The sequence below is a fragment of the Rhodococcus aetherivorans genome, from assembly GCF_011058165.1.
Classification (GTDB): domain Bacteria; phylum Actinomycetota; class Actinomycetes; order Mycobacteriales; family Mycobacteriaceae; genus Rhodococcus; species Rhodococcus aetherivorans.
This window is the reverse complement of record NZ_JAALEG010000013.1, coordinates 1-56,507: the sequence shown is the minus strand read 5'-3', so window position 1 is coordinate 56,507 and position 56,507 is coordinate 1. Positions and strand designations below refer to the sequence as shown.

Genomic DNA, 56,507 nt, shown 5'->3' with positions numbered 1-56,507 from the left:
CGGTCGCCGACGGCGAGTTCGACATCACCGTGCGGGCGGTCCGCACCAACCGCACCAACCAGCACTGGCTGCTGGAGCTGACGCAGGACGGTGTGGTCACCACCACCGCCACCGCGGTGTTCGGCACCCGCCGCGACACCTGGTCGGACACCGAGCTCGACATGCCGGCGGTCCCGTCGGCGGATGCGGTTCCCACCCGGACCTTCCCGGACTTCATCGCGTGGGCCCGCAACTACGAGATGCGGTTCGTCGAAGGCGCGGTGCCCCAGCAGGACGCCGGCGAGCACCCCGACTCCACCACGACGCTGTGGGTGCGCGACACCCCGGCCCGCCCGCTCGACTTCCCGGCGCTGACGGCGCTGTGCGACGTGTTCTACCCGAGGGTGTTCCTGCGCCGCGGCCGGTACATGCCGGCCGGGACCGTGTCCCTGACGGTGTACTTCCACGCCGACGCCGGGCAGCTCGAGGCCCAGGGCGACGATTTCGTCCTGGGCACCGCGCGCACCCACCGCTTCTCACAGGGCTACTTCGATCAGGCCGCCCAGCTGTGGGGCCGCGACGGCACGCTGCTCGCCACGACCCACCAGCTCGTCTACTTCAAGGACTGACCCTCCGGGGCCCGCACCGCGAGCAGCGCCGCCAGCCCCGCGCCGAGCACCACGAGCAGGCCGGCGATCCCGGCCCGGTCCGCGTCGAACGTCCAGGCGAAGAGCCCGAACAGGGTCGGGGCCAGGAACGACACGGCGCGGCCCGACGTCGCGTAGAGCCCGAACATCTGCCCCTCCCGCCCGGCCGGGGTGATGCGCGCGAGGAAGGTGCGGGCCGACGACTGCGCGGGCCCGACGAACAGGCACAGCAGCAGACCGAAGATCCAGAACATCAGCGGCCCCGACACCACGAGCAGCACGACCCCCACGGCCATCATCGCGGCGAGCGAGGCGACGATCACCGCCTTGGGGCCGACCCGGTCGTCGAAGCGCCCCGCGACCAGCGCACCGAGGGCCGACACCACGTTCGCGGCCACGCCGAACAGCAGCACGTCGGCGGCATCGATGCCGTACACGTTCACCGCGAGCACCGCACCGAACGTGAACACCCCGGCCAGGCCGTCGCGGAACAGCGCCGAGGCGCCGAGGTAGCCGACGGTGCGCCGATCCATCGCCCACAGCTCGCGCAGGTCGCGCAGCAGCACCCGGTAGGACTGCACGATCCCGGCCCGCTCCGCGCCGGGATCGGCACCGGTGGGCGGAACCTCCGGCACCGCCAGCAGCACCGGGACGGCGAAGACCGCGAACCACACCGCCGCGGCCACCACGACCAGGCGGATGTTGAGGCCGCCCTCGGTGCTCACGCCGAGGAAGCCGCGGGTGTCGCCGTCGCCGGCAATGAACCCGAAGTACCCCAGCAGCAACAACAGCAGCCCACCGAAATAGCCCATGGCCCAACCCAAACCGGAGACCCGGCCCATGTTCTCCTCGGTGGAGACCTGACGCAGCATCGCGTTGTAGGGCACCTGCGCGAGTTCGACGACGACCGACGACACACCCAGCAGCACGAGGCCGAGCCACAGGTAGTGGTAGTCGTCGCGCACGAACACCATCGCCGCCATCAGCGCGACACCGGCGTAGGACAGCACCGCCAGGGACCGCTTGCGCCGGCCGGCCGCGTCGTAGCGCTGGCCCGAGACGGGGGCGGTGACCGCGATGAAGAACCCCGATATGCCCAGCGCCCACCCGAGCCACGTGCTCGCCGACATCGACCCCGGCAGGTCGTCGCCGACGGCGTCGGTGAGATACACGGAGAAGACGAAGGTCAGCACCACCGCGTGGTAGGCCGACGACCCGAAGTCCCACATTCCCCAGGCGAAGACCTGCCGTCGCGAGGTGGCCTCCCCGATCCCGGCGGCGTCCGTGTGCGCGCTCATGCCCGCAGCCTAGGAGATCGTCGCGCCGAGAACCGGCCTCCGGTGATCCGCGCGATTTCCGGTCAGCCGCGACCGCACTCCGCATTCGCGGCTGACCGAGAGATTCGCGACCGTCACCCCAGCTGTGCACTTGATTGCATATGCACCTCGGTGCATACTCTCGGCATGGCCCTGGAACACGCGCTGCTCGCCGCGCTCGACGAGCGGTCCGGCTCCGGCTACGAACTGGCCCGCCGGTTCGACAAGTCGATCGGCTTCTTCCACAGCGCGACGCACCAGCAGATCTACCGCGTGCTGCGGCGAATGGAGGACCACGGCTGGATCACCGGCCGCACCGTGCCGCAGGACGGTCGGCCCGACAAGAAGGTCTACCGCGTCAGCTCCGCCGGACGCATCGAGCTGGACCGTTGGATCGCCCACCCCTCCGACCCCGAGCAGCTGCGCAGCGACCTGGCCGTGAAGATCCGCGCCGCCGGGCCCGGCACCCTGCCCGCCCTCCTCGCGGAGCTCACCCGCCACCGCGACGCCCACGCCGCCCGCCTCGAGGTGTACCGCACCATCGAGAAACGCGACTTCCCCGCACCCCACCGGCTCACCGGGCCCTCACTGCACCAGTACCTCGTCCTGCGCGGCGGCATCCGCGTCGAACAGGGCTTCGCCGACTGGTGCCAGGAAGTGCTCGACGCCCTCACCACCGAGGACCACTCGTGACGAACCCCTACCCCCACCTGCTCTCACCGCTCGACCTCGGACCGTTCACGGTGCCCAACCGCGTCGTCATGGGCTCGATGCACACCGGACTCGAGGACCGCGCCAAGAACACCGGCCGCCTCGCCGCGTACTTCGCCGAGCGTGCCCGCGGCGGGGTCGGCCTCATCGTCACCGGCGGCTACGCACCCAACCGGACCGGGTGGCTGCTGCCGTTCGGCGCCAAGCTCACCAACCGGTTCGAGGCCCGGCGGCACCGGACGATCACCGATGCCGTCCACGCCGAGGGCGGTCGCATCCTGCTGCAGATCCTGCACGCCGGGCGCTACAGCTACTGGCCGCTGAGCGTGTCCGCCTCGTCGATCAAGGCGCCGATCAACCCGTTCCGGCCGCGCAGGCTCACCTCCTGGGGCGTGCGCCGGCAGATCCGCGCCTACGTCCGCTGCGCCCGCCTCGCCCAGCGGGCCGGCTACGACGGCGTCGAAATCATGGGCGGCGAGGGCTACTTCATCAACCAGTTCCTCGCCGAGCGCACCAACCGGCGCACCGACGAGTGGGGTGGCAGCCCCGAGAACCGTCGCCGGCTGCCCGTCGAGATCGTCCGCCGCACCCGCGAGGCCGTCGGCCCGGACTTCGCGATCTGCTTCCGGCTGTCCATGGCCGACCTCGTCGAAGGCGGCCAGCGCTGGGACGAGATCGTCGCCCTCGCCCAGGAGGTCGAGCGGGCGGGCGCAACGCTGATCAACACCGACATCGGCTGGCACGAGTCGCGGGTGCCCACCATCGTCACGTCCGTCCCGCGCGCCGCGTTCGCGGACGTCACGGCCGAACTGGCGAAGCACGTCGCAATCCCCGTCGCCGCGTCCAACCGGATCAACATGCCCGAGACCGCCGAGGAGATCCTGGCCCGCGGCGACACACAGCTGATCTCGATGGCCCGGCCGATGCTGGCCGACCCGGAGTGGGTCCGCAAGGCCACCGCCGGCGCCGCCGACGAAATCAACACCTGCATCGCCTGCAATCAGGCCTGCCTCGACCACGCCTTCGTCAACAAGCACGTCTCGTGCCTGCTCAACCCCCGCGCCGGGCGGGAGACCGAGCTGCTGCTCGCCCCCACCCGCCGCCGCAAGGCCGTCGCGGTCGTCGGCGCCGGGCCCGCCGGGCTCGCCGCGGCGGTGAACCTGGCCCGCCGCGGGCACGCCGTCACCCTGTTCGAGGCCGACGACGAGATCGGCGGCCAGTTCGGCATCGCCCGCCGCATCCCCGGCAAGGAGGAGTTCGCCGAGACCCTGCGGTACTACCGCCGCCAGCTGGAGCTGACGAAGGTCCAGGTCGAGCTCGGCACCCGCGCGACGGCCGACGACCTGATCGGTGCCTACGACGAGGTGGTCGTCGCGACCGGCGTCACCCCCCGCGTGCCCGCGATCCCCGGCATCGACCACCCGAGCGTGCTGTCGTACCCGCAGGTCGTCCGCGAGGGTGCGCCCGTCGGCGCCCGCGTCGCCGTGATCGGGGCGGGCGGCATCGGCGTCGACGTCTCCGAGTTCCTCACCCACGACCACTCCCCCACCCTCGACCTGGCCGAATGGAAGCGCGAGTGGGGCGTCACCGACCCGAAGGCCGCCCCGGGAGCGCTCACCGAGCCCCGCCCGTCGCCGTCGCCGCGCGAGGTGTTCCTGCTGCAGCGCAAGCCCGGCCGGATCGGCGCGCGGCTCGGCAAGACCAGCGGATGGGTGCACCGGGCGTCGCTGCAGCACAAGAAGGTGCACGAGATCTCGGGCGTGAACTACGAGCGGATCGACGACGCCGGCCTGCACATCAGCTTCGGCGAGGACCGCCGCGACCCGAAGGTGCTCGACGTGGACAACGTGGTGATCTGCGCCGGGCAGGAACCCGTCCGTGACCTCGTCGAGCGGCTCACCGCCGCGGGCGTGACCACGCACGTCATCGGCGGTGCCGACATCGCCGCGGAACTCGACGCCAAGCGCGCGATCGAGCAGGGCACGCGCCTCGCGGACCGCATCTGAGCCGGCCGCGGCTACGCTGACCGACCATGACTCTGCCGAACCCCACCCCCGACGCCCGCGCCGTCGTGACCGGCGCCTCCTCCGGCATCGGCGAGGCCCTCGCCGCCGAGCTCGCCGCGCGCGGGCACTCGCTGATCCTGGTCGCCCGGCGCGGCGACGTGATGGAGGAGCTCGCCGCGACGCTGCGGGCGACGCACGGCGTCACCGTCGAGGTCCGCGCGTGTGACCTGTCCGACCGCGACGCGCGGGCGAAGCTCGTCGACGAACTCGGCGAGCGCCCGATCAGCATCCTGTGCAACAACGCCGGCATCGCGACCTTCGGCCCGGTGGCCCAGCTGGATCCGGGCTACGAGCGGGCCCAGGTCGAGCTGAACGCCGTCGCGGTGCACGACCTGACCCTCGCGGTGCTGCCGCAGATGGTCGAGCGCCGCTCCGGGGCGATCCTGATGGTCGGTTCCGCGGCGGGCAACATGCCGATCCCCCACAACGCGACCTATGCGGCGACGAAGGCATTCGTCAACACCTTCTCCGAGTCGCTGCGCGGGGAGCTGAAGGACAGCGGCGTGCACGTGACGCTGCTGGCGCCGGGCCCGGTGCGCACGGAGACCCCGGATCCGGCGGAGGCCTCGATCGTCGACAAGCTCGTGCCGGACTTCCTGTGGATCTCCAGCGAGCACACCGCGAAGGTGTCGCTCGACGCGCTCGCCGAGAACAAGATGCGCATCGTGCCGGGCCTGATCAGCAAGGCGATGTCCGTCGCCGGCAACTACACCCCGCGCGGCGTCGTCGCGCCCATCGTCGGCGCCTTCTACCGGAAGCTGGGCGCGTAGCCCCCGTCAGCGTCTACGGCGGCGGCCGGTGCCGAAGATGCTGCGGCTGATCTCGCGCCCCGCGGCCGACGCCGCGGACCGCAGGAAACCCTTGACGGCCGCGCTGCCGAGGACCTGCTCGACCATGCTCGGCCCCGCGTCCCGGGGCGGTGGCGTGCCGGGCAGGTCCGGCAACGGCGGGACCTGCGCACGTGGGTCCAGGTCGGGGGCGCCGGCCACCTTCGCGGTGAGCCTCTCGTAGGCGGACTCGCGGTCGACGGTCTGCCCGTACTTGCCGTACAGCGCACTCCCGCGCGCCGCGGACCGGATCGCCTCCTCGCCGACGGTGTCCAGCAACGAACGCGGCGGACGGATCCGCGTCCACGCGACAGGCGTCGGCGCGCCCTTCTCGGACAGCACCGTGACGACGGCCTCGCCGATCCCGAGGGTGGTCAGCGCCTCCTCGAGGTCGTAGAACTCCGTCTCCGGATACGTGCGGACGGTCTTGGCCAGCGCCTTCTGATCGTTCGGTGTGAATGCGCGCAGCGCGTGCTGCACCCGCGCGCCGAGCTGGGACAGCACCGCATTGGGCACGTCCGTGGGCAGCTGGGTGCAGAAGAACACTCCCACCCCCTTCGAACGGATGAGCTTGACCGTCTGCTCGATCTGCTGCAGGAACGCCTTCGAGGCGTCGGCGAAGAGCAGGTGCGCCTCGTCGAAGACGAACACGAGCTTCGGCTTGTCGAGGTCGCCCTCCTCGGGCAGCGTCTGGAACATGTCGGCGAGCACCCACATCAGGAACGTCGAGAACAGCACCGGCCGCGCCGCGTGGGCGCCGAGCTCGAACAGGCTGATCACGCCGTTGCCGCCGACGACGCGCAGCAGGTCCTCGGTCTCGAACTCCGGTTCTCCGAAGAAGGTGTCCCCGCCGCCGGCCTCGAGGTTGACGAGCGCCCGCAGGATCACGCCGGCGGTCGCCGGGGAGACCCCGCCGATACCTTTCAGCTCTGCCTTTCCCTCGTCGCTGGTCAGGTGTGTGACGACCTGCCGCAAATCCTTGAGGTCGAGCAGCGGCAGCCCCTGGCGGTCGGCCCAGTGGAAGATCAGCCCCAACGTCGATTCCTGGGTGGGGTTGAGGCCGAGGACCTTGCTCAGCAGGATCGGACCGAACGCGGTGACCGTCGCGCGGACGGGCACGCCCGGGCCTTCGGTGCCGAGCGAGAAGAACTGCACCGGGTAGGCGGTCGGTCCCCATCCGGAATCCCCGGTCTCCGCGGCGCGGGTCCGGAGCCCGTCGTCGTCCTCTCCGGGCGCCGACAGCCCCGACAGGTCACCCTTCATGTCGGCCATCACGACCGGGACCCCGGCGGCCGAGAGTTGCTCGGCGATGCCCTGCACGGTCTTGGTCTTGCCGGTGCCGGTCGCACCGGCGACCAGTCCGTGCCGGTTCATCGTGGCGAGCGGGATCCGTACCCGGGCCGACGAATCGACCACCCCGTCGTGGACGACCGCACCGAGTTCGAGGGCGACCCCGGCGGCGGCGTATCCCGCGGCGATCTGCCGGGCCGGCCCGGCGGGTGCGATCTGCCGGGCCGGCCCGGCGGGCGCGGCGTCCGTCGCCTCGGCGGCCCGCGCGGCCGCCTCCGCCTCGCGCTGTGCCTGCTCGGCCGCCTTCAGGGCCGCTTCGGCGACGCGTGCCGCTTCCTCCGCGGCCGCGCGGGCGGCCGCCGCCTTCTCGGCCGGCGACGGTGCCGGCGGTGTCGGATCGACCGTCATGCGGTGTCCTCCTCGTCCACGTGCGGCCGCGGAATGGTCACCGTGACCTTATCGCCACGACCGGCCTGACTACTCTGTGTTTCGTGCAGGACAAACTTGTGTGGATCGATTGCGAAATGACCGGATTGCGGATCGACAGCGACAAGCTGATCGAGATCGCCGCCCTCGTCACCGACAGTGATCTCAACGTGCTCGGCGACGGGGTGGACATCGTCATCCACGCCGACGACGACGCGCTCGCCGCGATGCCGGACGTCGTCACCCAGATGCACGAGCGCTCCGGGCTCACCGACGAGGTGCGCCGGTCCACGGTGAGCGTCGCCGAGGCGGAGAAGATGGTGCTCGACTACATCCGGGCCCACGTCCCGGAGGCCGGCACCGCGCCGCTGGCCGGCAACTCGATCGCGACGGACCGCGGGTTCATCGCCCGCGACATGCCCGAACTCGACGCCTACCTCCACTACCGCATGGTGGACGTCAGCTCCGTCAAGGAGCTGTGCCGGCGCTGGTACCCGCGGATCTACTTCGGGCAGCCGGCGAAGGGCCTGTCGCATCGGGCGCTCGCCGACATAAAGGAGTCGATCCGGGAACTGCGGTACTACCGGCGAACCGCGTTCGTCGCCCCACCGGGCCCGCCGTCGGCCGAGATCGCCGCTGTCACGAAGGAGTTGGGTCCGGCCTGACCTGCGGATTCGCCGTTTCCGGCAAGTCAGGCTAGTATCTGTACCGCAGGCGCAACCGGCCCAGGCCGATCGCGAATGCGATGGTGAGTGTAGTTCAGTTGGTAGAGCACCAGGTTGTGATCCTGGCTGTCGCGGGTTCGAGTCCCGTCACTCACCCCCACAGGGCGAGTCCCTGACCAGCAGAGATGCCGGTCAGGGACTCGTCTTTTTCGGCGTCGCGCAGCTCTGCACCAGCGCTCCGTCCCGAGATGCGGCGCTTGGGCGGACGACCGCCGAATCGCGCGATCGACCCGCCGTGCAACGGCGATCACCCGGTGAAGCAGTACGAGTCGCTGGACGCATCCCCGCCCTGCAGGCGGGTCTGGTGCACCCTGCGTCCGCGGAAGTCGTCGCCGTGCGGGAAGAATCCGCGGTCGATGACCAGACCACCGGCGGAGACGTCGGCATCGAACTTCGCCATCCACGCCCCCACCCCGTCCGGGTAGAAGACCTCGTCCCAGGCCGCATAGAGCGAGTTGGTGGCGTAGACCCGGCGTCCGTCGCGACTGACCTCCACCATCTGCGGAGCTCCCGCGAGCCGGAGGTCCGGATCCGCCGGGTGCGGCTCGCGTCGCACGATCCCACCGAGGCGCACCGATCCCGTCTCCCTCGGGTGGAACGGATCGCCGACGTCGTACTGCTTGAGTTCTCCTGTGCCCCAGCACGAGACGTACAGCCAGCGGTCGTCGACCGACAGATCGATGTCGGAGACGAGCGGCGGTACCGCGCCGAAGGGTTTCAGCGCGGGCGGCAGATCGTCGGCCTCGGCCGGCTCCGCCGGAATGGTGATCACCTTCTCGACCACCCACCGGTCGTCGCTCTTGTGCCACATCCACACGGAGGCCGACAGATCCTCCACGCTGATGACGACTCCCACGAACCCGAACGCCTCGGAGGGATTGTGAGCCGGGCGGAGTTCGAGAACCATCTGGTGCTCGTCGCCGAGGTCGACGCGCTGGGTCAGCTTGCGCTCGGACATGCTCCAGAAGTCCAGGTGGTGTCCGAACCTGCGGCCGAGGAGGTCCTCGGCGTCGAGTCCGTTCTCGATCATCGACGGCGTGGCCCACTCGGAGGTGATCACCGTGTCGTACTTCAGGTGCCACCACACGTCGTACGCCAAGAACTGCTCGCCGTGCTCCGCCTCCCACGCTCCGACGACGTCGAACGTGTCGTGGTCGAGCAGCGCGACACCGCCCGGACCCTCGGCGCCGTCGGCGCCGCCCAGGGCGGACATGAAGATGCCCCCCGGTCCGCAATGCACCGTGTGCGGCCGCGAGTATCCCGCCTTCGCGGCGAGCTCGGCGGCCTCGATCGTGCGGGTCACCACCGGGTGCCGCGGGTCGGGTTTGGTGTCGAGGATGTACGTTCTCGACGAGCGGATGCCCGGCACCACCAGGTATCGCCGCTCGAGCGGCTGCCCGTGATGCCCGGCGTGGTGATCGCCGTGCCCCTCGTGACCGTGCCCCTCATGACCGTGCCCCTCATGACACAGCGCGCTCGAGCAGGCGTTCCACCCGAAGTGGTGCAACTCGTTGCCCGCCGTCGGCAACTCGGTCCAGCCGACCACACCACCGTATGTCGGCGAACCCGGCTCGCAATCGACCACTGCGATCGCGTCCTTCGCCCGGCCTGCGGGATCGAAGGCAGCCACATAGGCAAGCCGCTCGGGCGCGGCTGCTACGGCGTCACTCGGGGTGCGGTAGAACGTGGGATCTGTCGTCGTAGACATGAATCCTCCTCGACTCGGTCCTGTCCGCCGGGCCACCCTCGGTGGTCCACGGTCGGTCGACGTCACAGGTAGGCATGCCTTTCCCTGATTGTCCGCCGCGCAGGACCGCATGTCGACCTTCCGCGGGGGCGGGCTGCCCGGAAGGCGCCGCCCGACATGGGAAGACCCCCTGGATCGTCGATCCCGGGGGTCTCGTGCCAACCCCTACCACAGGAGGCGGCCCCAGCCTGCCACACGCCGGGGTGGCGCCGCCGGGCGGCCCGGCGGCGGATCAGGCGCGTGCGTTTCCGGCCTTCCATGTCGACCACGGGATGTTCCAGTCCCCGAGCCCCTCGGTGCCTTCGAGGATGCCGCCGACGGTGTTCTTCACGATCACGATGTCGCCGCGCTTGGTGTTGTCGAAGATCCACCTGGCGTTGGCCGGGCTCAGGTTGAGGCAGCCGTGGCTGACGTTGCGGGAACCCTGATCGCCGAGCGACCACGGCGCGGAGTGGAAGAAGATGCCGCTGTACGACATCCGCGTCGCCCAGTCCACCGGGGTCCGGTAGCCCTGCGGGGAGTCGACGGCTACGCCGTAGGTCGACGAGTCCATCACCAGATGCTCGAACCGGTCGCCGATCGTGTACACGCCGTTCGGGGTGGGCGTGCTGTCCTTGCCCATGGACGTGGGCATCGTCATCACGTCGACCCCGTTGCGGTTGACGGTGACCTGCTTGGTGTTGTCGTCGGCGGTGATGATCACCGCGTCGCCGACGGTGAAGGTCGAATGCACATCCGACTGCCCGAACAGACCGTCGCCGAGATCGCGGCCGTAGACCTTCACGTCCACCGTGACCGTCGTGCCCGGCGCCCAGTAGTTCTCGGGCCGCCACCGCACCTCGCGGTTGCTGAGCCAGTAGAACGCGCCCTCCACCGGCGGGTCGGTGACGACGGTGATGGCCTGCTCGACGGCGAGGCGATCAGGGATGTTCTCGTCGAACTGGATCGCGACGGGCTGGCCGATGCCGACGACCGAGCCCTCGCCCGGCATCACGTAGGGCTGGGTGAGGTTGCCGGGGGCGCTGGTGGCGAAGGAGGCGACGGTCGTGGTCGCTCCGCCGAGCCCGTACGCGACGGCCTCGAGCCGGTACTGCCGGCTGTAACCGAGGGGCTCGGTGTTGGCCCAGGTGGCTCCGTCCGGGCCGAGCGCCCCGGCGACGGGTTCCCCGTCCGGGTTGAGCAGCGTGACCGACTCGAGCTTGCCGTTGACCACCGAGACCGTCACGGGCTCGATGGGCGAGAAGCCGACTCCTCCGTCGACGACGCTCGCCGACACCGTGGGCTTGATGAGCGCGGCGAGCGGATTCGAATCGATCGGCACCTCCTCGGCCCCGCCGGCGCTGCTCGCACCGGAGCAGGCCGTGACGAAGGTCATGATGCCGACCAACACGGTCCCGAGCACCACCGCGACGGCGCGCCGATTCCGCCGTCGGCGCGGCGCCGCACTGTTCCCAACCACTCTCCACCCTCCGATTCCGGGCCTCCCCCGGGCCGCAAAAGTGCACGTCGATGCGTGTGCGCTCGATGATGCCAGCCCCGCTCGAGGCGGAGCCGTCGCGACGTCGACGACGCGAATAACGTTCGAATACCAATCGCCGCCGGACCCCTCGGCGTTACGTGTCGCTCCCACCGAAATGCGGCATGACCTGCCGATTTGGTGCGCTACTGGAAGGTGTGTAATCTTTCCTTCGTCGCCGGGACAACGGCCCGGAGACGCACCGCCAAGCGCCATTAGCTCAATTGGCAGAGCAGCTGACTCTTAATCAGCGGGTTCGGGGTTCGAGTCCCTGATGGCGCACAAGAAAGGCCAGACCTCCCCACGAGGTCTGGCCTTTTTCTTTACCCACGCCCTTGCCACCCCACCAGCCACCCCGCCTTCGACGCGGTCTCGAACACCGGCCGCGCCTCCGCGGGACCGCCCGGACTACGCCGAGTACCGGCGACGTTCCGTACCGCGGCCGAGGGAACCGTCGGCCACAGCGCTTCCCTCGCGAGGCGGGCGCATGGCCGGCGTGTGCGACGCGGCCTCGACCGCCGCCAGTTCGGCGAGTCGGCGGAGGTCGCCCTCCAGTGCCGCGCGCCGGTCTCGGTGCGCCTTGACCAGCCTCCAATAGACCCGGTCCAGGCCCGGTGCCACGTGGAGCACACGGTAGGTCTGGACGATCTTGGTGCCTCCGGGGACGGGTTCGAGGTCGATGCGCCATTCGGTGCTGTCCGCCCGGCCCAGGAGACCCGCCGTCCGCCACGCCAGCGTCCGCGGCGGCTCCACAACGGTGAATACGCACGACCGGCTCCACCGGAGGCCGCCGGAGCGGTTCCTGCCCCGGAACCGGATTCCCGGCGCTGCCGCTCGGGCGTTTCCGAGCAGGCGAGCTTCCCGGCATTCGTGACTCCACTCACCGACCCGGGTCACGTCGGTGATGATCTGCCACACCGCCTCCGCCGGGGCGCGGCTCACCGTCTCGGTCCTGCCGTGCCGCGCCAAGGTGCCCATCAGGATCGCCCCTCGAGAAGCGCAAGGTTGAGCGACGGCAGCTCGGCGGCGGGCCCGTGGCCCCACCGCAAGCTGGACTTGCGCCGGTAGGTGCGCGCGAAGCCGTGCAGCAGGATGAAGCGCGGCACGGCGGGGACCACGTGCATGATCAGCTCACGGTCGTCCTCGCCGAGCCCGTCGATGACCCAGTGGGCCTCCGCGCCGAGTTCCAGGAAGCTCTTGGGCCTGACGAAATACTCCTGTTCCACGTCGTGGTACTCGGCGGTGGTGAGGGTCGCGGCCACGACCGGCATCATCTCCAGCTCTTCACGCCGCAGATGGGGAAGGAGCACGTCGGTGAGCCCGGCCAGCGCTTCGAGCAGCGGTTGCCGAGCGTTCGCGTCGTCGCGGTAGGCCCGCGCTGCGTCTTCCAGGGCGGTGATCGCCGGTGCGATCCGCTGGTGGTCGGCGTCCATCTGGTCCAGCAGGGCGCCGGCGTCGGGGTTCTTCACCCGGATCAAGGGCCACAGCCCGACATCCTCGCCGGTGTGATGGATGTGCAGGAAGCGCATCATCCACAACACGTGCTCCGCCAGTCCGCGTCGACGCCGAGAGTCCGGGTACGGCTCGGTGGTGAGCACGATCCGGGTGCGTTCCAGGTCACGGCGAAGTGCGCTGTGCACTATTCCCATGCTGCGTGTGTCTGCGGGTCCATGGTCGGTAGTCATGGCCCATCACCTTCCACTCTCCAGGCCCAGGAGCCGGATGACGGCTCCGGTGAGCCAGTTCTCGTACTGCTCAGGGCTCCAGCCGGTGCTGCCGGTCAACAGCTCGTACACCTCCATGCTGAGCACGGCCCACAGCCCCTCGGCCTCGACCGGGCTCAGTTCACGGCCGGCCATCATCGCACCGCCGACCCGCACGTTCAGGCGCTGGCGCTCCCGTGCCTGTTCCAGCCATGTCGCGAGGTCCGGCTCCACGACGGCTGCCGCGCGCAGGGTGCGCTGCAGGCCGACGGTTCGTCGGTTGATGCCGGTCACCAGGGCGGCTGCCGCGGCGGCCCGATCCCGAGGGGCGCCCTGCGACAGGGCGGCGAACTCCGGCCGGTCCATCAGCGCCACCCGTTCGTCGTCCCCGACAACGGCGACGTCGAGCACCTGCATGAGGAGCCCCGCCTTGGAACCGAAGTGGGCATACACCGTTTCGACCGATGTGCCCGCCGAGCGCGCGACGTCTCGGACCGCGACCGACCACCCACCCTCGGAGAACAGAGTGGTGGCGGCGTCGAGGACGGCCCGCCGGTTCTGCTCGGCCTGGCGCCGGCGAAGGGTCGAGTCGTACCGCCGCGGCTTCTCCTCCACCGGGCCCACGTCGCGCGCTTCTGCGCTCATACTCCAACGGTAGAACCGTTCCGTTTTCAATACAAGTAGCTTCAGGCCAAATCTTTCGTGCACGCTGCCCGCACCGATCGGAGACCCCTACCGCGCCGGGGCGCCCGGCGTCCGTTGCCCGCCGGGAATGTTCTCCACGACCGGACCGGACGTCGAGTATGCCGATCCACCTTGCGATTTCGGTCCGACCACCAGCGAACCCCTCTAGCCTCGGAGGCGGATCACATCGACCGTCGAAGGAGTGTCGCCATGGGTCAGCTCGAGGACAAGGTCGCGTTCATCACCGGTGCCGCACGCGGACAGGGCCGCAGTCACGCCGTCCGGCTGGCCCAGGAGGGGGCCGACATCATCGCCGTCGACCTCTGCGCCCAGGTCGACACGGTGGGATACCCACTCGCGACCGCCGACGACCTCGCCGAGACCGTCCGGCAGGTCGAGGCGCTGGACCGGCGGATCATCGCCGGCCAGGCCGACGTCCGCGACAGCGCCGCCCTGAAATCGGCGGTCGACGAGGGCGTCGCCCAGCTCGGCCGGCTCGACATCGTCCTCGCGAACGCCGGCATCGCCAGCTTCGCGCCGGTCGAGGACCTGACGGACGAGATGTGGGACGACATGATCGATATCAATCTCACGGGGGTGTTCAAGACGGTGCGGGCAGCCGTGCCGCACCTGAAGGCCAACGACGACGGCGGCGCAATCGTGCTCACCAGTTCCACCGCCGGCATCAAGGGCCTGGCGAACCTTGCCCACTACGTCGCCGCCAAGCACGGAGTGGTGGGGTTGACGAAGACACTCGCCAACGAGCTCGCTCCCCACATGATCCGTGTGAACTCGGTGCATCCCACGGCAGTGAACACAGACATGATCCACAACGAGCAGACCTACTCGGTCTTCCTGCCGGACAAGAAGCCGTCGGAGATCACCCGCGAGGAAGCGGCCGAGTCGTTCAAGGCCATGAACGCCCTGCCGATCGAATGGGTCGAACCGGTCGACATCAGCAATGCGATCCTGTTCCTGGTCAGCGACGCGGGACGCTACGTCACCGGCGTGCAGCTGCCGATCGACGCGGGCTCGGTGATCAAGTAGCCGCCCCGGGCCCGTCGCTCGCGGGCGGAGCGTCGCCGAGGTGCCTGCGGAAGAAGGCGGCGATGCGGGCGCGCGCGTCGCGGGTGGCCGGCTCGTCGTAGCGGGCGGCCACGACCTTGGCGATGGTCCTGTCCACGATCGACAGATCACCGGGGTCGTGGTCGTTCATGAAGCCGTGCCCCACGTTCGGGTATCGCTCGATGTCGTGGTCGATGTTCGCGGCCGTCAGTACCGGTTCGAGCCGGTCGGGCACCTCGCGCACGCCGGGCCATCGGTCCTTCGTCCCGAAACTGCCGACGATCGGACACGCCCGCGGCAGGGCACGCTCGACTTCCTTCGTGAGGCCGCCGTAGTTGACGCTCGCCGCGGCGAAGTTGTGGTCGGACGCGACGGCGAGGGCGAAGCCGCCGCCCATGCAGAACCCGATCACGCCGATGCGGCCCGTGCAGTCCCGCCGGTCCGCGAGCCAGTTCCGCGCGGCGTCCAGGTCGCCGCGCGGCACCCAGCCCCGGAAGAGGGAGAACAGGCAGGTGGACCGCCTGGACCCGTGGAACAGGTCCGGCGCGACGGCAAGGAAGCCCTCGCCGGCGAGCCAGTCGGCCTGGGCGCGGATGTCGCGGCTCATGCCCAGCGCGTCGTGGATCACGACGACCCCGGGCCACGGACCGGGGCCTGCGGGCGTGGCGAGGTGGGCGGGCATCGGCCCGCGCTCCGTGGGGATGGTCACGTCCGTCACGGTGCGTCCCTCCTGCCGGTCAGCCCTCCACGATCACCGGGTCGCCGATCTTCACCCGGTCGAAGTACCACTGCGCGTTCTCGGTACTCAGGTTGATGCAGCCGTGGCTGACGTTCGCGTAGCCCTGCGAGTCCACCGACCACGGCGCCGCGTGCACGAAGATGCCACCCCAGGTGAGCCGCACGGCGTACTCGGTGTCGATGCGGTAACCCTCCGGCGAGTCGATCGGGACGCCGTAGGTGGACGAGTCCATGACGAGATCGCGGAACTTCTCCAGAACCGAGAAGGTGCCGACCGGGGTCTCGTAGCCGGGCTTGCCCATCGACGCCGGCATCGTCCGCACCACCTCGCCGTTGAGGATGACCGTGAACTGGTGCGTCGACCGGTTCGCGACGGCGACGAACTCGTCGCCGACCTGGAACTCGGTGCGCGCCCCGGCCACGGCGACGGTCACGGTGGTGTGCCCCGGCCAGAGGCGGTCGGGAACCCACTGCACGCGGCTGTCGTCGAGCCACGCGAAACGGCCGCTCACGGGCTTCGACGTGGTGATCTCGACGGCACGTTCGGCGGCGGCGCGGTCACCGACCGGTGCGCCGAACCGGACGGTCACGGGATGTCCCACCCCCACCACCGCGCCGTTCGCCGGCTCGAGCGCCGACGCGGGCAGCCTGGCCGGCGGCGCACCGCCGACGGTTCCCGCCGCGGCCGCGGCCCCCGAACCGAGCAGGGCCATGGCGGTCAGGATCGAGACGAGAAGAAGTCGTGCAACCCGCTGTGCGTTCGGCATGGCCGTCAGCCCCCTCGAAGATGGCGCGGTTGGCTCGTTACCAGTCAACCACGCCAAGATCGAACTCGGAACGGGTCCTTTGTCACTCCCCGGGCACGACCACGACGCCGGGAAACGACGAAGGGCACCGCGGTCCGGCGAACCGGACGACGGTGCCCCTTCGGATCAGCTGTCAGCGCAGCAGCTTGCGGAGCGCCAGGGCGCCGATGACGACACCGACCGCCGCGAGCGCGTACTTGACGTTGGGCTGGTTCACCTTCTCCATCACGGTCTGCTTGGCATGGGCCATCACGTTCTTCGGGCTGGCGCGCACACTCAATTCGTCGAGGGTGCTCGCAAGCTGGTTGCGGGCGTTCTCGATGTCCCGTTCGATGGCCTCGGTGTCCCTACCCACGTGATCCTCCAGTTGGTCGCTGCACTGTGCTGCGACCACGGTAGTGGACGCACGGGTCCGTTACCCTCTCGGAGGTGACGGAAAACAGCAGCAGGCTCGCCCCCGGCGATACGGCTCCCGAGTTCACCCTCCCCGACGCGGACGGCAACGAGGTGTCGCTGTCGGACTACCGCGGACGCAAGGTGATCGTGTACTTCTACCCCGCCGCGAGCACCCCCGGGTGCACCAAGCAGGCCTGCGATTTCCGCGACAGCCTCGCCGACCTGAACGGCGCCGGGCTCGCCGTCGTGGGCATCTCCCCCGACAAGCCGGCCAAGCTCGCGAAGTTCCGGGACGCCGAGCAGCTGACGTTTCCGTTGCTGTCGGATCCGGACAAGACCACGCTCACGGCGTGGGGGGCGTTCGGCGAGAAGAAGATGTACGGCAAGACCGTCACCGGAGTGATCCGTTCGACGTTCGTCGTCGACGAGGACGGCCGGATCGAGGTTGCGCAGTACAACGTGCGCGCCACCGGGCACGTCGCGAAGCTGCGCCGCGACCTGTCGGTCTGAGCGGCGGCTCACCGCGCGAGGGAGGCGAGCACCAGCGCCTCCGCGACGGCCATGTGCTCGAGCTCGGACGGGTCGACGCTCTCGTCGGGCCCGTGGATCCGGGCGCTCGGCTCCTCCACGCCGAGCAGCGCGATCTCCGCGTCCGGCAGCACCTGTTGCAGCACCGTGCACAGCGGGATCGATCCGCCCTGCCCGACCGTGCCGACCTCGCGTCCGTAGACGGCGCCGAGCGCGCTGCGCAGCGCGGCGTATCCCGGTCCGTCGGTCGCGGCCCGGAACGGTTCGCTCACGCCTTCCCGGTCGACCCGCACCCGCACGTTCCACGGGGCGTGGGCGTGCAGGTGGGCGACGAGGGCGTCCTGAGCGGTGGCCGGATCCATCCCCGGCGGGACGCGGAGGTTCAGCCGGGCCGACGCGCGGGGCACGACCGCAGCCGCCGATCCCACCACCGGTGGGGCGTCGATGCCGAGGATCGTCAGCGCGGGACGCGCCCACACGGCGTCGGCCACGGACCCGGCCGACAGCAGTGAGACCCCGTCGAGCACACCGGCGTCGGCGCGGAACACCTCCTCGGGATACGGTTCGCCGCTCCAGATTCCGGTGGGGTCGAGCCCGTCGATCACGGTGTCGCCGGCCTCGTCGCGCAGGCTCGACAGCAGGCGCACCAGCGCGGCGAGCGCGTCGGGGGCTGCGCCGCCGAACTGGCCCGAGTGGATCTCCCCGGCGAGGGCTTCGACGTGGACGACGACGTTCGCCAGGCCGCGCAGCGACGTCGTGAGGGTCGGCCGTCCCACCTCGGCGTTGCCGCAGTCCGCGACGAGCACCAGGTCGGCGGCGAACAGATCGGGCCGTTCGCGGGCCAGGTTCTCGAGCCCGCCGCCACCGGTTTCCTCCGAGCCGTCGCCGACGATCCGGATCCCGACGGGAAGCGGTCCCCGCTCCCGCAGCGCGCGCAGCGCGAGCAGGTGCATCACGAGATTGCCCTTGCAGTCCGCGGCGCCGCGCCCGTACCAGCGGCCGTCGCGTTCGGTGAGCGTGAACGGCGGAGTGTGCCAGAGCGATTCGTCGCCCGGGGGCTGCACGTCGTAGTGGCTGTAGAGGAGCACGGTCGGCGCTCCCGCCGGGGCCGGCGTGTGCCCGAGCACCGCGAGCGAGCCGTCCGACGTCTCGATCAGCGCGGTGTTGTCGACGCCGACCGCGGCGAACGCATCGCGCACCCATCGGGCGGCAGCGACGCATTCCTGGGCCGGGAACAGCCGCGGATCGGCCACCGACCGGAACGCCACCAGTTCCCCGAGGTCCCTGCGCGCCCCGGGCATCAGCCGGCGCACCCGCTCCCGCATGTCCGCGACGTCCACCGCGCCTCCCCGATCGTCGTGTCTCGTTTTCGCTACGGGTACCGCCCCTCGAGATCGAAGCATGCTCGCAGCGGCCGCGTCCGGCGTAGATTCCGCGATATCGAGGTTGCCATCGGGCGGAACGGTCCAGGAAGCGGGACCGGACGGCCCTCGAACGGAAGGCACAGCGATGCCACCCAGCCCGCAGAGCGCGCTCACGCCGTTCTATCGGCAGGTCCAGTCCCACTACGACCTCTCGGACGAGTTCTTCACGCTGTTCCTCGACCCGTCGATGACCTACAGCTGCGCGTATTTCGAGCGGGACGACATGACGCTCGAGCAGGCCCAGGCCGCGAAGGTCGATCTGTCGCTCGGCAAGTGCGACCTGCACCCGGGCATGACACTGCTCGACGTCGGATGCGGCTGGGGCTCGACGATGCTGCGCGCCGCCACGCACTACGACGTGAACACGATCGGGCTCACGCTCAGCCGCAACCAGTACGAGCACGTCCGCGACCTCGCAGCGGGGCTGCCCGGCCCCCGCACCGTGGACGTGCGGCTGCAGGGCTGGGAGGAGTTCGACGGGCGCGTGGACCGCATCGTGAGCATCGGCGCGTTCGAGCACTTCCGGAGCGAACGCTACGACCGGTTCTTCACCAAGTGCCACGACATGCTGCCCCCGGACGGCCGGATGCTGCTGCACACCATCGTGGGGCACCGCCTCGCGACGCTGCGCGAGCGGGGAATCCCGGTGACCCGGGAGAACGCGCTGTTCCACATCTTCATCAAGCGGGAGATCTTCCCCGGCGGGCAGTTGCCGCAGCCGGAGACGGTGGTCGACGGGGCGGAGCGGGCGGGGTTCCGGGTCGAACGCATCCAGGCCCTGGCGCCGCACTACGTCCGCACCCTCGAACACTGGGCCGCGGCGCTGTCGGCCCGCCGGGACGAGGCGGTCGCCCTGTCGTCGGAGGAGATGTACGAGCGCTTCATGAAGTACCTGAACGGTTCCGCCGAACACTTCCGCACGGGCCACATCGACGTCATGCAGTTCACACTCGTCAAGTGAGCGCCGGCGACCGCGGCGCCACCGGCGGTGTTAGCTGAGACTCGCCCTCACAGCTAAAAGTTCGGAATTCGGACAACCTCCGGTTAGCCTGGGCGCGTGGAGTCTGCAACGAAGCGCGGCCGCACCCCACGCCGTATCGATCCGGCGCTGGAGGTCCAGGCGGCGCCCCAGGAACTCGTGCCGCGCCGTCGCCCGACGCAGGAGCGCAGCCGGCGCAAGTTCGACGCGCTGCTCGCCGCGTCCCGCGAACTGCTCACCGAGGTCGGCTTCGAGTCGTTCACCTGCGAAGAGGTGGCTGCCCGTGCCGATGTCCCCATCGGAACCCTCTACCAGTTCTTCGCCAACAAGTACGTCATCGTGTGTGAACTGAACCGGCAGGACCTGGTGGGTGTGCAGGACGAGCTCGCCAAGTTCGACGGCGTGATCCCCTCCGTGGACTGGCTGCGGTTCCTCAACGCCTTCGTCGACCATCTCGCCGGGCTGTGGATGTCGGACCCCTCGCGGCGGGAGGTGTGGCTCGCGATGCAGTCCACCCCGTCGACCCGGGCGACCGGCGCGATCCACGAGAAGGAGTTCGCCGAGCAGATCGCGCGGATGCTGGCTCCGCTCATGCCCGACACCCCGCGCGAGCGTCGCACGCTGATGGCCGAGGTGCTCGTGCACGTCGTCTACTCGATGCTGAACTTCTCCGTGCAGGACGACCAGAGCCACGCCGACGCGGTCGTCGAGCTCAAGCGGCTGATGGGTGCGTATCTGATGGTGGCGGAGAAGGAGTCACGCACCAGCGCCAAGCGGCGCAGGCGCCGTGAGGCCGCCGCCCGGGCGGAGGAGACCGAGCGGCCGGTCCCGGAGGACGACGGCCAGGTGGAAACGCGTCAGGCGGAGGAGACGCACGCCTCCCCCGCCTGACGCGGAATTCTCCCGCAGACTCCTACGCCTGCGGGTCGTCCTCGAGCACGACGAACGCGCCCGCCATGTCTCCGTCGTGGGTGAGCGAGACGTGGATCCGCACCCCGGTCAGGTGCTCGGCCACGTCGCCGTGCAGCCGGATCCCGGGTCGGCCCCACGCGTCGGAGACCACCTCGATCTGCCGGTGCACGGTCTCCGGCAGCACCGGTGGGCTGCCGAACAGCGACGCCGACCACGCCTTGATCAGCGCCTCCTTCGCCGCCCACCGGGCGGCGAAGTGCCGGCCCGGACGGGAGCTGCGGGTGTTCGCGTCGCGACGCTCGCCCGGGGTGAAGTTCGAGAGCATCGCCGTGCCTGCCCGGCCCAGCTGTTCCTCGAACTCCGACACCGTGACCAGGTCGAACCCGATCCCCGCAACTCCCATCCGTCCCGTGACCCGCTCTCTGTGACCGTGCGGCCGGCGGCTACTTGCAGCCGGGCAGACCCGAACGGTACACGTCGCCGTCACCCAGTCGTGCCTCCGGCGAGAGCAGCACGTCGGCCTCGAGCTGGCGTGCCGCCTTGGCCGGCACCGAGTCCCCGCCGAAGCGACGGTCGGCGGGCCGCTGGTACAGGGCCGCACCCCCGGTCATCGCCTCCGCGAGGCGGCGCTTACCGGCGACGGCGCGGGCCTGAGCCTGCTCCACGTAGGCCTCCCGGCGCTCCGCCGGGATCGCCTCGACGAACGCCTGCGGGTGGACCACCGCGATCAGCCCCGACACGTGACCGAAACCGAGGCTGGTCAGCAGACCGGCCTTGAGCGCGTACCGCTCGCCGAAGCGCAGCGGGGTGCGCGGCCACACCAGGTGCTCGAACTCGGCCATCTTGTCGTCGACGCAGTCCAGGCTGCGGTTCGGCGGGACGACGCCCTGGCTGAGGACCTGGCACAGGCCGATCAGCTGGAACGCCGCCGCGCCGCCCTTGGCGTGACCGGTCAGCGACTTCTGCGACACCACGAACATCGGCGCGCCCTCGCTGCGGCCCAGCGACCCGGCCAGACGCTCGTGCAGCTCCGCCTCGTTCGGGTCGTTGGCCGCCGTGGAGGTGTCGTGCTTGGAGATCACCGCGATGTCGTCGGCGGTGACACCGAGCTTGCGCAGCTCCCGCGCCAGGCCCGACTCGAGCCCGCCGCGACCGGCGCCGAGGGCACCGATTCCCGGAGCCGGGATCGAGGTGTGCACGCCGTCGGCGAAGGACCCGGCCCACGCGACCACACCGAGGACGGGCAGGCCCATCTCCAGCGCCAGGTCGCCGCGGGCGAGCAGGACCGTGCCGCCACCGGCGGACTCGACGAAACCGCCGCGCCGGCGATCGTTGGCCCGGGAGAACCGGCGATCGCTGATGCCCTTGGCCGTCATGTCGTCCGACTTCGCGGTGGCCGACATGTCACCGAACCCGACGATGCCCTCGATGCCGAGGTCGTCGAAGCCGCCGGCGACGACCAGCTGCGCCTTGCCCAGCTTGATCTTGTCGACGCCCTCCTCGACCGACACCGCGGCCGTCGCGCACGCCGCCACCGGATGCACCATCGCGCCGTAGCCACCGACGTACGACTGCACCACGTGCGCGGCGATGACGTTCGGCAGGGCCTCCTGCAGGATGTCGTTCGCGCGGGACTCGCCGAGCAGCGTGTCGATGTACAGCGACCGCATCGAGGTCATGCCGCCCATGCCGGTGCCCTGGGTGTTCGCCACGTACGAGGGGTGCACCCAGCGCATCAGCTCCGACGGGGTGAAACCGCTGGAGAGGAACGCGTCGACCGTGGTCACGATGTTCCACAGGCCCACCCGGTCCACGGACTCGGCCATGTCGGCGGGGATGCCCCACTTGGTGACGTCGAACCCGGTCGGGATCTGGCCGCCGACCGTGCGGGTCAGGTTCATCTTGCGGGGCACCCGGATCTCGGTGCCGGCCTTGCGGGTGACGGTCCAGTCACCGCTGTCCGGAACCGAGTGCGCGACGGTGTTCTCCGGGTCGGCGTCGACGAACGCGCGGGCCTCGGCCTCGGAACCCACCACGAACGACAGGTCCTTGTCCAGGAACACCGAGGTCAGCAGCGGCGCCGCGTTGTCGACCATCGCGCCGTCGTCGGCGTAGCGGCGGATGCCGCAGCGCTCGACCACCGCGTCGTGGTACCGGTCGGCGATCTCCGCCTCGGGCACCAGCTCGCCGGTCTCCGCGTCGTACCAGCCCGGCTTGGGATCGTTCTCCCACGCCACCAGGCCGGTGGCCCACGCCAGCTCGAGCACACCGGCGGCCGACAGCTCCTCGTCGACCTCCATCTCGAAGCGGGTACGGGCCGACCCGTAGGGGCCGAGCTCGCCGGCGCCGACGATGACCACCAGATCGGCGGGGTCGACGTCGAGCGTGTTCCACTCCGGTGCCGGCAGCGTCGCGTCCAGGCGCGGCGGTGCGGGCAGCGCCGCGATCGTCGCGTGCTCGGGCTCCGCCGCGGCGTCCTTCGCGGCCTCGGCCTCCTCCTGCGCCTGCTTGGCCAGGGCCGGCAGGTCGATGTCGGCCTCCGACAGACCCCCGGTCAGGTCCGCCACCAGCGGCTCGACCGCGGCGGCCTCCTTGGAGCCGGCGGTGACGAGCTTCAGCAGCTCGACGGCCATCTCGTCGGTCGACCAGGTCCGCACACCGGCGGCCTCGGCGGCCTCCACCAGCGGATCGTTGCCGCCCATCAGGCCGGTGCCGCGCACCCACCCGATGAGGGCGTGGGCGAGGGTGACCCGCTCGGCCCAGATGCGCTCGGCGTGCCAGCGGTTGACGATCGCGTCGAGCGCGGCCTTCGCCTCGCCGTAGGCGCCGTCGCCACCGAACTTGCCGCGGTTCGGCGAACCCGGCAGCACGACGTGCAGGTGGGTGTCCACGTCACGGTCGGAGCCGATGTCGGCCAGGCCCGCGATCAGGCGCTCCACCGACCACAGCAGGACCCGCATCTCCATCTCGGCGCGGGCACCGGCGTCGGCCATCGACCCGGACACGCGCGGCGCGGCGAACGGGAACAGCAGCGTCGGAGTCAGGGCCTCCTTGATCAGCTTCTTGGCGCCGCCCGCGGTCTCCACGGTTTCGGTGCCGAGCCACGTCACCAGGGCGTCGACGTCGGCGTAGGACGCCATGTTGGCCGGGACCACCCACAGCGCCGCACCGGAGCGTGCGTTGCGCGCATACAGCTCCTTGTAGAAGCCGAGGCGGCTGTCGTTCAGGCTCGACGTGGTGACCACGACCGTGGCGCCGCCGGCGAGCAGCTTCGCCGCGACCGCGGCCGCGATCCCGCCCTTGCTGGCGCCGGTGACCACGGCGACCTCGCCCGCGTACTCGGCGTCGCCGGTCTGCCGGGCGGCCGTCGCGACGGCGTCGAAGACCTGCGCGAGCTCCGTGCGGCCGGCCTCGGTGGCCTTGCCCGCCCAGAACGCGGCGTGCGCGGCGACCGTGGCACCCGCACCGGCGAACCGCTCCGCGCCGATCTCGGCACCGAGCCAGATGCGAGCCAGGTCCTCGCGGGCCGTCGCCCACCGGTCGTCGATCAGCACGGCCTTGCGGGCGTCGAACGCCGGTGCGACCAGCCGCGGCCAGTCAGAGCCGAGCTCCGCCGAGACCAGGTCGACCAGCTCGGTGTCCGCCTTGTCCGCGAGGTCCGAGGCCGCGTCGGCCAGGCCCAGCTCGGACAGGATCAGGCGGGCGGTCTTGGCGAGCACACCGTTCGAGCCGGTGATGCCCTCGGCGAACTCGCCGAGCGCGGCAGCGTCGACGGTGGCACCGCCACCGCCACCGGCGGACGGCATCGACACCGCGACACCGCGGCGGCCGGCGACCGACTGCACGGCCGCGTCGATCAGCTTGTCGACGGCGGCACCGTCGGACAGCGCGCCGTCGGAAAGGCCCCCGAGCGCACCGCCGCGGACGGACGAACCGTCCCGGCTGCCCAGCGCGACCTCCGCGGTCACGTGCGACGCCCAGCCCTCGCCGAGACCCCACACCTTGGTGACCCGGTCGGCGACGTAGGCGGGACGCTTGCCCGACGGGCCGAACACCTTGCGCAGGTGGTCGTTGATCGAGTCCGACAGCACCGGACCGAAGGGCCGGTAGGTGCGGGCCAGGCGATCGACCGTGCCGGCGAGCGCGCCCATGTCGGCGTCGGCCGCACCGTCGATGGCACCGAGCGACAGCTCCGAGCCGAGGTCGACGAGCAGCTGGTTGCGCCGCGAGGACACGCCGTCGCACAGCGCCTCGATCGTGTCGGCGGGACCGATCTGATCCGGGCGCAGCTTCGTCCACAGGGCGATGAGCACCTTCGTGGCGTCGGCGGCCTTGAACGCGATGTCGTCCGGACGCGGACCACCCGCCGGAGCTGCGGGCGCGGCGGCCGGAGCGGCGGCCGCGGCCGGAGCGGCAGCGGAAGCGTCGGCCGAGGCCGGCTCGTCGTCCTCCACCGGCGCCGGATCGACGTCCGTGGAGTACACGATCGAGGCCTCGCGCTCGATGTTGAGCACCTCGACCGGCTGCCCGAAGCGGCCCGGCAGCTTCAGCGTCTGCGACGCCAGGTTCGCCACCGTGGGGGCGGCGCCGAGGCCGACCTCGACGAACCGCTCGACACCCAGGCCACCGTCGGCCTCGTCGGCGAACAGCAGATCCTGCGTCTCGATCCAGCGGACCGGGGACGCGAACTGCCACGCGAGGAGCTCGGCGAGCACCACGCGGCACAGCTTCGAGGGGTCGGCCGCCCAGGTGTCGAAGTCCGCGAGGACCTCAGCCAGCGGCTCCGACGGCACCAGGTCCGCGATCTCCTGGACGAACTCCCGGCCCAGGTTGAACGGCTTGGGCACCAGGTTCGGGATGTAGCGGCCGATGAGGATGTCGGGATCGATCTGCTCGGGCAGCAGGTTCAGCAGGCGCTCCCGGAAGTCGTCCACGCCGCCGCGCAGGACGGTCGAGTGGAACGGCACGTCGATGCCCGGGACCAGGATGAACGCACGCTTGCCCCCGAACTCGGCGACCTTGCGCTCGATCACGGACTCGAGGGCCTCGAGACCGGCGACCGTACCGGCAATCGCGTACTGCGAGCCGCGCAGGTTCAGGTTGACGATCTGCAGGAACTCCGCGGTCTCCTCGGCGACCCCGGCGACGAACGCCTCGAGATCGGCGTCGGCGACACCGAACTGCGACGGCCGGATCGCGGCCATGCGGTAGTTCGAACGGCCCTGCTCGTCGCGCGGCACGAGGGCGTGCATCGCCGACCCGCGGCTGAACACCACCTCGAGCACCGCCTCGAGCGGCAGCACCCCGGCGACCGCGGCGAGCGCGTTGTACTCGCCCACCGAGTGACCGGCCAGGAGCGCACCCTCGACGAAGGCGCCGGCCTCACGCAGTTCCGCGATCTGGGCGACACCCAGGGTCGCCATCGCGACCTGCGTGAACTGGGTCAGGTGCAGCACGCCGTCCGGGTGCTTGTGGGTGACGCCGCGGGCCTTGAGCACGGTCGGGTTGTCGCGCACCACGGCAAGGATGGAGAAGCCCAGGGCCTTGCGGGTGTGCTTGTCGGCGCGATCCCAGATCTCCCGGGCGGCCTTCGAGCGGGCGCGGGCGTCCAGGCCCATGCCGGGCCGCTGGATGCCCTGGCCGGGGAACGCGTACACCGTGCGCGGGGCGGCGGTGCGGCCGGTGGCGACCATCACCAGGTCGCCGTCCACGCGGCAGCTCACCTCGACGATCTCGGCGCCACGGTCGGTCGCGATGCGGTCGACGCGCACGTCGATCTGCGCACCCGGACGCACCATGCCGAGGAACCGGGCGGTCCACGCCGTCAGGCGGCGGGCCGGCAGCTTGGCGTCGGCCTCGAGGGCGGTGACGACCTGCTGGGCGGCGGCGGACAGCCACATGCCGTGCACGATCGGGGTGCCCAGGCCGGCCAGGAGGGCGGCGTTGTCCGAGGTGTGGATCGGGTTGTGGTCGCCCGACACCCGCGCGAAGGCGCTCATGTCGATCGGGGCGACGATCACGGCGTCGCGGCGGCGGCGACGCGGGGTCTCCACCGCGTCCTCGCTCACGGCACCGCCGGCACGGACCGGATCGGCCAGCTCGGCCTTGCCGGTGCGGCCACGGATCGCGAACCGCTCGATCAGGGTGGCGACCGTGGTGTCACCCGAGCCGTTGCCGTTGTCGGCGGTGATCTCGACGTGCACCTCGACGACCCGGCCGAGGTCGGTGTCGGCCACGTCCCGTGCCTCGGCCTTGACGCCCAGGATCGACGGATCGGTCGGCAGACCGTCCTTCACGTCGACGGCGTGGTCGAGATGGACCAGGTCGAGCATGCCCTCGATCACCGACAGGCTGTCGTCGGTCTGCGCGGCGCCGAGCGCGGCGAACACCGCCGGCCAGCACGCGCCGACCAGGACGTCGGGCACACCGTGGCCGCTCGGGGTCAGGTTCAGCGGCAGTCCCGAACCGGTGACACCGGCGTGGTCGGCGATCTTCTCCGGCAGCCAGCCGAGGGTGATGCGGGCCGCGCCCTTCTTCACCGCGGGCAGCTCCTGCCCCGCGGCGACACCGAGCAGCGCCGACATCGACGCCGACGCGTCGTCCGCGGTGACGACCGGGGCGCCACCGGTGTGCACGGTGGCGGGCACCGTGAGGCGGATCTCGACGGTCTTGTCGCCGGCGAGCGGCACCGTCAGGCCCACGTGCTCGGCGTCGAGAACGCTCAGCGTGGCGCCCGTCGCGCCGTGCACGGCGGCGGTGTCGGACTCGACGGACCACTCGTCCAGGTCACCGAGGCGGTGCACCGGGTTGACGGTCTGCCGGCCGGCCCAGTTGACGTCCGGAGCCGACAGCACGGCGTCGAGCAGGCCGGCCGCGAGGTCCTGGTGGCGGCGGGCCGCGATCTGCACCGGCTCGATGCCGGCCGCGATCAGCTCGTCGACCGCGGCCTTCTCGAAGCGGTCGAGCAGCTCACCGACGGGCTCGTCGGCGCGGGTGATGCCCGCGACGGCGACGGTGCCCGGGATGATGCAGACCTGATCGGCGCTGTAGCGCGGATCGTGGGCCTGCCACAGGGAGTCGGACCGCCACCAGCGACGCACGTCCTGGTCGACGACCGGGACGAAGTTCACCGGCTTGCCCGGGGTGCGGCACAGCGAGACGAAGAACGGAACGTCGGCCGGGTGCAGGACCACCGAGTCGGCGTCCGGGAACTGCTCGGTCAGCGCGGCCAGCGCCGCGTACGGCCGGTCGAGGGCCGCGTCGTCGGCGAACAGCGTCGGGATCGGGCCACGGTCGGCCGGGTGCAGGCGGGACTCGGCGCGCTGCAGCATCTCGTGGAAGCGCTCACGCCAGGTGACGTCGATCCACGGGTTCTCGGCCGCGTCGGCCACCTCCTGCGAGCCGACGGCCAGCTCCAGGTAGCGGGCGAGCCACTGCCCGTAGGTCATCTCGGCGACGTCGCCGAAGTACGGCTTCGCGGTGACGTCGAGCGCGGCGATGATCTCGTCGCGGCGCGCGGCCACGGCCTCGGCGTCGCCCGCGACCTCGTCGAGCAGGCGGCCCGTGCGGGACGCGGCGTTGTCGATCTCGTGGATGTCCGCGCCCAGCTGGCTACGGCCGGAGGCCATGCCGCCGGAGGCGGTGCCGGCGCCGACCCAGTCGGGGGTGCCGGGGGTCTCGACGAGCATCCGCTTGACCTCGGGCGACGTGGTCGCCTCGAGCGTCGCCATCGCCGCGGTGCCGACGAGGATGCCGTCGAGCGGCATCGCCGGGAAGCCGTGGGCGGTGGACCAGCGGCCGGTCAGGTAGTCGGCGGCCCGCTCGGGGGTGCCGATGCCACCACCGACGCACAGCACCAGGTTGGAGCGGGTGCGCAGCTCGGCGTAGGTGGCGAGCAGCAGATCGTCGAGGTCCTCCCACGAGTGGTGGCCACCGGCGCGGCCGCCCTCGATGTGGACGATGACCGGGTAGTTCGGCACCTCGTTCGCGATGCGGATCACCGAGCGGATCTGCGCCACGGTGCCCGGCTTGAAGGCGACGTAGCTGATGCCGGCCTCGGTCAGCTCCTCGATGATCGAGACGGCTTCCTCGAGCTCGGGGATGCCGGCGGTGACGACCACGCCGTCGAACGGCGCGCCCGCGGCGCGGGCCCGCGGCACCAGCCGCTTGCCACCCACGTGCAGCTTCCACAGGTACGGGTCGAGGAACATCGAGTTGAACTGCACGGCGCGGCCCGGCTCGAGCAGCCCCTTCAGCTCCTCGACGTGGTCGGCGAAGATCTGCTCGGTGACCTGGCCGCCGCCGGCGAGCTCGGCCCAGTGGCCGGCGTTGGCTGCCGCGGCGACGATCTTCGGATCGACGGTGGTCGGCGTCATGCCGGCCAGCAGGATCGGGGAGCGGCCGGTCAGGCGCGTGAACGCCGTCTCGACGCCCTGGCGGCCGTCGGGCAGGGTGACCGGCTTCGGCGCGAACGCGGACCACGGCTGCGGCACCTCGGGCTCCGCGCCCGGGGTCAGCAGGTTGCGCTGACCGCCGCGGGTGGCGGCCGCGATGATGCCCACACCCTGGCCACGCAGGCCCGAGCTGGTCATACGGGTCAGCAGCTCACCGGGACCCATGTCCAGGATCCACGAGGCGCCGGCCGCGACGGCGTCGTCGACGAGGGCGACCCAGTCGACCGGGTCGACGAGCACTTCCTGCGCCAGCGAGCGGGCGAGGTCCGCGTCCAGGCCGCAGCGGGCGGCCCAGTCGGCGACCTGCTCGACCGCGTCGGCGAGAGCGGGGTGGTGGAAACCGATCTCGGCGGAGACCGGCTCGAAGGTCGGGGCGAACACGGCACCGCCGCGCTTCTTCGCCTCACGCTCGCGGGTCTCCGCGGCGGAAATCTCCTCGCAGCGCTGCTGCACGCGAGCCAGGGCGGCAGGCGGGCCGGACAGCACGACGCGGCGGCGGGCGTTGCGGATGGCGACGACCGCGGAGCGCTGCGGGTCCTGGTCGGCGAAGACCTCGGCGACGACGGCGCGCAGGCGCTCGGGGTCGACGTTCGCGACCGCGAGCATCGGGAAGCGCTCGGCGCCGGCGATGATGCCGCGGCGACGGCCGACGAGGGTGGCGGCGGCACCGATGAGCTGGGCGATCGCGAGGATCTGCCCGTCCTTGGCGCCGGCGGCCTCGGTGGCCGCGACGGCCAGCACGCCCTGCGAGTGGCCGATCACGGCGGCCGGGGCCTGGGCGGTCACGTCGAGGCCCTGGTTCGCCAGCGCGCGCAGCGCGGCCACCTGGGTCAGGAACACGCCGGGCAGCGAGACCGCGGCGGAAGTCAGCGTGGACTCGGAGGGGCCGGAGACGGGCGTCTCGTCCTCGTCGGCGACCTCCTGCTCGAGCATCCAGGCGATGGGGTCGAAGCCGCTCGGGCGCACGACGACGAGGTCGTGTGCGACGGGCGCGAGCAGCGCGGTGGCCTCGTTGACCAGTTCGGTCAGGACCGGCTCGAGCCCGTTGTCGCGGCTGAGTTCTTCGAGGGAGCTGAGCCAGGGAGCGCCCTGGCCACCGAAGGCGAGTGCGTAGGGCTCCCCGGCGAGGAGCTTGTCGACCAGCGCGCCCTTACGGGAAGCGGGGGCGTTGCCCCGGTCACTGGCGCGTCGTGATGCCTTCGAGTTCCGTCCGTTGTCGGCTGGTGTGGTCTCGTCGATCGTCACGCGTGTAGTTCCTCTCCTGAACACCGCAAGGGCGTGGTCTCGTGGCCGCCCGCGCCGCCGTTGGCGTTCTGATGGGCTCTGATCTGCTCGTTCGGGCTACCCAAGAGTGACACAAAATCATGAGGGGTTCCTCATGTTTTGTTCCGCGCTGGTTACCTCCCCCGAAGGGGCACGTGAGATCACTCACAGCAGGTCGGAGAAGTAACCGGTTGGTAGGGAGAGTCCGCGCAGGCTGCGCGGCTACATGGACGTCCATCAACCTGAGGAATCCCTCAGGTTTATCGTTACACAATCGTTACCATCTTGACTGACCGCGAAACGCGTGCATGAGGGCACTTTCGGCAATTTGTCGGCGACGTCCGATACAGTCCCGCGCATCGAACATACATTCGATACAGGGGGGATGATGGGACGGTCGACGAAGTACACACGGGAAGTCCTCGAGGATGCGGTCCGAAACTCGACGAGCGTTGCGGGGGTCATGCGCTACTTGGGCCTGGTGCCGAGCGGGGGTTCGCACCATCACCTCAGTCGCCGGATCAAACGGCTGGGCATCGACACGTCGCACTTCACCGGATCGGCGCACACCAAGGGCAGTCATGCCCTGAACCGTCTCGCATGGAGGGAGGTGCTTGTCTGCAAACCGACCGGCGCTCCCCGACAGAGACCGAATCTGCTTCGCCGCGCCCTCATCGAGTCCGGTCGTCCCTACAAGTGCGAGGGGTGTGGCATCGGCACTGAATGGTGCGACTACCCGATAACACTCCATGTCGACCACATCGATGGGAATCCGAATGATTCCCGTCCGGAGAACATCCGCTTCCTGTGCCCCAACTGCCACAGCCAAACCCCGACCTGGGCCGCGAGAAAACGCTTTGGCGCCCGATAGGTCGAGCGAGGAGGGACGGATGTAGTCGCGTATGGTGACGCTGGTAAGCGCGAGTGGCGGAACAGGCAGACGCGCGGCGCTTAGAACGCCGTGTCTTCGGACGTGGGGGTTCAAGTCCCCCCTCGCGCACCACGTGACCTCGCCCACGGCCCCCCGACCGCTCTTGGCAGGTCGAGGGGCCGCTCGGGTACTTTTGATGACGTGTCCGAGAACCGTCCGCCGCGTCGCCTTGCCCTCGTCGTACTGGTGGCGGTCGCCACGGCCGGCTGTCTCGGTCTGGGTTTCTGGCAATGGACACGGTTCGAGGCCGTGGGCGGCACGTTCCAGAACCTCGGCTACGCCCTGCAGTGGCCCGCCTTCGCCTTCTTCTGCGTCTACGCCTACCGCCGGTTCGTGAAACTCGAGACCGAGGACGCCGAGAGCCAGGCCACGGGTGCGCCGCGCGCGTCGGAACCGAAGGAACCCACCGAGATCCCCGAGGATCTCCTCCCCCAGCGGCCCCGCACTGGGCTCGATCCGAACGCGGCCGTCGATCCGGACGACCCGGAGGCTCGGCAGATGCTGGAGTACAACGATTACCTCGCGCAGCTTGCGCGCAGGTCCGATAGGAGCGCTCAGTGAGCACGACCCCCGAGCAGGCACCCGACCAGACGAGCGGTTCGACCGCGCCGCAGTCCCGTCCGGAGGCCGACCGGAAGAAGATTGCCTCGGCCCTGACGCGGTACCGCGCGCTCGCCTGGATCACCGGCGTGTGGCTGCTCGTGCTCACCGGCGAGATGGTCGCGAAGTACATCCTGAAGGTCGAGAACGTCCCCGGCTGGATCGCCGTGGTCCACGGCTGGGTCTACGCGGTGTATCTCGTGCTCACGCTCGACCTGGCGATCAAGGTGCGCTGGCCCGCGGGCCGCACGATCGGCACCCTCCTCGCCGGCACGATCCCGTTCCTGTCGTTCTTCGTCGAGCACCAGCGCACGAAGCAGGTCAAGGCCGACTTCGGCGTCTGATCCGGCCGGCCGATCGGCGCGCGAAACAGCAAGCCGCCCACGCGATTGCGTGGGCGGCTTCTTGTTTCGCGTGGGAGCGCAGGCTTCGCGCCGCGGCGACGGGCGTCAGCGGGCGAGCGCTGCGAGATCGGACACCAATCGTGCCAGTGCGCGCCCGCGGTGCGACGAGGCGTCCTTCTCCTCGGCGCTGAGCTCGGCGGCGGTGCGCTCCTCCCCCTCGGGCCGGAACACCGGGTCGTAGCCGAAACCGTTGGCGCCGCGCGGGCTGTGGACGATGGAGCCGCGCCACTCACCGCGCACGACGTGCACCGCGATCTCGCCGTCGTCACCGGGGACGGCGAGGGCACAGGCGGAGACGAATGCCGCGCCGCGGCGCTCGTCGGGAACGTCCTGCAGCTGCCCGAGCAGCAGTTCGGTGTTGGCGTGGTCGTTGCCGTGCCGCCCCGACCACCGGGCGGAGAGCACCCCGGGCATCGCATTGAGGGCATCGACCTCGAGTCCGGAATCGTCTGCGACGCACGGCATTCCGGTCGCCGCCGCGCCGTCGCGAGCCTTGGCGGCCGCGTTCTCCTCGAACGTCGCGCCGGTCTCGGGCGCCTCGTCGTAGGGCGGCACGGCGTCGAGTCCGACGAGGTCGATCCCCTCGATCCCGGCGGCGTCGAGGACGCGCCGCAGTTCGCGCAACTTCTTCGCGTTCCGGCTCGCCACGAGCACCTGCACCCTGTCAGACACCGAACTTCTTCCTGGTCCGCTCGGGGGTCACGGGCTGCGGCAGCGTGCCCGGGTAGGGGGCGTCGAGCGCCTGCTTCTGGATCTCGCACAGTTCGGCGATGCCGGCGAGCGCGGAGTCGAGCATCTTGTCGAGGGTGGACCGGGCGAACGTCGCACCTTCGCCGGTCCCCTGGACCTCGACGAGGGTGCCGGTGTCGGTGGCGATGACGTTCATGTCGACCTCGGCGCGCACGTCCTCCTCGTAGGGCAGGTCGAGGCGGACGCGGCCGTCGACGACACCGACGCTCACGGCCGCGATGGCGCACGAGATCGGCTGCGGGTCGGTGAGGCGGCCCGCCGCGCTCAGCCACGCGACGGCGTCGACGAGGGCCACGTAGGCGCCGGTGATGGCGGCGGTGCGGGTGCCGCCGTCGGCCTGCAGGACGTCGCAGTCGATGGCGATGGTGTTCTCGCCGATGGCGGCGAGGTCGATGCAGGCGCGCAGGGCGCGGCCGACGAGGCGGCTGATCTCCTGGGTGCGGCCGCCGAGCTTGCCCTTGACGGATTCGCGTCCGCTGCGGGTGTGGGTGGCGGCGGGGAGCATCGCGTATTCGGCGGTGAGCCAGCCGAGACCGGAGCCCTTGCGCCAGCGCGGCACGCCCTCTTCGACGCTGGCGGTGCACATGACGCGGGTCTGGCCGAATTCAACGAGCACCGAGCCCGCGGGGTGGTTGGTGAATCCTCGGGTGATCCGGATGGGGCGGAGTTCGTCGTCCGCTCTGCCGTCTTCTCGTGTGGTCACCCGGACGAGCCTATTAGATGGGGTAGACGTCCCCGGCGGACACCGCGTGGACGGGCCCGGAGTACTGCTCCTTGGCTTCGGCGATGACGTCCTCGCGCGAGGTCCACGGCGGGATGTGGGTGAGCAGCAACTCGCCCACCTCGGCGCGAGCGGCGAGCATGCCGGCCTCGGCGCCGGAGAGGTGGATGCCGTCGGGGCGGTCGTCGGGTGCGTGGGTCCACGAGGCCTCGGACAGCAGGACGTCGGCGCCGCGCGCGAGCTCGACGACCTCGTCGCACATGCCGGTGTCGCCGGTGTAGACAACGGTGCGCCCGGAGTCGCTGGTGATGCGGAATCCGTAGGCCTCGGGCGGGTGGTTGACCCGGCCGGGGTGGATGGTGAGCGCGCCGAAGCGGAAGGCTTCGCCGTCGGCGAGGGGGCGCACGTCGAGGGTGTCGCTGACGTCGTCCATCTCGCCGGCGATCTCGGCGGAGGCGGCGCCGATGCGCACGCTGGTGTCCGAGGGGCCGTAGACGAGGGTCCGTCCGGTGGGGCGGTTCGGGGAGTAGCGCCGCCAGACGAGCAGGCCGGGGATGTCGAGGCAGTGGTCGGCGTGCAGGTGCGAGAGCAACAGGGAGACCTCGCCGGGGTCGGCGTAGCGCTGGAGGGCCCCGAGGACGCCGGGACCGAAGTCGATCACCAGGGGCGGGGTGCCCGGGGCGGTGATCAGGTAGCCCGACGCGGCGGAATCCGGCCCGGCCACGCTGCCGGAACACCCCAGGACGGTCATGCGCATGGGGTCATGCTGCCACGTCCCTGTGGCTGCGACGAAGCCAACGCAGGTTTTGATCGAGAGATGTCACAGTTGCGGCGACGCTGTGAGCCTACCGATCGGTCAGTTGTTGCGCGGGGGTGCGTCTCACCCGAACGAGGAGGTGGGCACGGCCGGCGGGCGGCGGCGACGACGCTCGTCGGCGGAGAGCAGCCAGGCGGCCAGGACGCCGCCCACGGCGCCGAAGAGGTGCCCCTGCCAGGAAACGCGCGGATCGCTGGGCAGCACGCCCCACAGGATGCTGCCGTAGACGAACAGCACGATCACCCCGATGACGATCTGGCTCGACTGCCGGGTGAAGATGCCGCGTGTGATCAGGTAGGTGAGCCATCCGAAGACGAGGATCGACGCGCCGATGTGCACGAAGCCGGCCCCGGCGGTGAGCCAGGTGCCGAGCCCGCCGACCACCCAGATGATCGCGGTGGCGGCCAGACCGCGGCCGATGCCGGAGACGAGCACGAGGAAGCCGAGCACGAGCAGCGGAATGGTGTTGGCGCTCAGGTGCGCCCAGTCGGCGTGGAGCACGGGTGCGAACGCCACGCCCCACAGCCCGTCGGCGGTTCTCGGTTCGATACCGGCGGAGTCGAGGTCGGCGGGCGCGGCGGCGTCGACGGCTTCGACGCCGTAGAGCAGGGCGACGAATCCGGCGATCAGGAGCGCCGCGCGCTGCCAGACGGGCCGAGGCCCGGGACGGGAACCGTCGGGTACGGTCATGCGCTCGCCCTTCGCGTGTGTCCTGTGCTGTGTTCCTGGCTTTCGAGCCTACCGACGTGCGCACCGCTCGACACGTGCGCGGCGACGGTCGGGCTTCGCCGTGAAAGCCCTGTCGACCGGCGGCCCGGTGGCTACTGTGGGAGGCACCGTCGGACCCGGGAGGCAGTCGTGCCGAGAAACGTCGGAGATCGCTACGCCTGCGAGAAGTGCGGCGCGCAGATCGTCTACGAGAAGCCGTGCCCCTGCACCGAGGGGATGCCGCATTCGGAGATCTGCTGCGGCGACCAGATGAAGCGCGTGTCGGAGGGCACGTCGGGCTGAGCCCTCAGCGCGGCCCTCAGCGCGACGTGGGAATCCCGGCCGTGAAGGCGGAGGGGAACACGTCACGATAGGCGGGGATACCCGCGACCGCGGTGGCCTGCAGCACCGCGTCGACGACGGCGCGCTGGACGACCTCGGCGGCCGCCTCGCACACGGCGGCCAGCACGGGCAGTTCGGGCGCGAAGGCCTCCGGGATCGGTCGGCTCGCGCCGGGGGGCGTCGCGGTGCCGGTGGCCAGGGCGAAGAGGGTGTCGCCGTCGAGGGGTGAGTGGGCGGGGCGGACGGCCCGGGCGAGGCCGTCGTGCCCGGCGACGGCGACACGGCGGCAGGCCGCGGCGGTCAGGTCGGCGTCGGTGGCGACGACGCCGATGGTGGTGTTGAGGGCGGTGCCCTTGGATGCGAGGGCGTTGGCGGCGGCGAGGTCGGTTGCGGTGGGCGCGACGAGCCCGAGCCGGGCGGCCCGGGCGGGGCCGAGGCCCCAGGGCAGGCCGGTCTCGGGGTCGAACACGGCTCCGACGGGGTTGGCGACGACGAGGGCTGCGACGGTGACGCCGGCGGCGGGGCCCTCGGCCAGGAACAGGCTCGCGGTGCCGATGCCGCCCTTGAGGGTGCCGGCGCGTGCGCCGACTCCGGCGCCGACGGTGCCACGGGCGACGGTCGTGCCGGCGGCCGCGGCGGCCCGGTATCCGCTGTCGGCGGTGGGCCGGGCGGTCCACTCCCCCACGGGCAGGTCGAAGACGACCGCGCCCGGCACGATGGGCACCACGGCCCCCGGCGGCCCCATCGGAATGCCGCGGCCCTGTTCCTCGAGCCACCGCATCACGCCGTCGGCGGCGGCGAGCCCGTAGGCGCTGCCTCCGGTGAGGAGCACCGCGTCGACGCGCTGGACGGAGTGGCTGGGGTCGAGCAGGTCGGTTTCGCGGGTGCCGGGCCCGCCGCCGCGGACGTCGACGGCGGCGGTGACGGCACGGTCGGGCACGACGACGGTGCATCCGGTGGCCCGCCCGGTGCCGAAGGCGTGGTCGGAGCCGAGGGTGACGTCGGCGTCGAGGGCCTGCCAGTGCCCCACGCGCAGGCCGGCGACGTCGGTGAGCGAGTCGGTGGGTCCGGGCGTGGCCGTCACGGCAGCAGCGCCTGGACGAGGGAGTCCTGCATCCAGGTCAGCCAGTGGTAGACGTCGAGGTGCGGGGCCCGCGGGTCGTCTTCGTCGAGTGTCTCGGGGGTGTCGTCGTCGATGCCGAGGGTGGTGCCGAGGGCCAGCCGGAGGTCGTTGAGCCCGTACAGCCAGGCATCGGCCTGTTCCGGGCTGAGCACCACCTTGCCGCCGGATTCGGGGACGGTGCGCAGGATGACGGCTCCGGCGGCGAGCTTGGCGTCGATGATGTCGGGTTCGTGCAGGCTGCGCAGGGCACCGTTGAGGTCGGCGGATTCGTCGTCGGGATGGACGGTGGCGTCGGCGTCGGGCCGGTGGAAGTCGGGCAGCAGCCGTTGCAGGGCGGGGACGTCCGGCGGGGTGCAGTTGCCGGTGCGCAGGCCGGTGAGGGCGGCGAGGTCGTCCTGCGGGGCGCCGGCGGCGCGTTCCTCGAGCATGCCGAGTACGGATGCGACGAGCGAGCGCAGCACCGACGCCTCGTGTGCGTCCATCTCGGATCGCAGCTTCACGCCTCCGAGCGAGTTCTTCCTGCTCCACTGCCGCACGTCGGTCGGCTCCTCCTGGCTTCGCGGTCGGGATGGTCGGCGAGCGGGCGGCCGGTCACTCGGCCCGCTGCATCGTCGCCCACAGCCCGGCGGCGTGCAGGCGTTGCACGTCGTGTTCCATCTTGTCACGCGAGCCGCTCGAGACGACCGCCTTGCCTTCGTTGTGCACCTTGAGCATCAGCTCGGTGGCCTTGGCCTTGCTGTACCCGAACAGCTTCTGGAAGATGTACGCGACGTAGTGCATGAGGTTGACCGGGTCGTCCCACACGACGGTGACCCAGGGCCGGTCGACTGCTTCGATCTCCTCGACGGTTTCGGCTTCCGCCGGCATTGCCTGCCCTGCCGCCATGGTGACGGCGGGAAACGAGGCCACGGTGACTGCGTCGGACGGCTCCGGGGGGGCGGTGCCGAACGGGCTTGTCGGGGAACACGTCGCCATGTCTCCAGGGTACGGCGTCGGCGCCCGGCAATACAGCCGCATCCCGGCCCGCGCTCTACAGTGATCGGGTGCCCGATTCCCTTCTGCCGCGCACCGCGACGGCGAGCACCGCCCTGTTCACGGACGTCTACGAGCTGACGATGCTCGAGGCCGCGCTCGCGGACGGCACCGGTTCCCGCCCTTGCACGTTCGAGGTGTTCGCGAGGCGTCTGCCGCCCGGGCGCCGGTACGGCGTGGTCGGTGGGACCGGCCGGCTGATCGATGCGCTGGAGACGTTCCATTTCGGCGAGGAGGAACTGGCCGTAGCGGCACGGTTCCTCGACGCCTCGACCGTGGAGTGGCTGCGCGGTTACCGGTTCTCCGGCGACATCGAGGGCTACCGGGAGGGCGATTTCTACTTCCCCGGTTCGCCGGTGCTGGCGGTGCGCGGCACGTTCGCCGAGTGCGTCCTGCTCGAGACCCTGATCCTGTCGATCCTCAACCACGACAGCGCGGTGGCGTCGGCGGCGGCTCGGATGGTCAGCGCCGCGGACGGCCGCACGCTGATCGAGATGGGGTCGCGCCGGACCCACGAGGAGGCGGCGGTCGCGTGTGCGCGGGCGGCATACCTCTCGGGCTTCGACGCGACGTCGAATCTCGAGGCGGTGCGCCGGTACGGGGTGCCGGGCACGGGTACCGCGGCGCACGCGTTCACGCTCGTGCACACCACCGGGGCGGGCCGCGACGAGGCGGCGGCGTTCCGGAGCCAGGTCGAGACGCTCGGGGTGGGGACCACGCTGCTGGTGGACACGTACGACATCACCAACGGGGTGCGCACGGCCGTCGAGGTGGCCGGCACCGGACTCGGGGCCGTGCGGATCGACTCGGGCGATCTCGGCGTGCTGGCCCGGCAGGTGCGGGAGCAGCTCGACGGCTTGGGGGCGACGAACACGAAGATCGTGTTGTCGGGTGACCTGGACGAGTACTCGATCGCAGGTCTGCGCGCCGAGCCGGTCGACGTGTACGGCGTCGGGACGTCGCTGGTCACCGGCTCGGGCGCGCCCACGGCCGGGATGGTCTACAAGCTGGTCGAGGTCGACGGCATCCCGGTGGAGAAGCGCAGCGCGCACAAGGAGTCCCGGGGCGGCGCCAAGCGGGCCGTGCGGTTCGCCCGCCCGACCGGCACGCTGGTGGAAGAGGTGATCTACCCGGCGGACGCGCCCGTACCGGGGGGCGACGGCGAGGTGGTGCACGAGCTGATGGTTCCGCTGGTCTGCAACGGCGAGCGGGTCGGCGACGGGCCTACGCTGGAGGAGAGCCGGGCATTGCTCGCGCACGGGCTGATCAGTCTCCCGTGGGAGGCCCTGACCCTGTCGGCGGGCGAGGCCGCGGTGCCGACCCGATTCGTGAGGTGAGGACGTTGTCGCGGGCGCTGATCATCGTCGACGTGCAGAACGACTTCTGTGAGGGCGGGTCGCTGGCCGTGGCCGGCGGCGCCGCGGTCGCCGCGGACATCAGCCGGTATCTGGCCGCACACGCGCAGGACTACGCGCACGTGGTCGCCACCCGGGATCACCACGTCGATCCGGGTGCGCACTTCGCCGAGGAGCCGGACTTCGTGGACTCGTGGCCGCCGCACTGTCGGGCGGGAACCGAGGGTGCCGAGTTCCATCCGGCCCTCGACACCACCCGCGTGGAGGCGGTCTTCTCCAAGGGGGCGTTCGAGGCCGCGTACTCGGGCTTCGAGGGCAGCCACGACACGGGCGAGTCCCTCGACGGGTGGCTGCGCGGGCACGGGGTCACCGCGGTCGACATCGTGGGTATCGCCACCGATCACTGCGTGCGGGCGACCGCGCTCGATGCCACCGCCGCCGGGTTCGACACGCGGGTGCTGCTGCCGTACACGGCCGGGGTGAGCGAGGCGACCGTCGAGTCGGCGCTCTCGGCGCTCCGGGAGGCGGGTGTGGACCTGGTCGGACAGGTCGGGCCGCGAACCTGACGGTGGTGCCCAGTACCCTGACGCGGTGCCCGAACTCCCGAATGTGCCGGAACTGCTGCGCACCGCGGTGCACGCGCTGGGCGGCAAGGAACGGCGCAACCAGCTGACCATGGCCTCGGCGGTGGCGCATTCGCTGGACACCGGCGAGCACCTCGCGGTCCAGGCCGGTACCGGCACCGGCAAGTCGCTGGCCTACCTCGTGCCGGCCGTGCGGTATGCGGTGCAGACGGGCCGGACGGTGGTGGTCTCCACCGCGACGATCGCGCTGCAGCGTCAGCTGGTGGACCGGGACCTGCCGCGGCTGGCCGGCGCGCTGGAGTCGGCGCTGGGCCGGCGCCCCCGCTTCGCGATCCTCAAGGGCCGCGGGAACTATCTGTGCCTGAACAAGATCCACACCGGTCTGGCCGAGGAGCCGCCTGCGGACGACCAGTTGTTCGACGCGTTCGCCCTGTCGCGGATCGGCCGGGAGGTGCGTCGGATCACAGAGTGGTCGTCGGCCACCGGCACCGGCGACCGCGACGACCTCGTCCCCGGCGTGTCGGATCAGGCGTGGCGTCAGGTGAGTGTCACCGCCCGCGAGTGCCTGGGCAAGTCGCGGTGCCCGGTCGGCGAGGACTGTTTCGCGGAGATCGCCCGCGCCGAGGCCGGGCAGGTCGACGTGGTCGTCACCAACCACGCGCTGCTGGCGATCGACGCGATCAGCGGCATCTCGATCCTGCCCGAGCACGACGTGGTGGTGGTCGACGAGGCGCACGAACTCGTGGACCGCGTCACCGGGGTGGCGACGGCGGAGCTGTCCGGCGGCACCGTCTCGGCCGCGGCGCGGCGCTGCGTGAAGCTGATCGAGGACGAGGACGTCGACCGGCTCGAGGGGGCCGCCGAGAACTGGGAGGCGCTGCTCGAGGAGCTGCCGCCGGGGCGGTGGGACGAGTTGCCCGAGGGCGCGGGCGCGGCGCTGGCCGCGATCCGCGACGCGGCGTGGGCCGTGCGCACGGCGATCGGACCACCCAAGCCGGGGCTCGACGCCGAGGCCGCCGCGGCCCGCAACCAGGCGCTGGCGGACGTCGACGAGGTGCACGACTGCGCGGTTCGCGTGCTGACCGCCTTCGAGGAGACGGATCCCGCTGCCCGCCGGGACGTCGTCTGGCACGCCGCCGACGAGTTCCGCGGCAACACCCGCCACACGGTGCGGATGGCGCCGCTGTCCGTCGGCGGACTGCTGCGGTCCCGGCTGTTCGCCGCGTCGACGGTCGTCCTGACCTCGGCGACGTTGACGGTGGGTGGCTCGTTCGACGCGCTCGCCGTCAACTGGGGGCTGCCGCCGCAGTCGCCGGCCCGCAGCGACACCGGCGCGGCGTCGGGGACGGAACCACCGTCCGACGACGGGGACCTGCGGTGGAATTCCCTGGACGTGGGATCGCCGTTCGATCACGCCCGCTCCGGCATCCTGTACGTCGCCAAGCACCTGCCGGCCCCAGGCCGCGACGGGCTCTCCCCCGCGTACCTGGACGAGATCGCGGAGCTGATCGAGGCCGCCGGCGGCCGCACGCTCGGGCTCTTCTCGTCGATGCGCGCCGCGAAGGCGGCGGCGGAGGCGATGCGGGAGCGCCTGGACACGCCGGTCCTGTGCCAGGGCGAGGACGCGACCGGCGCCCTGGTGGAGAAGTTCGCGGCCGACGAACCGACGTCGTTGTTCGGGACCCTGTCGCTGTGGCAGGGCGTGGACGTGCCGGGACCGTCGCTGTCGCTGGTGATCCTGGACCGGATCCCGTTCCCGCGACCGGACGACCCGCTGCTGGTGGCGCGGCAGCGGGCGGTGGAGGCGCGCGGGGGCAACGGCTTCCTGTCGGTGGCGGCCACCCACGCCGCGCTGCTGCTCGCGCAGGGCGTGGGCCGGTTGTTGCGCAGCACGGACGATCGGGGTGTCGTGGCGGTGCTCGATCCCCGCCTGGCGACCGCACGGTACGGCGGGTATCTGCGCGCGTCGCTGCCCCCGTTCTGGGAGACAGCCGATCCGCGGGTGGTGCGCAAGGCGCTCGTCCGTCTGCGGGGCTGACCGGGCCGCGACGCGTCCGATCCCGAAACGTTCACGACTTTCCCGGAATTTCCGGCCGTTTCGCGGCAGCATCGAAGGCGGCGCAGGCGCCGGAGTCGAGGGTCGCAGGGACAGGGGGCTTTTCGGATATGCCACAGGGCGTTGTGAAGTGGTTCGACGAGGAGAAGGGGTTCGGCTTCATCGCGGAGGAGGGCGGCGGGCCCGACATCTTCGTCCACTACTCGGAGATCGCGGGGACGGGCTTCCGCTCGCTGACAGAGGGTCAGCGCGTCGAGTTCGAGATCGGACTGGGTGTGAAGGGACCTCAGGCGGAGAACGTCCGACCGGTGTGAGAACCGCGGCCGCCGCGGCACCGGTGATCAGACCCGCAGGCCCACCTCGACGATCGCCTTGGCAACCGACCGCACGGGTGCCTGGTTGCTGCGGGCGTGGCCGCGGATGAGCCGGAACGCCTCGTCGGGGGTGGTGCTCCGGGCGTGGGCGATGATGCCCTTCGCCTGTTCGATGACGATGCGCGAATCGAGCGCCGCCTGCAGTTGCGCGTTCAGCTGCTCGTGCTGCCGCAGCTTGTTGGAGTTGACGATGTAGCCGGTGGCCATGTCTGCGAAGATCTGCGCCGCCGCGATCTCACGATCCGCCCATTCGCGCGGTTCGCACGCGTACAGGTCGAGAGCGCCGATCTTCTCGTCCGCGAGCTGCATCGGTATGCCGGCCACCGCCGCGATCCCGTGCTCGCGGGCCTTCTCGGCGTAGTCCGGCCACAGGTCTGATCGTGTCCGCACGTCGGCGACCGCGATGGGCTCGCCACGATCGAACGCGTACTGGCACGGCCCCACCCCGGCCTCCTCCTGGCAGCGTTCCATCTCCCCCACCACCTCGGCGGCCGCGGTGACGAACTGCAGCCGGCCCTCGCACTGCAGGCTCACGCCGCACCCGAGGAGACCCAGAACGGCGGTCACGCCGTCGACGAGCTCGTCGAGCGCTGCGCCGACGTCGTAGGGGGTGGGCAGCAGGCGCGCGAACCGCGACAGCACCGCCATGAACTCGTCCTGGTCGAACACCGGCGCGCCCCCTCCGGTCGGCAACACCCTCGATAGTGACACACATCACAGTTCTTGGGTGGCGTCGCACGCGTCACATCACATATCCTGGTACACAGAGCGTCCGCCCCAGATCCCGGCGACGCCCGAATCGGAGCCGCCCCGACCCCCGGTGCTCCTCTCTCACTCTCCACGAATCGTGTGGACAGGTTTTCGGGAGAACACCGCTCGAGGCCCGGTTGCCCGTCGCTCCGAGCAGGTGTACCTCCCGGACACGATCCGCGAAGAAGGAACACCCATGGCTCACCTCGCCCATCCGGCTCCCCACAGCGACAACTCGCCGCTGCTCTCGGTACCGTCCATCATCGTCGGTGCCGGCACCCTCTCGTGCGGGCTGGCCGTCGCGATCAGCCGATCCCTCACCCTCGGCGTGCTGGCCGCCCTTCTCACGGTGGCGACGGTCGCGGTCGCAGCGGTGATGATCCGCTCCTGACCTCGCCCACTCCCGACTCCGACGGCCCGCCCGGGCCCACCCGAGCAAGGAACCGATGAACCACCTCAATCACGTCGCCGACCCGAGCACCGTCCCGGGTTCGGCGATGAGCACGGCCGAGATCAAGGCTCGTATCGACGCGATGTTCGCGGACGACCACGGGAGCACTGTGACCGGCGACGATCGCAGGGCCACCGCGGCCTCGCCCCGGCGCCCCGGATGGGCGTCGAGCCGGCGCGGCCGCAGGAGCTGACCACCGACGTTCTCCCGGCGTCGGTGGTCTCCGACCGGACCACCGGCTTCCGGACAGCGCCGCAGGGGGGCGCTTCCGGAAGCCGGTGGTCCGTCACTGCCGGGTCACGGCTGATGTGTCACTGCCGGGTCACGGCTGATGTGTCACTGCCGGGTCACGGCTGATGTGTCACTGCCGGTTCACGGCTGATGCGTCACTACCGGGTCACGGCGCCGCGACGAGCGCGGGCGAGGTCGAGACGTCCCACTTCATCGAGACCGAGGTGCCGTCGGGGACGGTGACGACATCCGTGTGGGACGTCAGGGTCCGGATCAGCGCGAGCCCGTGGCCACGGCAGCTGTCGCCGGACGGATCCTCCGGGGTGCGCCAGCGGCCGTGATCGGTGACGATCACTTCGACGGAACGTTCCCCCGGTCGATAGACGGCCTCCAGGTCGACCGCGCCGACACGATCCCCGTACCCGTCGGGATACGCGTGCTCGACGGCATTGGCCAGCGCTTCGTAGCTGGCCAGCAGCACATCCTGCCCGAGTTCGACCTCGAGGTGGAGGCGGTCCAGCCACCGGTCCAGGGCCTGCCGGAGCATCGTCACCTGGCTCGGCTCGGCGCGGACCCCGCGGTAGAACAACCCGGTCGATGTGAACGCCTGAGAGGCGTGTCGCGAGTGCATCCTCCTCCTCGATTTCCGATGCGTCCTCGGTCGGACGCATCGGGTGTATACCCACCGCCCCGCGGTCCTATACCTCGAAGCGAGGGCGTGCGCACAGCGACGGGCGACCGTCCCGGTCAGCCGGCACGGGCGACCCGCGCCGGATAGACGAATCCGGGCAGCACCCGCCCGGCGACGGTCGCGACGCCGAGGACGACGAGGAGCGCCGGCACCAGCGTGGTTCCCACGTAGCCGATCCCCGGGTCCGTGAGCCCGATCGCCCCGGCACACACCGCGGCGGGCACATGCGGCGCCCGCAGCAGCGCCATGGCGACGACCGCAAGTCCCGCTGCGACGGCGGCGCCGGCCTGCGACGGACCGGCGACGGCCGCGACGACGAGCGCCGCGGCCGCGGCCGCAGGGTAGGCCCGCACGATCGCTCCGGGCCGGGCGGCCGGGGTGCCGGGTGCGAGGGCGATGAGGGCTGCGGACGCGACGTACGGCAACCCGAACACCGCCCAGTGGGCGAGGTTCTCGAGGGCGGCGAGCGCGCCGGCCGCGCCGAGCGCGACGGCCCCCGGGGCGAGGGCGGCGGCCAGGGCACGGCGGGACCCGTCCGGTGCATCACCGAGAAGCGGTGGCATCCGATTACTCTCCTTCGGTCTCGGAGTGTGCGGCCGGGCTCAGAGTGCGGCCGGGTTCAGAGTGCGGCCCAGGAATCCACGGACGAGGTCCGCGATCTCCGGCCCGTGGGTCTCGAGGGCGAAGTGGCCTGCGTCGAGCAGGTGAATCTCCGCGTCGGGGAGGTCGCGGGCGAATGCTTCCGCACCGGCGGGACCGAAGATCTCGTCGCCGCGGCCCCACGCCACCAGGGTCGGCGGCCGCCAGGCGCGGAAGTACTCCTGGAATGCCGGGTACGCGTCGAGGTTGAACTGGTAGTCCCAGAACAACTGGAGCTGGATCTCCTTGTTGCCGGGCCGATCGAGGCCCAGTTGGTCGAGCAGCCAGGCTTCCGGGGCGATCCGGTCGAGCCGGTCCTCGGGGACACCGTGGACGTACTGCCACCGGGTCGCCTCGGGCTCGAGGAGGGCACGGACGGTGGATTCGTGGGCGGCGCGGTCCTGTGCGTGGGCGAAGAGGACCTCCCAGAACGGGGTGAACCCTTCGCGGTAGGCGTTGCCGCTCTGGGTGATCAGCGCGGTGACGCGCTCGGGGTTCCCGGCCGCGATCCGCAGGCCGATCGGGGCGCCGTAGTCGTGGAGGTAGAGGGCGAAGCGCGTCAGCCCGATCCGGTCGAGCAGCGCATCGGTGATCTGCGCGAGACGGTCGAAGCTGTAGTCGAACTCGTCGACGGCGGGCATCGCCGATCGCCCGAAGCCGATGTGGTCGGGGGCGACGAGGTGGTACTGGTCGGCGAGCTCGCCGAGCAGGTGGCGGAACATGTGCGAGCTGGACGGGAAGCCGTGCAGCAGAACGAGAGCCGGCGCACCCGGGTCCCCGGCCTCGCGGTAGGAAACGTCGAGCCCGTCGATGGTCTCGGTGCGGTGGCGGACAACGGAAGCGGACATGAGTCCTCCTCGGATCGGTCGGAGAACGAGCGTTCTCCGGTACGTGGTGTAGCGTAGAGAACGATGGTTCTCGATGCAAGAGGGAGGGGCCCGATGGACGCGGACACCGCGCAGACCCGGCTGCTCGACGCCGCCGAGGAACTGTTCAACGAGCACGGCATCCAGGCCGTCGGAATGGACACGATCCGGGCCCGCTCCGGGGTGTCGCTCAAGCGGCTCTATCAGCTCTACCCCGCCAAGGACCGGCTCGTGGAGGCCGTTCTGACCCGGCGCGATCACACCGTGCTGACGGATCTGCGCCGGTATGTCGATGCCCGCACCGATCCGCGCGAGCGGGTTCTCGCGGTGTTCGACTTTCTCGAGGAATGGTTCGCCTGCAGCGACTTCCGCGGCTGCACCTTCATCAACACGTTCGGCGAACTCGGCGGAATCTCCGGTGACGTCGCCGAGATCGCCCGCACGCACAAGGACGCGTTCCGGCGCTACCTGCGCGGACTCGTGGCGGACGCGGGCAGCCCCCCGGCACTGGGCGACCAGCTGGCGATCCTGGCCAACGGGGCGATGGCGACGGCGGCGATCTCCGGTTCTCCCGCCGTCGCGCGGCAGGCCCGCGACGCCGCGCGCGTCCTGCTCGACGCGAGCGGCCGCGGGCCCGGCGCGGAGAGCTAGCTAGGCGAGCACGACCTTGCCGAGTTCGGCGTCCGACGCGAGCAGCTCGTGGTGCGGCAGCACCCGCACCGTGTAGCCGACCGACCCGGCCATCGGCAGCGCGACCTCGACCTCGAAGACCTCGCCCAGCGGGTTCGTGCCGGTGTGCCGCATCGGCACCGTCACCACGTCGGACAGGGTGTCGTCGACCCCGACCCGGCCGACGACGGCCTGAACGACCACGTCGGTCACCCGGAGACCGTCGAGGTACACGTGGGCGGTCAGGGCCAGTTTGGAGCCGATCTCCGGGATGTCCGGCAGTCCGGCGCTGTCGACCTGGGCCACCCGCACGGCCGGCCATGCCGCCTCGACGCGACGCCGGTAGTGGGCGAGCTCGCGCGCTCCGGCGAACCCGTCGGCGACCGCCTCGCGCGCGGCCGCGGCCGCCGGCGCGTAGTACTGCACGGTGTAGTCCCGGACCATGCGGGAGGCGAGCACCTTCGGACCGAGGTTCTGGAGCGTGTGCCGCACCATCTCGATCCAGCGGGTGGGCACACCGCTGCCGTCCCGGTCGTAGAACCGCGGCAGGACCGAGCGCTCGAGCAGCTCGTACAGGGCGCTGGCCTCGAGGTCGTCGCGGCGGTGTTCGTCGATCACACCGTCGGCGGTGGGGATGGCCCAGCCGTTCTCGCCGTCGTACATCTCGTCCCACCAGCCGTCGCGGATGGAGAGGTTGAGCCCGCCGTTGAGGGCCGACTTCATCCCGGAGGTGCCGCACGCCTCGAGCGGGCGCAGCGGGTTGTTCAGCCACACGTCGCAGCCCCAGTAGAGGTACCGGGCCATGGACATGTCGTAGTCCGGCAGGAAAACGATGCGGTGCCGCACGTCGGCGGCATCGGCGAACCGCACCACCTGCTGGATCAGTGCCTTGCCGCCGTCGTCGGCCGGGTGGCTCTTGCCGGCGACGACCAGCTGCACGGGGCGCTCCTCGTCGAGCAGCAGGGCCCGCAGTCGTTCCGGGTCGCGCAGCATCAGGGTGAGCCGCTTGTAGGTCGGCACCCGGCGGGCGAAGCCGACGGTGAGCACGTGCGGATCGAAGACCCCGTCCACCCAGCCGAGTTCGGCCTCGGTGGCGCCGCGCTGGAGCCAGGACCGGCGCAGCCGCCGACGGATCTCCTCCACCAGCTGCGCACGCAACGTGTTGCGGGTGGCCCACAGCTCGCGCGGTTCGACCGTCTGCAGCAGTTCCCAGCCCTGGGCCTCCTCGACCCGGTCGGGACCGGCGAGACGGTTGGCGAACTCGAGCCACTCGCGGGCGGCCCAGGTATGGGCGTGCACGCCGTTGGTGACCGACCCGATCGGCACCTCGCCGGCGTCGAAGCCGGGCCACAGGCCCACGAACATCTCGCGGCTGACCCGGCCGTGCAGCTTCGACACGCCGTTGCTGCGCTGGCCGAGCCGCAGACCCAGGTGGGCCATGTTGAACACACGGGGGTCCGATTCCCGGCCGAGGGAAAGGACGCGGTCCACCCCCAGGCCGGGCAGCAGCGCCGACTCGTTCTCGCCGTTCGGTCCGGAGAAGTAGTGCCGGACGAGTTCCGCCGGGAACCGGTCGATGCCCGCGGGAACCGGGGTGTGGGTGGTGAAGACGGTGCCGGCGCGCACGGCGGCGAGCGCCTCGTCGAAGTCCAGACCGGCGCCCGTGACCAGTTCGCGGATGCGTTCGGCGCCCAGGAACCCGGCGTGTCCCTCGTTCATGTGGAACACCTCGGGATCGCGCAGTCCCGCGATCCGGGTGTAGGCGCGGACGGCGCGCACCCCGCCGACCCCGGCCAGGATCTCCTGCTTGATGCGATGGTCCTGGTCGCCGCCGTAGAGGCGGTCGGTGACCCCGCGCAGTTCCTCGTCGTTCTCGGCGATGTCCGAGTCGAGCAGCAGCAACGGGACGCGGCCCACCTGGGCGATCCACACCCGGGCGGTGAGGGTGCGATTGCCGGGCATGGCGACCTGGATCAGCGCAGGGGTGCCGTCGGCCTCGGTCAGCAGCCGCAGCGGCAGGCCCTGCGGGTCGTAGTTCGGGTAGTGCTCGCTCTGCCATCCGTCGGCGGTCAGGGACTGACGGAAGTAGCCGGAGCGGTAGAGCAGGCCGACACCGATGAGCGGCAGGCCGAGGTCCGAGGCCGCCTTGAGGTGGTCGCCGGCCAGGATGCCGAGTCCGCCGGAGTAGTTCGGCAGAACCTCGGAAACGCCGAACTCCATGGAGAAGTAGGCGATGCCGGACGGCAGCCCGGTGCCCTCCTGCTGCTGGTGCTGGTACCAGCGCGGCCTCGCGAGGTAGTCGTCGAGGTCGGCCGACTCGGCGTCGAGCCGCGCGAGGAACTCCTCGTCGGCGGCGAGCGCGTCGAGACGGGCCGGCGGCACCTCGCCGAGCATCCGCACCGGGTCGTGCTCGACGCGACGCCACAGCGCGGAGTCGATCGAGGCGAACAGGTCCTGCGTGGGCGTGTGCCACGACCAGCGCAGGTTGACGGCGAGCGGGCCCAGTCCGGCCAGCCGCTGGGGAAGGTGGGCTCGTACGGTGAACCGACGCAAGGCTCTCACCCCGGGAAGACTACCGACATTCGGCCGGCCGGGAAGACCGGCAAATGCGGCGGCCGTCCGGCGGCCGGGCCACGTTCCCGCGAGCGGACGCGCGAGCCCCGCGGCACACGGCGCCGCGGGGCTCGCTCGTTCCGTCGCGTCGACCCCGGGTAACAGCTATTGCGGGGCGTCGACGACATTGCGCGTCGCATGAGGGGACGGCGGTGCGTACCTCCACTACGGTTGGGGACGGGCCGCATCCGAAGGCTCGTCAGCAGTCCGTGCGAGGGAAACGGAGCCGGCATGACAGACGGAACGGAGCGAGCGTGACAGGTCGAATCGGAGCCAGCGCGACAGGCCGCCTCGGCATCGACGATGTCCGTCCCGACATCTCGGGAGGGCGACATCCGGTCAAGGCCGTTGTCGGGGAGGTGGTTCCCGTGTCGGCAGTCGTGTGGCGAGAAGGCCACGACGCCGTCGCCGCCACCCTGGCCGTGCGCGGGCCGGGATCGGACCCGGAGAGCGAAGGGAAGCTGATCCGGATCCCGATGGTTCCCGGCGAGGTGCCCGACACCTTCCACGCCGTGTTCACCCCCACCAGTCCGGGACTGTGGACGTACCGGGTGGAGGCCTGGAGCGATCCGGTGAGCACGTGGCGGCACGCGGTGGACGCGAAGGTCGACGCCGGCCAGGGTCCGGAGGACCTGGCGAACGACATCGAGATCGGCGCCCGCCTGTTCGAGAAGGCCGCGAAGACCGCGCCGCGCCCCAACCGGCCGGCCCTGCTCGCCGTGGCCGCGGCGCTGCGTTCGGAGCGCCCTCTCGCCGACCGGATCGCCCCTGCCTTCGCCGCCGACATCACCGAGATCCTGCGGGCCAATCCCCTGCGCGAGCTGATCACCCGCGGGAAGGCGTACACCGCCGTGGTCGATCGGGAACGGGCCCTGTTCGGTTCCTGGTACGAGTTCTTCCCCCGCTCGACGGGCGGGTGGAACGAGGACGGCACGCCACGGCACGGCACCTTCGCCACCGCCGCGGAGGAACTGCCGCGGGTCGCCGCGATGGGCTTCGACGTGGTGTACCTGCCGCCCATCCACCCGATCGGCAAGGTCAACCGCAAGGGACCGAACAACACCCTCACCGCCGGCCCGGACGACGTGGGCTCCCCCTGGGCCATCGGCTCCGACGAGGGCGGCCACGACGCGATCCACCCGCAGCTCGGCACGGAGGACGACTTCCGCGCCTTCGTCGCCCGGGCGCGCGAACTCGACCTCGAGGTGGCCCTCGATCTGGCGCTGCAGTGCGCCCCGGACCACCCGTGGGCGAAGGAGCATCCCGAGTGGTTCACGGTCCTGCCGGACGGCACGATCGCCTACGCCGAGAACCCGCCCAAGAAGTACCAGGACATCTATCCGGTCAACTTCGACAACGATCCGGACGGCATCTACGCCGAGGTGCTGCGCGTGGTGCGGCACTGGATCAGCTTCGGCGTCAAGATCTTCCGGGTCGACAACCCGCACACCAAGCCGCCGAACTTCTGGGAGTGGCTGATCGCCGAGGTCAAGCGCACCGATCCCGACGTGCTGTTCCTGTCCGAGGCCTTCACCCGTCCCGCCCGCATGTACGGCCTCGCCCGACGCGGGTTCACGCAGTCCTACACGTACTTCACCTGGCGCGTGGCGAAGTGGGAGCTGACCGAATTCGGACAGGAGATCGCGGCGAAGGCGGACGAGGCGCGCCCGAACCTGTTCGTCAACACGCCCGACATCCTGCACGAGTCGCTGCAACACGGCGGACCCGGAATGTTCGCTCTGCGCGCGGCCCTCGCGGCCACGCTCGCCCCGTCGTGGGGGGTGTACTCCGGTTACGAACTCTACGAACACGTCCCGCTGCGACCCGGCAGCGAGGAGTACCTCGACTCGGAGAAGTACCAGCTGCGTCCGCGACGGTTCGACGAGGCCCGCCGCCGCGGCGAATCCCTCGAGCCGTGGATCGCCACGCTCAACCGGATCCGGCGCGCCCACCCGGCCCTGCAGCAGCTGCGCAACATCCACTTCCACCACATCGACAACGACGCCCTCATCGCGTATTCGAAATTCGATCCCCGGACCGGGGATTCGGTCCTCACCGTGATCAACCTCAACCCGTTCGGCGCCGAGCAGGGCACCGTCTGGCTGGACATGCCGGCGCTCGGCCACGAATGGCACGACCAGCTCACGGTGTTCGACGAGGTGTCCGGCGCGCAGTACTCGTGGGGCCAGGCCAACTTCGTCCGGCTCGAACCCTGGCGCGCGGTGGCGCACATCCTGGCGCTGCCCCCGATCGGTGTACCGACGCGAACCACCCTCGCCTACAGGAGCAACTCGTGACAGTGCCCCCGACTCGACGCCACTCCCCCAACCCGCACGACCTCGCCCGGCTGGCGGCCGGCGAGCACCACGATCCGCACTCGGTGCTCGGCGCCCACCCGCATCCGGAAGGCACGATCATCCGGGCCATGCGTCCCCACGCGGAGAAGGTGGCGGCGCGCATCGGCGGCATCGATCACCCACTCGAGCCTCTCGGCCACGACGTGTTCAGCGCGCTCGTCCCGGTGCACGACCTGTCGGACTACCGGCTCGTGGTGACCTACCCGTTCGAGCACACCGTCGTCGTCGCCGACCCGTACCGGTTCCTGCCCACGCTCGGGGAGCTGGACCTGCACCTGTTCGCCGAGGGCCGGCACGAGCGGCTGTGGGAGATCCTGGGGGCGCATCAGCGCTCGTACGAGACCCCCGACGGCACGGTCCGCGGCACGTCGTTCGCGGTGTGGGCGCCCGGCGCGCGCGGCGTCACGGTCGTCGGCGACTTCGACGGCTGGAGCGGCCGGCTCGCGCCGATGCGGGTGCTCGGCTCCAGCGGCGTGTGGGAACTGTTCCTGCCCGACGTGGAGCCGGGTGCGCTGTACAAGTTCCGGGTCCACGGCCGCGACGGCTCGGTCCAGGACAAGGCCGACCCGATGGCGTTCGCCACCGAGGTGCCGCCGGCGACGGCCTCCGTGGTCAACCACAGCAGCTACGTGTGGGGCGACGACGCGTGGCTCGCCGCCCGGGCCGACTCCCGGCCGTGGCAGGAGCCGATGAGCGTCTACGAGGTGCACCTCGGCTCGTGGCGTCCCGGTCTCGGATACCGGGAGCTGGCCGACCAGCTCGCCGAGTACGTCGCGGCGGCCGGCTTCACCCACGTCGAGCTGCTGCCGGTGGCCGAGCATCCCTTCGGCGGATCGTGGGGATACCAGGTCACCTCGTACTACGCGCCCACCGCCCGCTTCGGCACGCCCGACGAGTTCCGTGCGTTCGTCGACCGGTTGCACGCCGCCGGCATCGGCGTGATCGTGGACTGGGTGCCCGCCCACTTTCCGAAGGACGAGTGGGCCCTGGCCCGCTTCGACGGCAGCGCCCTCTACGAACACCCCGATCCCCGGCGTGGCGAGCAGCTGGACTGGGGCACCTACGTCTTCGACTTCGGCCGCCGGGAGGTGCGCAACTTCCTCGTCGCCAACGCGCTGTACTGGATCGACGAGTTCCACATCGACGGCCTGCGCGTCGACGCCGTCGCCTCGATGCTGTACCTCGACTACTCGCGGCCCGAGGGCGGCTGGACCCCCAACGTGTACGGCGGCCGGGAGAACCTCGAGGCGGTGGCCTTCCTGCAGGAGATGAACGCCACCGTGCACAAGCTCCACCCCGGCGTCGTCACCGTCGCCGAGGAGTCCACGGCATGGCCCGGCGTCACCCGGCCCACCCATGCGGGCGGGCTCGGGTTCTCCATGAAATGGAACATGGGTTGGATGCACGACACCCTCGGGTACATCGGCCGGGACCCGGTGCATCGCACGTACCACCACCATGAGATCACCTTCTCGCTGGTGTACGCCTGGAGTGAGAACTTCGTCCTGCCTGTCAGCCACGACGAGGTCGTGCACGGCAAGGGCACGCTCTGGACCCGGATGCCGGGTGGCGACCGCGAGCAGGCCGCCGGCCTGCGCGGCCTGCTCGCGTACATGTGGGCCCACCCCGGCAAGCAACTGCTGTTCATGGGGCAGGAGTTCGGCCAGACCGCGGAATGGTCCGAGGAGCGGGGCCTGGACTGGTGGCAGCTCGACGATCCGCACAACGGACCGCTGCACCAGGGCGTGCACCGGCTCGTCGCCGACCTCAACCGGATCTACCGTGAGCACCCCGCCCTGTGGACGCTGGACACCTCGCCGAGCGGGTACTCGTGGATCGACGCCAACGACTCGGCGAACAACGTGCTGAGCTTTCTCCGTCACGGGAGCGACGGTTCCGTCGTGGCGTGCCTGTTCAACTTCTCCGGATCGACGCATTCGGACTATCGTGTCGGACTACCCGAAACAGGACAGTGGTCGGAGATCCTCAACACGGATTCGACGGCCTACCAGGGCAACGGCGTCGGCAACCTCGGCGCCGTGACGGCCACGGCACGCTCCTGGCACGGGCGCCCGGCGTCGGCGGAGGTGACGCTGCCTGCTTACGGTGCGATCTGGCTGACGTTGCAGCGGTGACCGCCGTCCTCGGACGACAGGAGAAGAACAGGTGACTCGGACGCGGCTGCCGTTCCGCCTCGCGGTACCGGCGCTGGCCGTGATGGTGCTCGCCGGATGTGCCGCTCGCATCGAGGGCACCGCCGTCTCCATCTACGACAACCCGTTCTCGGTGGCGGGCCTGCCGGTGTCCTCGGGCCCGAGCGGCCCGCGGCCCGCCGCCCCGGACGCGCAGGTGACGATCGAGAACTCGGACGGCGGGGACGTCGACGTCCTCGCCGGCAACGCGGTCGCCGACATCGAGGCCTACTGGAACGAGGAGTTCCCGCGCATCGCCCGGGGCGCGTTCGAGCCCGTCGGCACGATCGCCTCGTGGGATCCCGACGAGCGCGGCCCGAAGTTCTGCGGCGAATCCACCTTCGAGTTCATCAACGCCGCGTACTGCAACCGCGACGACGTCATCGGGTGGGACCGCACCTACCTGATGCCGCAGCTCATCGAGACGTTCGGCCCGATGGCGGCCGTGACGGTGCTCGCCCACGAGTACGGGCACGCCGTCCAGTTCAAGGCCGGGACGGTCGCCGAGGACGATCCGGGAATCGTGTTCGAGCAGCAGGCGGACTGCTTCGCAGGCGCCTTCATGCGGCACGTCGCCGCCGGCAACTCGGATCACTTCCGGTTGAACACCTCGGACGGGCTGAACTCGGTGCTGGCGTCGATGGTCTCCTTCCGCGACAGCGACCCCAACGACCCGGACGCGATCCACGGGTCGGCATTCGAGCGGGTCACCGCGTTCCAGATCGGCTTCACCGACGGTGCGGGATCGTGCACCCGCATCGACGCCGCCGAGATCGAGTCCCGGCGCGCCGATCTGCCGCAGTTCTTCGACAGTTCCGACGACGGCGAACTTCCCGTGACCGAGGAGTCGGTGGAGGCGCTGATGGCCTCGTTCCGCCGGGTGTTCGATCTGCCGGAGCAACCGGAGCTCGACCTGTCCGGCGCCGACCTCGGCTGTCCGGACGCGAAGGCCACGTCGCCGGTGTCGTACTGTCCCGCCACCAACACCATCGGGGTGGACGTCGACGAGCTGGCGGACCGCGGTACCCCGTTGCAGACCGGCGCCGGGGGGATCACGACCGACGTACGGGGCGACTACGCCGCCTACGTGCTGCTCGCCTCCCGGTACGCCCTGGCCGTGCAGAACGCGGCCGGCCAGTCGCTTGTCGACCCCCAGACGGCGCTGCGGGCTGCCTGCCTCGCCGGCGTGATCAGCGCGGAACTGAGCCCCGACAGCACCGGCGCCCAGCCGGCCGAGGACATGGTGTGGTTGTCGCCGGGCGATCTGGACGAGGCGGTCTCCGGCCTGCTGACCGACGGCCTCGCCGCCAGCGACGTCAACGGCAACACCGTGCCGAGCGGATTCTCCCGGGTGGACGCGTTCCGCACCGGGGTTCTCGGCGGCGAGGCCGCCTGCTCGGGCCGCTACCACTGACCGACGCGCGGTGGCGGCCCGGGAAGCCGGACCGCCACCGCGGGTCGGGAACCGATCAGTACAGCGCCGACGCCAGCTTGCGGCGCGCGGTGACGACGAACGGCTCGGCGGGATCGAACAGCTCGAACAGCTCCAGCAGCCGCGTGCGGGCGGCGTTCCTCTCGTCGCCGGCGCTGCGGGCGACGAACCCGATCAGCCGGGTGAAGGCGGCCTCGGGCTGCTGGGCGAACAGTTCGGCGTCGGCCGCGACGAGCTGCGCCTCGAGGTCGGCCGGGGCGGCGTCGGCCGCGGCGATCGCGTCCTCGGGCACCGACTGAGCGCGGGCGAGGAACCGGACCTGCCGCAGCGCGGCCAGAGCGTCGGCATTGGCGGGCTCGGAGTTCAGGATCAGCTCGTACGCCGCCTCGGCACCGGCCAGGTCCCCTGCCTCGAGGGCCTGCTCGGCGGCGACGAACCGCGGATCCTCCTGCTCCTCGACGGGCTCGGCGCCGGGCGGGCCGGACAGCTTTCCGGCGACCGCGTCCTGGATGGCGGCGAGCCATTGCCGAAGCTGCGGTTCGGGCTGCACGCCCTGGAAGTCGGCGAGGGGCTGCCCGGCGGCGATCGCGACGACGGTCGGCACGGACTGCACACCGAACGCCTGCGCGATCCGCGGGTTGGCGTCCACGTCGACCTTCGCGAGGACCCAGCTGCCGCCGCCCTCGTGGGCCAGCTTCTCGAGGACCGGCGAGAGCTGCTTGCACGGGCCACACCAGGTGGCCCACAGGTCCACGATGACGGGGACCTGCATCGAGCGCTGCAGCACCTCGGCCTCGAAGGTGGCCTCGGTAACGTCGACGACGGGCGTGAAACCGGACTGGGGGCCGGTGCCGGAGCCGGGCTGCGACGGAGGTGGGGGCGCGGTAGACCGCTCCTTGAGGGGCGCGAGATCCACCGCGCCGGACATCGCCGCGGCGGTCGCGGCGGAACGTGCTGCAGGACGGGAACCTGGTCGAGTCACGCCGTCCAGTCTGTCACGTTCCGCGCGACAGGGGACAGCAGGTCAGGCGAGTGCGGGCGCGTCCACCGGACGCGCTTGCGCGGACAGTTCCGCGAGCCGGCCGGTGCGCACAGCCCACCATTCGAAGACGATCGTGCCGAACGGCGGGACGGACGAGATCAGGGCCAGGCCCGTGGTGACCAGGTTCCACTTCAGCGCCCGCGCGGTGAGGAGGGCGACGAGGACGAAGGCCACGAACACGCCGCCGTGCAGCGGGCCGAAGATCTTCACCCCGATCTCGTTGCCGTTCTCGGGCAGGTACTTGAACGCCATGCCGACGAGCAGGCCGGCCCAGGTGAAGGCCTCGAGGACGGCGACGAAGCGGAACCGCTTGGCCGGGGTGCTGAGATCGAAGAAGTTCGCCATGCACACCATTGTGCCGATCGGCTACGACGAGCTGTCATTGCTGTGAGAGACGTCACCGCCCCCACGCGGTGCGCGGGGGCGGCGACGAGAGTATTGGACGCGGTCTACGCCTTGGGGACGCGGACGATGAGGGCGTCGCCCTGGCCGCCGCCGCCGCACAGGGCCGCGGCCCCGACACCGCCGCCGCGGCGGGCCAGTTCGAGCGCCAGGTGCAGCACGATCCGGGCCCCG

The 56,507-nt window shown here is 71.0% G+C and carries 50 protein-coding genes, 3 tRNA genes and 1 pseudogene (1 of these 54 running past the window's edge); 26 read left to right on the top strand and 28 right to left on the bottom strand.

The genetic code is table 11. The annotated features are described in order from the left end of the window. A protein-coding gene (locus G6039_RS08130) for an acyl-CoA thioesterase (RefSeq protein ID WP_006939009.1) crosses the window boundary here: on the top strand, positions 1-608 show its 3' portion. It extends 214 nt beyond the left edge of the window; only the last 608 of its 822 coding nucleotides appear in the window; the start codon falls outside the window, past its left edge; the stop codon is at positions 606-608. Here the strand turns inward: G6039_RS08130 and G6039_RS08125 are convergent. Next, the gene (locus G6039_RS08125) at positions 593-1,924 is read right to left on the bottom strand and encodes an MFS transporter (RefSeq protein ID WP_006939008.1); all 1,332 of its coding nucleotides are present in this window, start codon (positions 1,922-1,924) and stop codon (positions 593-595) included. The genes G6039_RS08130 and G6039_RS08125 overlap by 16 nt on opposite strands. A 165-nt stretch (positions 1,925-2,089) precedes the next feature. On the opposite strand from G6039_RS08125, the gene G6039_RS08120 reads away from it, so the two are divergent. From G6039_RS08120 to cmrA, 3 genes are read left to right on the top strand one after another with little or no spacing between them, the layout of a single operon-like run. Beyond that, a complete protein-coding gene (locus G6039_RS08120) occupies positions 2,090-2,635 on the top strand; it encodes a PadR family transcriptional regulator (protein WP_043798993.1) in 546 nt (181 codons plus the stop codon). Further along, the gene (locus G6039_RS08115) at positions 2,632-4,659 is read left to right on the top strand and encodes an NADPH-dependent 2,4-dienoyl-CoA reductase (protein WP_006939006.1); all 2,028 of its coding nucleotides are present in this window, start codon (positions 2,632-2,634) and stop codon (positions 4,657-4,659) included. The genes G6039_RS08120 and G6039_RS08115 overlap by 4 nt, the downstream gene beginning before the upstream one ends. Before the next feature lie 26 nt (positions 4,660-4,685). Next, positions 4,686-5,489, top strand: coding sequence for a mycolate reductase (cmrA, locus tag G6039_RS08110; RefSeq protein ID WP_043798995.1), 804 nt, complete (start codon positions 4,686-4,688; stop codon positions 5,487-5,489). Positions 5,490-5,495: 6 nt separating this feature from the next. Here cmrA and G6039_RS08105 read toward each other — a convergent pair whose 3' ends face one another. Continuing rightward, positions 5,496-7,244 (bottom strand): helicase HerA-like domain-containing protein, encoded by a 1,749-nt coding sequence (locus G6039_RS08105; RefSeq protein ID WP_043798996.1) that lies wholly within the window; start codon positions 7,242-7,244, stop codon positions 5,496-5,498. A gap of 83 nt (positions 7,245-7,327) precedes the next feature. Here G6039_RS08105 and orn point away from each other — a divergent pair, with 83 nt between their 5' ends. Continuing rightward, the gene (orn, locus tag G6039_RS08100; RefSeq protein ID WP_029543010.1) at positions 7,328-7,927 is read left to right on the top strand and encodes an oligoribonuclease; all 600 of its coding nucleotides are present in this window, start codon (positions 7,328-7,330) and stop codon (positions 7,925-7,927) included. Positions 7,928-8,009: 82 nt separating this feature from the next. After that, positions 8,010-8,087, top strand: a tRNA-His gene (locus G6039_RS08095). Between the two features lie 147 nt (positions 8,088-8,234). Here the strand turns inward: G6039_RS08095 and G6039_RS08090 are convergent. Beyond that, positions 8,235-9,695, bottom strand: coding sequence for a selenium-binding protein SBP56-related protein (locus G6039_RS08090; RefSeq protein ID WP_029543008.1), 1,461 nt, complete (start codon positions 9,693-9,695; stop codon positions 8,235-8,237). A 271-nt stretch (positions 9,696-9,966) separates the two neighbouring features. Next, positions 9,967-11,109: a L,D-transpeptidase gene (locus tag G6039_RS08085; protein WP_050036335.1), complete on the bottom strand. Its 1,143-nt coding sequence runs from the start codon at positions 11,107-11,109 to the stop codon at positions 9,967-9,969. A gap of 350 nt (positions 11,110-11,459) precedes the next feature. Here G6039_RS08085 and G6039_RS08080 point away from each other — a divergent pair. After that, positions 11,460-11,532 (top strand) — tRNA-Lys (locus G6039_RS08080). Between the two features lie 126 nt (positions 11,533-11,658). Here G6039_RS08080 and G6039_RS08075 read toward each other — a convergent pair. From G6039_RS08075 to G6039_RS08065, 3 genes are read right to left on the bottom strand one after another with little or no spacing between them, the layout of a single operon-like run. Beyond that, positions 11,659-12,228, bottom strand: a complete 570-nt coding sequence (locus G6039_RS08075) for an SRPBCC family protein (RefSeq protein WP_043798999.1) — start codon at positions 12,226-12,228, stop codon at positions 11,659-11,661. Beyond that, positions 12,228-12,899 carry a hemerythrin domain-containing protein gene (locus tag G6039_RS08070; protein ID WP_235194052.1) on the bottom strand — a complete coding sequence of 224 codons (672 nt, stop codon included), beginning with the start codon at positions 12,897-12,899 and terminating at the stop codon, positions 12,228-12,230. The genes G6039_RS08075 and G6039_RS08070 overlap by 1 nt, the downstream gene beginning before the upstream one ends. Before the next feature lie 42 nt (positions 12,900-12,941). Beyond that, positions 12,942-13,598, bottom strand: a complete 657-nt coding sequence (locus G6039_RS08065; protein WP_206530814.1) for a TetR/AcrR family transcriptional regulator — start codon at positions 13,596-13,598, stop codon at positions 12,942-12,944. 249 nt (positions 13,599-13,847) lie between these two features. Between G6039_RS08065 and G6039_RS08060 the strand changes: the two genes are divergently transcribed. After that, complete coding sequence (locus tag G6039_RS08060) at positions 13,848-14,684, top strand: mycofactocin-coupled SDR family oxidoreductase (protein WP_043799003.1); 837 nt, start codon at positions 13,848-13,850, stop codon at positions 14,682-14,684. Here the strand turns inward: G6039_RS08060 and G6039_RS08055 are convergent. From G6039_RS08055 to G6039_RS08045, 3 genes are all read right to left on the bottom strand, one after another. Further along, positions 14,677-15,411, bottom strand: coding sequence for a dienelactone hydrolase family protein (locus G6039_RS08055; protein ID WP_235194051.1), 735 nt, complete (start codon positions 15,409-15,411; stop codon positions 14,677-14,679). The genes G6039_RS08060 and G6039_RS08055 overlap by 8 nt on opposite strands. 28 nt (positions 15,412-15,439) lie before the next feature. Continuing rightward, positions 15,440-16,207 (bottom strand): L,D-transpeptidase, encoded by a 768-nt coding sequence (locus G6039_RS08050; protein WP_006937568.1) that lies wholly within the window; start codon positions 16,205-16,207, stop codon positions 15,440-15,442. Between the two features lie 172 nt (positions 16,208-16,379). Beyond that, positions 16,380-16,601 carry a DUF3618 domain-containing protein gene (locus G6039_RS08045; RefSeq protein WP_006937565.1) on the bottom strand — a complete coding sequence of 74 codons (222 nt, stop codon included), beginning with the start codon at positions 16,599-16,601 and terminating at the stop codon, positions 16,380-16,382. A 74-nt stretch (positions 16,602-16,675) separates the two neighbouring features. Here G6039_RS08045 and bcp point away from each other — a divergent pair, with 74 nt between their 5' ends. Next, positions 16,676-17,152, top strand: a complete 477-nt coding sequence (bcp, locus tag G6039_RS08040) for a thioredoxin-dependent thiol peroxidase (RefSeq protein WP_006937563.1) — start codon at positions 16,676-16,678, stop codon at positions 17,150-17,152. An 8-nt stretch (positions 17,153-17,160) separates the two neighbouring features. Here the strand turns inward: bcp and G6039_RS08035 are convergent, their stop codons facing one another. Further along, a complete protein-coding gene (locus tag G6039_RS08035) occupies positions 17,161-18,495 on the bottom strand; it encodes a dipeptidase (protein ID WP_043799031.1) in 1,335 nt (444 codons plus the stop codon). 184 nt (positions 18,496-18,679) lie between these two features. On the opposite strand from G6039_RS08035, the gene G6039_RS08030 reads away from it, so the two are divergent. Next, entirely contained in the window at positions 18,680-19,555 is an 876-nt protein-coding gene (locus G6039_RS08030) for a cyclopropane mycolic acid synthase family methyltransferase (protein ID WP_006937561.1), read from the top strand. 135 nt (positions 19,556-19,690) lie between these two features. Beyond that, positions 19,691-20,464, top strand: coding sequence for a TetR/AcrR family transcriptional regulator (locus G6039_RS08025; RefSeq protein ID WP_373566480.1), 774 nt, complete (start codon positions 19,691-19,693; stop codon positions 20,462-20,464). Between the two features lie 22 nt (positions 20,465-20,486). Here G6039_RS08025 and acpS read toward each other — a convergent pair whose 3' ends face one another. After that, complete coding sequence (acpS, locus tag G6039_RS08020) at positions 20,487-20,888, bottom strand: holo-ACP synthase AcpS (RefSeq protein ID WP_006937559.1); 402 nt, start codon at positions 20,886-20,888, stop codon at positions 20,487-20,489. A gap of 40 nt (positions 20,889-20,928) precedes the next feature. Beyond that, complete coding sequence (locus G6039_RS08015; protein ID WP_043799007.1) at positions 20,929-30,183, bottom strand: type I polyketide synthase; 9,255 nt, start codon at positions 30,181-30,183, stop codon at positions 20,929-20,931. A 406-nt stretch (positions 30,184-30,589) separates the two neighbouring features. Here G6039_RS08015 and G6039_RS30495 point away from each other — a divergent pair, with 406 nt between their 5' ends. From G6039_RS30495 to G6039_RS08000, 4 genes are all read left to right on the top strand, one after another. Further along, entirely contained in the window at positions 30,590-31,072 is a 483-nt protein-coding gene (locus G6039_RS30495; RefSeq protein WP_080688517.1) for an HNH endonuclease signature motif containing protein, read from the top strand. A gap of 47 nt (positions 31,073-31,119) precedes the next feature. Continuing rightward, positions 31,120-31,204 (top strand) — tRNA-Leu (locus G6039_RS08010). 69 nt (positions 31,205-31,273) lie between these two features. Then, on the top strand, positions 31,274-31,693 hold the full coding sequence (locus tag G6039_RS08005) for a hypothetical protein (RefSeq protein WP_029542992.1): 420 nt from the start codon (positions 31,274-31,276) through the stop codon (positions 31,691-31,693). Then, on the top strand, positions 31,690-32,076 hold the full coding sequence (locus tag G6039_RS08000) for a DUF3817 domain-containing protein (protein ID WP_029542990.1): 387 nt from the start codon (positions 31,690-31,692) through the stop codon (positions 32,074-32,076). Before G6039_RS08005 ends, G6039_RS08000 begins: the two co-directional genes overlap by 4 nt. Before the next feature lie 105 nt (positions 32,077-32,181). On the opposite strand, the gene rdgB is transcribed toward G6039_RS08000, so the two are convergent. The 4 genes from rdgB to G6039_RS07980 form a co-directional block, all read right to left on the bottom strand. Beyond that, entirely contained in the window at positions 32,182-32,790 is a 609-nt protein-coding gene (gene rdgB / locus G6039_RS07995) for an RdgB/HAM1 family non-canonical purine NTP pyrophosphatase (protein WP_037201609.1), read from the bottom strand. A gap of 10 nt (positions 32,791-32,800) precedes the next feature. Then, on the bottom strand, positions 32,801-33,589 hold the full coding sequence (gene rph / locus G6039_RS07990) for a ribonuclease PH (RefSeq protein WP_006937538.1): 789 nt from the start codon (positions 33,587-33,589) through the stop codon (positions 32,801-32,803). Between the two features lie 13 nt (positions 33,590-33,602). Further along, on the bottom strand, positions 33,603-34,364 hold the full coding sequence (locus tag G6039_RS07985) for a cyclic nucleotide-degrading phosphodiesterase (protein ID WP_043799009.1): 762 nt from the start codon (positions 34,362-34,364) through the stop codon (positions 33,603-33,605). Between the two features lie 123 nt (positions 34,365-34,487). Further along, on the bottom strand, positions 34,488-35,114 hold the full coding sequence (locus tag G6039_RS07980) for a rhomboid family intramembrane serine protease (RefSeq protein ID WP_006937534.1): 627 nt from the start codon (positions 35,112-35,114) through the stop codon (positions 34,488-34,490). A 168-nt stretch (positions 35,115-35,282) separates the two neighbouring features. Between G6039_RS07980 and G6039_RS07975 the strand changes: the two genes are divergently transcribed. Continuing rightward, positions 35,283-35,435 carry a hypothetical protein gene (locus G6039_RS07975; protein ID WP_006937532.1) on the top strand — a complete coding sequence of 51 codons (153 nt, stop codon included), beginning with the start codon at positions 35,283-35,285 and terminating at the stop codon, positions 35,433-35,435. Between the two features lie 16 nt (positions 35,436-35,451). On the opposite strand, the gene G6039_RS07970 is transcribed toward G6039_RS07975, so the two are convergent. Genes G6039_RS07970 through clpS form a run of 3 tightly spaced genes read right to left on the bottom strand, consistent with a single transcriptional unit; the run spans position 35,452 to position 37,572 of the window. After that, positions 35,452-36,558 carry a P1 family peptidase gene (locus tag G6039_RS07970; RefSeq protein WP_043799011.1) on the bottom strand — a complete coding sequence of 369 codons (1,107 nt, stop codon included), beginning with the start codon at positions 36,556-36,558 and terminating at the stop codon, positions 35,452-35,454. After that, positions 36,555-37,133 (bottom strand): oxidative stress transcriptional regulator AosR, encoded by a 579-nt coding sequence (gene aosR / locus G6039_RS07965; protein ID WP_006937528.1) that lies wholly within the window; start codon positions 37,131-37,133, stop codon positions 36,555-36,557. The genes G6039_RS07970 and aosR overlap by 4 nt, the downstream gene beginning before the upstream one ends. A 55-nt stretch (positions 37,134-37,188) precedes the next feature. Further along, positions 37,189-37,572, bottom strand: a complete 384-nt coding sequence (clpS, locus tag G6039_RS07960) for an ATP-dependent Clp protease adapter ClpS (RefSeq protein WP_029542980.1) — start codon at positions 37,570-37,572, stop codon at positions 37,189-37,191. Positions 37,573-37,640: 68 nt separating this feature from the next. On the opposite strand from clpS, the gene G6039_RS07955 reads away from it, so the two are divergent. From G6039_RS07955 to G6039_RS07940, 4 genes are all read left to right on the top strand, one after another. Next, on the top strand, positions 37,641-38,966 hold the full coding sequence (locus G6039_RS07955) for a nicotinate phosphoribosyltransferase (protein ID WP_006937508.1): 1,326 nt from the start codon (positions 37,641-37,643) through the stop codon (positions 38,964-38,966). A 5-nt stretch (positions 38,967-38,971) separates the two neighbouring features. Then, positions 38,972-39,550, top strand: a complete 579-nt coding sequence (locus G6039_RS07950; RefSeq protein WP_029542976.1) for an isochorismatase family protein — start codon at positions 38,972-38,974, stop codon at positions 39,548-39,550. A gap of 25 nt (positions 39,551-39,575) precedes the next feature. Then, entirely contained in the window at positions 39,576-41,606 is a 2,031-nt protein-coding gene (locus tag G6039_RS07945) for an ATP-dependent DNA helicase (protein WP_029542974.1), read from the top strand. A gap of 128 nt (positions 41,607-41,734) precedes the next feature. Then, complete coding sequence (locus tag G6039_RS07940) at positions 41,735-41,938, top strand: cold-shock protein (protein ID WP_029542972.1); 204 nt, start codon at positions 41,735-41,737, stop codon at positions 41,936-41,938. 27 nt (positions 41,939-41,965) lie between these two features. Here G6039_RS07940 and G6039_RS07935 read toward each other — a convergent pair whose 3' ends face one another. Beyond that, the gene (locus G6039_RS07935) at positions 41,966-42,667 is read right to left on the bottom strand and encodes a GAF and ANTAR domain-containing protein (RefSeq protein WP_029542970.1); all 702 of its coding nucleotides are present in this window, start codon (positions 42,665-42,667) and stop codon (positions 41,966-41,968) included. A gap of 277 nt (positions 42,668-42,944) precedes the next feature. On the opposite strand from G6039_RS07935, the gene G6039_RS07930 reads away from it, so the two are divergent. Both G6039_RS07930 and G6039_RS07925 read left to right on the top strand, forming a co-directional pair. Beyond that, positions 42,945-43,139 (top strand): hypothetical protein, encoded by a 195-nt coding sequence (locus G6039_RS07930; protein ID WP_206530813.1) that lies wholly within the window; start codon positions 42,945-42,947, stop codon positions 43,137-43,139. Positions 43,140-43,194: 55 nt separating this feature from the next. Then, positions 43,195-43,392, top strand: a complete 198-nt coding sequence (locus G6039_RS07925) for a hypothetical protein (RefSeq protein WP_006947393.1) — start codon at positions 43,195-43,197, stop codon at positions 43,390-43,392. A 204-nt stretch (positions 43,393-43,596) separates the two neighbouring features. On the opposite strand, the gene G6039_RS07920 is transcribed toward G6039_RS07925, so the two are convergent. The 3 genes from G6039_RS07920 to G6039_RS07910 all read right to left on the bottom strand — a co-directional run bounded on the left by G6039_RS07920 (position 43,597) and on the right by G6039_RS07910 (position 45,608). Further along, positions 43,597-44,061 carry an ATP-binding protein gene (locus G6039_RS07920; RefSeq protein WP_029542966.1) on the bottom strand — a complete coding sequence of 155 codons (465 nt, stop codon included), beginning with the start codon at positions 44,059-44,061 and terminating at the stop codon, positions 43,597-43,599. A 116-nt stretch (positions 44,062-44,177) separates the two neighbouring features. Then, on the bottom strand, positions 44,178-44,684 hold the full coding sequence (locus tag G6039_RS07915; RefSeq protein ID WP_006938378.1) for an HPP family protein: 507 nt from the start codon (positions 44,682-44,684) through the stop codon (positions 44,178-44,180). A gap of 39 nt (positions 44,685-44,723) precedes the next feature. Then, complete coding sequence (locus G6039_RS07910) at positions 44,724-45,608, bottom strand: alpha/beta fold hydrolase (RefSeq protein WP_029542964.1); 885 nt, start codon at positions 45,606-45,608, stop codon at positions 44,724-44,726. A gap of 93 nt (positions 45,609-45,701) precedes the next feature. Between G6039_RS07910 and G6039_RS07905 the strand changes: the two genes are divergently transcribed. Further along, a complete protein-coding gene (locus G6039_RS07905; RefSeq protein WP_006938382.1) occupies positions 45,702-46,277 on the top strand; it encodes a TetR/AcrR family transcriptional regulator in 576 nt (191 codons plus the stop codon). On the opposite strand, the gene glgP is transcribed toward G6039_RS07905, so the two are convergent. Then, positions 46,278-48,857 carry an alpha-glucan family phosphorylase gene (gene glgP / locus G6039_RS07900; RefSeq protein ID WP_029542962.1) on the bottom strand — a complete coding sequence of 860 codons (2,580 nt, stop codon included), beginning with the start codon at positions 48,855-48,857 and terminating at the stop codon, positions 46,278-46,280. 305 nt (positions 48,858-49,162) lie between these two features. Between glgP and G6039_RS07895 the strand changes: the two genes are divergently transcribed. From G6039_RS07895 to G6039_RS07885, 3 genes are read left to right on the top strand one after another with little or no spacing between them, the layout of a single operon-like run. Then, entirely contained in the window at positions 49,163-51,205 is a 2,043-nt protein-coding gene (locus G6039_RS07895) for an alpha-1,4-glucan--maltose-1-phosphate maltosyltransferase (RefSeq protein WP_029542960.1), read from the top strand. Further along, positions 51,202-53,400, top strand: coding sequence for a 1,4-alpha-glucan branching protein GlgB (gene glgB, locus G6039_RS07890; protein ID WP_006938391.1), 2,199 nt, complete (start codon positions 51,202-51,204; stop codon positions 53,398-53,400). Before G6039_RS07895 ends, glgB begins: the two co-directional genes overlap by 4 nt. Positions 53,401-53,431: 31 nt before the next feature. After that, positions 53,432-54,871 carry a neutral zinc metallopeptidase gene (locus tag G6039_RS07885; protein WP_006938392.1) on the top strand — a complete coding sequence of 480 codons (1,440 nt, stop codon included), beginning with the start codon at positions 53,432-53,434 and terminating at the stop codon, positions 54,869-54,871. Between the two features lie 55 nt (positions 54,872-54,926). Here G6039_RS07885 and G6039_RS07880 read toward each other — a convergent pair whose 3' ends face one another. The 3 genes and pseudogenes from G6039_RS07880 to G6039_RS07870 all read right to left on the bottom strand — a co-directional run. Further along, the gene (locus tag G6039_RS07880; protein ID WP_029542958.1) at positions 54,927-55,817 is read right to left on the bottom strand and encodes a tetratricopeptide repeat protein; all 891 of its coding nucleotides are present in this window, start codon (positions 55,815-55,817) and stop codon (positions 54,927-54,929) included. 96 nt (positions 55,818-55,913) lie between these two features. Beyond that, on the bottom strand, positions 55,914-56,285 hold the full coding sequence (locus tag G6039_RS07875) for a DUF3817 domain-containing protein (protein ID WP_006938400.1): 372 nt from the start codon (positions 56,283-56,285) through the stop codon (positions 55,914-55,916). A 95-nt stretch (positions 56,286-56,380) separates the two neighbouring features. Continuing rightward, a pseudogene (locus tag G6039_RS07870) lies at positions 56,381-56,507 on the bottom strand (acetyl-CoA C-acyltransferase); the annotation flags it as partial.

Bases quoted from the DNA above. Each gene is read 5' to 3' on its own strand.
- G6039_RS08125 (WP_006939008.1), bottom strand. From the start codon at position 1,924: ATGAGCGCGCACACGGACGCCGCCGGGATCGGGGAGGCCACCTCGCGA.
- G6039_RS08120 (WP_043798993.1), top strand. From the start codon at position 2,090: ATGGCCCTGGAACACGCGCTGCTCGCCGCGCTCGACGAGCGGTCCGGC.
- cmrA (WP_043798995.1), top strand. From the start codon at position 4,686: ATGACTCTGCCGAACCCCACCCCCGACGCCCGCGCCGTCGTGACCGGC.
- G6039_RS08105 (WP_043798996.1), bottom strand. From the start codon at position 7,244: ATGACGGTCGATCCGACACCGCCGGCACCGTCGCCGGCCGAGAAGGCG.
- G6039_RS08090 (WP_029543008.1), bottom strand. From the start codon at position 9,695: ATGTCTACGACGACAGATCCCACGTTCTACCGCACCCCGAGTGACGCC.
- G6039_RS08085 (WP_050036335.1), bottom strand. From the start codon at position 11,109: ATGACCTTCGTCACGGCCTGCTCCGGTGCGAGCAGCGCCGGCGGGGCC.
- G6039_RS08075 (WP_043798999.1), bottom strand. From the start codon at position 12,228: ATGGGCACCTTGGCGCGGCACGGCAGGACCGAGACGGTGAGCCGCGCC.
- G6039_RS08070 (WP_235194052.1), bottom strand. From the start codon at position 12,899: ATGGGAATAGTGCACAGCGCACTTCGCCGTGACCTGGAACGCACCCGG.
- G6039_RS08065 (WP_206530814.1), bottom strand. From the start codon at position 13,598: ATGAGCGCAGAAGCGCGCGACGTGGGCCCGGTGGAGGAGAAGCCGCGG.
- G6039_RS08060 (WP_043799003.1), top strand. From the start codon at position 13,848: ATGGGTCAGCTCGAGGACAAGGTCGCGTTCATCACCGGTGCCGCACGC.
- G6039_RS08050 (WP_006937568.1), bottom strand. From the start codon at position 16,207: ATGCCGAACGCACAGCGGGTTGCACGACTTCTTCTCGTCTCGATCCTG.
- G6039_RS08035 (WP_043799031.1), bottom strand. From the start codon at position 18,495: ATGCGGGAGCGGGTGCGCCGGCTGATGCCCGGGGCGCGCAGGGACCTC.
- G6039_RS08030 (WP_006937561.1), top strand. From the start codon at position 18,680: ATGCCACCCAGCCCGCAGAGCGCGCTCACGCCGTTCTATCGGCAGGTC.
- acpS (WP_006937559.1), bottom strand. From the start codon at position 20,888: ATGGGAGTTGCGGGGATCGGGTTCGACCTGGTCACGGTGTCGGAGTTC.
- G6039_RS30495 (WP_080688517.1), top strand. From the start codon at position 30,590: ATGGGACGGTCGACGAAGTACACACGGGAAGTCCTCGAGGATGCGGTC.
- G6039_RS07985 (WP_043799009.1), bottom strand. From the start codon at position 34,364: ATGCGCATGACCGTCCTGGGGTGTTCCGGCAGCGTGGCCGGGCCGGAT.
- G6039_RS07980 (WP_006937534.1), bottom strand. From the start codon at position 35,114: ATGACCGTACCCGACGGTTCCCGTCCCGGGCCTCGGCCCGTCTGGCAG.
- clpS (WP_029542980.1), bottom strand. From the start codon at position 37,572: ATGGCGACGTGTTCCCCGACAAGCCCGTTCGGCACCGCCCCCCCGGAG.
- G6039_RS07940 (WP_029542972.1), top strand. From the start codon at position 41,735: ATGCCACAGGGCGTTGTGAAGTGGTTCGACGAGGAGAAGGGGTTCGGC.
- G6039_RS07930 (WP_206530813.1), top strand. From the start codon at position 42,945: ATGGCTCACCTCGCCCATCCGGCTCCCCACAGCGACAACTCGCCGCTG.
- G6039_RS07925 (WP_006947393.1), top strand. From the start codon at position 43,195: ATGAACCACCTCAATCACGTCGCCGACCCGAGCACCGTCCCGGGTTCG.
- G6039_RS07920 (WP_029542966.1), bottom strand. From the start codon at position 44,061: ATGCACTCGCGACACGCCTCTCAGGCGTTCACATCGACCGGGTTGTTC.
- G6039_RS07915 (WP_006938378.1), bottom strand. From the start codon at position 44,684: ATGCCACCGCTTCTCGGTGATGCACCGGACGGGTCCCGCCGTGCCCTG.
- G6039_RS07910 (WP_029542964.1), bottom strand. From the start codon at position 45,608: ATGTCCGCTTCCGTTGTCCGCCACCGCACCGAGACCATCGACGGGCTC.
- G6039_RS07905 (WP_006938382.1), top strand. From the start codon at position 45,702: ATGGACGCGGACACCGCGCAGACCCGGCTGCTCGACGCCGCCGAGGAA.
- G6039_RS07880 (WP_029542958.1), bottom strand. From the start codon at position 55,817: ATGTCCGGCGCGGTGGATCTCGCGCCCCTCAAGGAGCGGTCTACCGCG.
- G6039_RS07875 (WP_006938400.1), bottom strand. From the start codon at position 56,285: ATGGTGTGCATGGCGAACTTCTTCGATCTCAGCACCCCGGCCAAGCGG.